This is a genomic window from Methylobacterium nodulans ORS 2060 (assembly GCF_000022085.1).
Classification (GTDB): domain Bacteria; phylum Pseudomonadota; class Alphaproteobacteria; order Rhizobiales; family Beijerinckiaceae; genus Methylobacterium; species Methylobacterium nodulans.
This window is the reverse complement of the sequence record NC_011894.1, coordinates 3,200,522-3,257,726: the sequence shown is the minus strand read 5'-3', so window position 1 is coordinate 3,257,726 and position 57,205 is coordinate 3,200,522. Positions and strand designations below refer to the sequence as shown.

Sequence of the window (57,205 nt, the reverse complement as noted above, 5' to 3'; positions counted from 1 at the left end):
CTTTTCCATCGCGGCGGCCTCTCACCAGTTCCGGAACTTGGCCGGCGGCTCGTAGAGTCCGCCCGACCAGTGCACGAGATCCTTGATCGACTTGGCCGCGAGCAGTGAGCGATCGGCGTCGAGGGGCTCGATGCCGAGATCCTCCGGGCGGCGCACGATGCCGCGCTCGCGCAGGCGCTCGACCATGGCCCGGTCGCGCCCGCGGCCGACCTCCGTGTAGCCTGCGACCCCGCGGATCGCCTGCTCGCGCTCATCGGCGGTGCGGCACAGGAGGAGATTGGCGATGCCCTCCTCCGTGACGATGTGAGTAACGTCGTCGGCGTAGACCATCACGGGGGCGAGCTCGAGCCCGAGCTTCCTCGCGAATTCCAGCGCGTCGAGCTTCTCGACGAAGGCCGGGACGAGTTTGTCCCCGAAGGTCTCGACGATCTGCACCACGAGCTTGCGCCCGCGCATCAGGGCCGGATCGCCCGTCCCTTGCGCCTCCCGGCCCGCCTTCATCCAGGTGTCGGAGGGGTGACGCCGCCCGTGCGGGTCCGAGCCCATGTTGGGTGCACCGCCGAACCCCGCCACGCGCGACTGCGTGACCGTCGAGGAATGGCCCATCAGGTCGATCTGCAGCGTCGAGCCGATGAAGAGGTCGCAGGCATAGAGACCCGCCGTCTGGCAGAAGGCCCGGTTGGAGCGCAGCGAACCGTCGGCGCCCGTGAAGAAGATGTCCGGCCGCTCGCGGATGTAGCGGTCCATGCCGACCTCCGAGCCGAAGCAGTGGATCTGCTGCACCCATCCCGACTCGATGGCCGGGATCAGGGTCGGGTGCGGGTTGAGCGCCCAGTGGGTGGCGATCCTGCCCTTCAGGCCAAGGCGCTCGGCGTAGGTCGGCAGCAGGAGTTCGATGGCCGCCGTGCCGAAGCCGATGCCGTGATTGAGGCGGCGGATGCCGTACTCGGCGTAGATCCCCTTGATCGCCATCATGGCCATCAGGATCTGCGTCTCGGTCATCGCGGCCGGATCGCGGGTGAACAGGGGCTCGACGTAGAAGGGCTGGTCGGCCGCGACCACGAAGTCGACCCGGTCGCCCGGGATGTCGACGCGGGGCACGCGCTCGACGATCTCGTTGACCTGCGCCACCACGACACCGTTCTTGAAGGCGGTGGCCTCGACGACCGTCGGCGTGTCCTCGGTGTTGGGCCCCGTATACAGGTTGCCGTCCCGGTCGGCCGAGACGCCCGCGATCAGCGCCACGTTGGGCGTCAGATCCACGAAATAGCGGGCGAACAGCTCGAGGTAGGTGTGCACCGCCCCGAGCTCGATCTGCCCGCCATAGAGCATCCGGGCGATGCGCCCCCCCTGCGGTCCCGAATACGAGTAGTCGAGGCGCCTCGCGATCCCCTGCTCGAAGATGTCGAGGTGCTCCGGAAGCACGATGCCGGATTGCACCATGTGCAAGTCGTGCACGCGAGCCGGATCGCACTGGCTCAACGCTCGGGCCAGGCAATCGGCCTGCTTTTGGTTGTCACCCTCCAGGCAGACCCGGTCGCCCGGCCGAAGAATCGCTTCGAGAAGATCGACCGCATTCTCGGCGGCGACGACCTTGCCTGAGGCATGGGCTCGGCCCGCCTCGATCCGCGCCTCGCGGGCCGCCCGTTCCTGACGCCAGCCGCTCATCCGGTCCGCTCCTTGCTGTCCCGCCCTGAGTATGCACACAGCCCGGCTACAACCGTGACGGTATTCACAGGGCCGTTGATTTGGCCTCTTTGTATTCCTTATTGCGCGTTCGTCAATACCGTGTATACGGTAGGCGCCTCAAAACGAACAAACGGACACAGGAAGGAGACGCCGCATGGCGGCCGCATACGCAGTGCCCGAACCGGGCAATCGACGCTTGCTTGCTGGAATGCGATCGGAGGGCGGCCGATGACGATCCTCGGCGTCGCGCTCCTCGCGCTCTGCACCCTGGTCGGGGTGTTCCTGGGCGACCTGCTCGGGATCCTGCTCAACGTGAAGGCCAATGTCGGCGGCGTTGGCCTCGCCATGATGCTGCTGATCGCCGCCCGGGTCTGGATGGTGCGTCGCGGCCGGCTCAGCCACGCCACCCAACTCGGGGTCGAGTTCTGGGCGACCATGTACATCCCGATCGTGGTTGCCATGGCCGCGCAGCAGAACGTCGTCGCTGCGGTCAGCGGCGGCCCGATCGTCATCATCGCGGCGGTTGGAACGGTCCTTCTGTGTTTCGCCGCGACGGCTCTGCTCGGTCGGATCGGCGGGAGGTCAGCCAAGATCAGCGCCGAGGTCGAGCATGGAGGCGCAGTTATCTCCGGCGATACTGATGAAGCTCCCTATCCCACCACGGTCCGGAGGTAGCCGCCATGCTGCACATGATGGAACACGTCTTCGTCGAGCAGAGCCTCGTGGCAGCCTTTGCGGTCATCGGCGGCCTGATGCTGATCTCGAACATCATCGGAAAGCGCCTGACCCACGGCCGGGTTCATGGCTCCGCGATCGCCATCGTGCTCGGCCTCGTGCTGGCCTATGTCGGCGGAAGCATCACAGGAGGAAAGAAGGGCCTGGCCGACATTCCGGCCTTGGCGGGCATCGGCCTGATGGGCGGCGCGATGCTGCGCGACTTCGCCATCGTGGCCACCGCGTTCGAGGTGGACGTCATCGAGGCGCGTCGCGCGGGCATCCTGGGCGTCGTCGCCCTGGCGCTCGGCACGGTGCTGCCCTTCATCGTCGGAACGCTGACGGCTTTCGCCTTCGGCTATCATGATGCCGTGTCGATCACGACGATCGGCGCCGGCGCGATCACCTACATCGTTGGTCCGGTCACGGGAGCAGCACTGGGTGCCGACTCGACGGTCATGGCGCTCTCGATCGCCACGGGCGTCACCAAGGCCGTGATGGTGATGGTGGGTACGCCCCTGGTCGCCCGGCTGATCGGCCTCGATAACCCGCGCTCGGCGATGGCCTATGGCGGTCTGATGGGCACGGTGAGTGGTGTCGCAGGCGGGCTCGCCGCAACCGATCCGAAGCTCGTCCCGTACGGGGCGTTGACGGCGACATTCCACACCGGCATCGGGTGCCTCGTCGGCCCATCATTGTTCTTTCTCATCGTGCGCGCGATCGTGGCATGACACGGCCGGGACCTCGGACGGAGGGCGCGGCCGACGCCAAAGGAGACGATGACGAGATGGACGGCAGTGTCGAAGGGCGAGGTCTCCTTTCCGATCACATCCGCAATGCGCTGACGGACGAGATCGCGTCGGGTGCCCTTGCCGCAGGCGTCTCCCTTGACGAGCAGGAACTCGCAGATCGCTTCGGCGCCTCGCGGACCCCCGTCCGCGAGGCGCTGCGTCAGCTGGCGTCCAGTGGCCTCGTCGAGGTGCGACCGCGGCGCGGCGTCGTCGTCACCCGGATGACGCCCGAGCGGATCATGGAGATGTTCGAGACCACGGCGGAGTTCGAGGCGATGTGCGTGAGGCTCGCCACCTACCGGATCACGCCGCTGGAACTCAGCGCCCTGATGGACCTGCACGAACAATCGGCCGGGCCCGTCGAGGCGAGCGACTTCGATGCCTACGACGCTCTCAATCGTGCGTTTCACGAGGCGTTGTACCGTGCGACCCACAACAGCTTCATGGCCGAGCAGGCGCTGACCATTCGGGCTCGTCTGTCAGCGTTCCGTCGCACGCAATTGCGCCACGGCGAGCGCATTCGCCGCTCGCGGGCCGAGCACGGGGAGATCCTGAAAGCGATCGCCGAAGGCGATGGCGACGCAGCGGCGCGGCGCATGCGCGCTCACATGCTCAATGCGGCGAGCGCGCTTGGCCGATACGTCGCCGAGCATACAAGTGAGTGACGATGACACTCGGTGGGACTGTACAGTAGCCGACACTTGGCACACTCAGTCAGCATTTGCGGCAGGCCCCGAGCCGACGCCCATGAAGCCCCCGATCATCACGGACGCCTCGTCCGGGACGAGGGCGGCCGCTGCTGACGGTGAGAGCGCCGTTCTCAAGATGTTTGCCCCCTCAGGGCATCACTGGCGGGTGGTAGGTCAGCGTGAATGCGAGTGCCCAGAGCAGGAACAGCACCACCGGCAGGTGGACGAGAAGCTGCAGGAAGCTGAAGCCGACGATGTCGCGGGCCTTGAGCCCGAGGATGCCGAGCAGCGGCAGCATCCAGAACGGGTTGATCAGGTTCGGCAGCGCCTCGGCCGCGTTGTAGATCATCACGGCCCAGCCGAGATGCACCTTCAACTCGTTGGCGGCCTGCATCACGTAGGGCGCCTCCAGCAGCCACTTGCCGCCGCCCGAGGGTACAAAGAAGCCGAGCACCGCCGAGTAGCCGCCCATCGAGAGCGGGAAGCTGCCTGTTGTGTTGAAGCTGACGAAGGCGTGGCTGATCACCTCCGACAGCGTTTGGCCCGAGGCGTTCTTAGCCCCCGTGAGGATCGCGCTGATCGAGGCGTAGAGGGGGAACTGGATCAGAACCCCGGCGGTCGCCGGGACCGCTTTCGCAACGGCGATCAGGAACCGCTTCGGGCGCCAGTGAAGCAGCAGGCCGAGGGTCAGGAACAGCAGATTGTAGGTGTTCAGGTTCGAGATCGCGACAATCCACGATTGCCGCGCGAATTCCTGCCAGATCCAGCCGCCGGCAATGATGACAAGGAGGATGTTCAGGAGCGGCCAATGCTCCAGCTTCTCTCCGGGCTGAGCTGGCGGATCGAGTCTCTCCTGCTTGGCCGAGACGTCCACGCCGAGATCCTGCGCGGTGACGGCGCTGACAGGCGTTGGGGCCGACGCGTAGGCGATCATGACCGAGATCACGAACAGGATTGTGGCCACCAGAAGGGACTGCCAGAGGAAGATCGTCTCGCTGAAGGGGATCACCCCGGTGATCGGCAAAAGGTTCGGCGGCAGGCTTTTCGGATTGGCCTGGAGCTGGGCAGCCGAGGAACTCAGGCCCATCGCCCAGGTCGCACCCAGGCCGAGATAGGCCGCGGCCCCGGCGGCCCGGTAGTCCATGCTCAGCTCCGGCCGGCGGGCCAGCGCCCGAGCGAGCAGGCCGCCGAAGATGAGGCTGAGGCCCCAGCTGAGGAAGGACGAGAGCATGGTCGCCGTGGCCACGAGGCCCACCGCCCCGCGCCCCGTCCGCGGGATCCTGGCGAGGCGGTCGATCAACGCTTGGACCGGTGGCGAGGTGGCGACGACATAGCCGCCGATCGTCACGAAGGCCATCTGCATCGTGAACGGGATGAGGCTCCAGAAGCCGTCCCCGAAGGTCTTGGCGACGGAAGAAACCGGGGCCCCGTTCGCCAGGGCGCCGAGCGCCACGATTACCACCGCGATCGCGACGAAGATGAAGGCGTCTGGGAACCAGCGCTCGGCCCAGGCGGTGAAGCGAATGCCGAGCCGTGCGAGGGCACCTGTGGCATCGGCTTTTCGGTCGACCGATTGAATGTCTGAGGATCGGCTGGCATCGCCCGGCAGCGTCGGCATGAGCGTTCTCCTGAGCCGGCTCTCATGACCAGCCTTGTCGAAGGGATAATGGCGTACGGTGCTGCGCGCTCAAGTCCGGTGCGGGCGGCGCGATGACACCCGCGTGCTGGTTTTTGCCCGCGTATCGGTTTTTGCGGATGGTCTCGTAGTCCGAACCGATCTCTCGGCGATGGCGACGGCAATCGCCGAGCAATCAATCGGATTTCGTATGACGGTGGAGGAAGAAAGTGATGTTTTGTCGATGCAAAGCGGCCCTTATGATCATCGGCAGCTTGGTGTCCTTTACGTGCGGCGCCGATGCGGCGGAACTCAAGATTCTGACCACCGGCATCCTGACTCGCCTGAAGCGAGCCAAGTGCGGATCCGGAACGGCGAGCGCGTCGACTTATTGATCATGGTCAACAACGGCATGAATGAGCTGATCACGGGAGGATATTTCAAACCGTTGGACCGCAAGGGTGTCGCAGTCTCGAAAATCGGCATCGCGGTGAAGAAAGGACATCCTCAGCCGGAGATCGCCACTGTTCCGGCGCTGCGCAAGGCTTTGCTGGATGCGCAGTCGATCGGGCATTCGGAAGGCGCGAGCGGCAGTTACATAGCCAGTGTATTGCTGAAAAAAAACTTGGGCGGGTCCTGCCGTTCCTGCGACCGCATCCCGGTTCCCGTGACAGCACCGGCCGATCCTTTACAGAGCCGGGGTGCGAACCGGTCCGTGCAAGGTAGCGGCGCCCATCGGTGATGATCTGCGAGCCTCGCGCGCCGTTGTCTTTCGGAATCGCGCATTGTGTTGGACGTCTTGGCGAGGTCGCTCGTCAGGGAGCCGGTGCGAGGCGGGTCACGCCGGGATCTGCGACGGCGGCGAGAATGACCACGGGCGCGAGCGCGACCGCGGAGAGGCCAACCAGATAGTAGAGCAGGGCCGCCAGCCCGCAGCCGAAGGCGAAGGCGGCGACGGCCGCCGCCATGCGGGCGATGCGTCGGCGGGCCGGATGATCGGTCGGCAGGCCACGGAGCAGGTCGGCCAAGTCGATCATGATCTGCGTCGTTGTGCCGGTCATCAGCGTCGATGGCGGAGCGTCGGCCAAGTGGGCGCGGTGGGCGGTGTTCTGGATCGCCATCGCGACGACGAGCACCATGCCCGTGAGGAGCGCGTCGATGCGGTCGGCGTTTGCGAAGGGCCCGAGCGTGACGGCGAGCGCCGCACCGATCGCGAGGAAAGCGAGTTGCGCCCAGAGCAGGATGCACAGAACGGGCCGCCCCGCGCGCTCCAGGCGATGACTGGCGAGCCGGGTCAGGAGCACCGCAATGCAGAACACTGGCAGGGCGAGAAGCTTGGCCCATGCGCCCGCGGCGCCGTGCACCAGCGCGGCGCCGAAGGTGACGAAGTTCCCGGTGACGTGAGCGGTAAACAAGCCCTGGAGGGCGAGGAAGCCGACTGTGTCGACGTAGCCGCCGACGAAGCTCAGCAACTGGGCGAGCGATGGTCTCATGAGTGGCAGTGATCCATTCGGGGGAGGAAGTGCAGCGGCGCGCCGGGCCGGCTCACCATGCGTAGCGCAGTTCGAGGCCGAGATAGGTGGCGTCCTTGCCGCCGGCCTCGCGGATCGTGTCGCCGGCCGCGAAGCGCACTGCCTCAACGGCACCGGTCAGGCCGGGAGCGAAGACGTAGTCAGCCCGCAATTGACCATAGGCGCCCGTCCAGGGATGCCCGCGCCCGGCGGTGCCCGGCACGGGATTGCTCGGCTGGACGTAGACCGCGTCGGCGGTCGTCTCGCGCCATTGCAGGCCGAGCGCGGCCGTGACCGCGAGCCCCGCGACGGGACGTATGGTGAGCGAGGGTTTCAGGTGGAGGAGGTTGGCGTAGCCCGTGTAGCCGGCGAGCGTGAAGTAGTAGCCGTTCGGGAAGAGCGGGTTGAAGGTGCCGAGGGTCGCGTCGTCCCGGCGGCGGTCGCCGGAGGCCGCGTCAGCCTGTAGGCCGAGCCGCGGCTGCAAGGGGAGGCTGGCGAAGGTGTAGCCGACCCGGCTGCCGACGGCCCAGGCCCGGATGGCGGACGAGCCCACGCGGCCAAGCTGGCCCATCGCCTCCAGGTCCCAGTCGAAGCCGTCCGCCGCTCCCGCGAACCGCACGTCGAAGACATGGCGCGCCTCGTTGCCGCCGGCATCGAGGAAGCGGGCCCCGTCGCGCTGGTAGAGGCCCCAGTAGGCGGAGAGCTCGTTGTCCCCGAGCACCTTGCGCTCGACCCGCAGGGTGCTGAAGCGCAGACCGCGGTTCGAAAAGTCGTCGAAGGGCTCGGCGAAGCGGTACTGCACCGGCTGGCTGATGAAGCCGAGCAGGCGCCACGACTCCGTCTCCCAATCGGCCCAGAGCGCGTCGAAGGATTGGCGCACGTTCGGGCCGTCGCGCGACGACACGAAGCGCTGCAGGTCGAAGGCGAAGTCCTGGCGTCCGGCCCGCGCCTTGAAGGTCCCGCTCTCGACGGTGCGGCTGTAGGACAGGAAGGCGAGGCGCAGGTCGAGGATGTTCTCGTCGACGGAGGTGATGGTGCGCTTGTCAAAGGCTCGGGCATCTTCGACCTGCGCGAAGATCTGCCAGTTCTCGCTCAGCCGCGCGTCGAGGTGGATCTGGAGGCGCTGAAGCAAGTAGGCGTCGCCGCGGACCCCGCCCACGCCGAAGCCGGGCGTCCGGTTGCTCTCGAAGCGCTCGCGCAGGGTCAGCCCCAGGGACAGGTAGCTTTGCGGATCGGTGGCGAGAAGCGGGATGTATTTCAGGTCGTCGAAGGGTTGCGTGCGCAGCGCCGGATCGCGCAGGGCCGACCAGTCTTCGGCCCAGCGGTTCGTCTTCGGCACCGGCCGGTCCGCCGGGCCGGCCGGGGTCTCCTCAGCCCGAAGGCCGCAGGGCGACAGGCATAGGCCAGCGCAGAGCGCGAGCGCCCGCACCCGGCCGGCCCGTCTACGCGCGCGGTCGCCTGCGCCGTTCGATTGCGGACGCACACCGGAGGCGTCAGTCACGGCGCCTTCGCGCCGAGCTGATGGATTTCCGCGACGTACCCGCCGGGGAACCGGACGATGGCCGCAGTCCGATCGCCAGCCGCATAGGGCTCGACGAGCACGCTCACTCCGGCCGCCTTCGCCTTGGCAAGGGTGGCTCCGAGGTCGGCGACCTCGTACCCTGTCGTCTCGTGGCCGTACGGATAGGGCAGGTGCCCGTCCGTCACGAGAACGGTCATGCGGCCGAAGTCGGACGCGAGGCGCAGCCGCCGGTAGCTGTCGCTTGGGCGGCCGATCTCGATGCCGGGCGCCTTCGCGTCGTCCGACACCACGCGGCCGTGCGAGAAGGTGCGGAAACTCGCCACGAACGCCTCGACACTGTCCGGCGAGACGTAGACGCGGTTCTCGGGCACGGTCGCGAAGGGCGCGTAATCCGGCTTCGTCGTGTGCCAGTAGAACTGCATGTTGACGCCGCCGGGCCACTGGATGACGGCGTCGCGCCCGATCGGATCGGGGAAGGTCTGGACGATCACGGCGGCGCCGGCCGCGCGCGCGGCCTTGATCGCCGCGTCCATGTCGGTGACGAGATAGCCGGTCCGCTCGGTTCCGAACGGGTAAGGGATCGGCGTGGTGAAGCCGAACAGCGAGACCGTGCCGACCGGCGTCTGGATGAGCTGCGAGGTGGTGCTGGAGGGCGTCGGCGTCACGGTCGCGACAACCTGCTTGGTGCTGCGGCCGCCGAAGGTGGCGATGAAGCTCTGCACGAAGCGATCGACATCCTCAGGCGCCACGTAGACGTGGGTCGTGTCATATTGCGGTGCGACGGCGACCGCCGCCTCGGCCCCAGCCTGCGCCGGACCCACGGCGGCGAGGGCGGCCCACAGAGCTGCGGCTGCGGCGAGTGAACGCATCATGATGACCTCCAGGCTCATGCTCCGGTGACGGGCGGCCGCCATCAGACCGCCCAGCAGGCGCAGCCGAGAGCGCCCCAGAAGCTCTTGAGATCCGCTATCGGCAGCTTCGCCGACCACGCGGTGGCGTGGGCGTGGCCGTGCAGCCCGCAGGCGCTGGCGCAGCCGCAGGACGCGCTCGCCTCGCGCGCGAGCACCGCTTCGGCGGGGCCGGGACGCTCGCCCCAGGCGCCGTAGCCCCTGAAGGTGCGGACGGGCGACCAGTCCGGCATGGCCGGGGGAGGGGCACTCTCGTCGAGGGGAGCGAAGATCCCGGCGGCGTACACCACCTTGCCCCCCACGACCGTCAGGTCGCTGGTCGTGTCCGCGATCTCGGCTTCGGCGCAGGCGAAGTAGTCGCGGTCCGGAACGATCAGGTCGGCGAGCTGGCCCACGGCGATCTGGCCCTTGCGGCCCTCCTCGTTCGAGAACCAGGTCACCTTCTCGGTCCATAGCCGCAGCGCCGTCTCACGGTCGAGGCAGTTGCGGCGCGGGTAGAGCTGCATCCCGCCCACCGTCCTGCCGGTGACCAGCCAGGACAGGGAGACCCACGGGTTGTACGAGGCGACGCGCGTCGCATCCGTGCCGGCGGAGACCGGGACGCCCTTCTCCAGCATCCGGGCGACCGGCGGCGTCGCCGCGGCGGCGCCATGCCCGTAGCGCTCGACGAAGTACTCGCCCTGATAGGCCATCCGGTGCTGGACGGCGATGCCGCCGCCGAGCGCGGCGATGCGGTCGATCGAGGCCTCCGAGATCGTCTCGGCATGGTCGAAGAACCAGTTCAGGCCTTCGAGCGGGATGTCCTGATTCACGCGCTCGAACACGTCGAGGGCCCGGCTGATAGTCTCGTCGTAGGTGGCGTGCAGCCGCCAGGGCCAGCGGTTCTCGGCGAGCACGCGCACGACGCCTTCGAGCTCGCCCTCCATCTCGGGGACCATGTCGGGACGGGGCTGGCGGAAATCCTCGAAGTCGGCCGCCGAGAACACCAGCATCTCGCCCGCCCCGTTGTGGCGGAAGTAATCGTCGCCCTGCTTGTAGCGGGACGATTGGGTCCAGGCGAGAAAATCCTCTTTTTCGGCCTTCGGCTTCTGCGTGAAGAGGTTGTAGGCGAGGCGGATCGTGAGTTGCCCGTCATCGGCGAGCTTCTGGATGACGGCATAGTCGTCGGGATAGTTCTGGAAGCCGCCGCCGGCGTCGATCGCACCGGTCACGCCGAGCCGGTTGAGCTCGCGCATGAAGTGGCGGGTCGAGTTGACCTGGTATTCGAACGGCAGCTTCGGCCCCTTGGCCAGCGTCGCGTAGAGGATCGCGGCGTTGGGCTTGGCCAGGAGCAGCCCGGTCGGGTTGCCGGCCGCGTCGCGCATGATCGCGCCGCCCGGCGGTTCGGGCGTGTCCTTGGTGTAGCCGACAGCCCGCAGCGCCGCCGCGTTGAGCAGGGCGCGATCGTAGAGGTGCAGCAGGAAGACCGGGGTCTCGGGCGCGACCGCGTTCAGCTCCTCGATAGTCGGCAGGCGCTTCTCGGCGAATTGATGCTCGGTGAAGCCGCCGACCACGCGCACCCATTGCGGCGGCGGTGTCACCGCCGCCTGCCGCTTCAGCATGGACATCGCGTCGGCGAGCGAGCGCACCCCATCCCAGCGCAGCTCCATGTTGAAGTTGAGCCCGCCCCGAATGAGGTGCAGGTGGTTGTCGATGAGGCCGGGGAGGACCCGGCGCCCCTTCAGATCGATGACCCGCGTGTCCGACCCGGCGAGCGCCATCACCTCGGCATCGGATCCAACCGCCGTGAAGACACCGTCCGCGATCGCGACCGCTGTGGCGGCTGGGTTCGCGGTGTCGAGGGTGGTGACGAGGCCGCCGCGCAGGATCAGGTCGGGGTGAGCTTTTGGGCTCATCGAAGCTCCTTGTTGGAACGGATGGTCGAGGTGAGCGCCCTCAGACCGGAGGCGCCGGGGGCTGCGTCCGCTCCACCGCGAAGCTCTTGCGGTGGAGGAGGCTCGACAGGACGGCCGGGTGGCCGCGCCAGTAGGCGACGGCCATCTCGCCGCCGAGGATGCCGAGCAGGCCGACCAGGGCGATGATCGGCGGCGCCGGCGATTTCACGCCGATCAGCCCGTAGGCGGCGCCGACCGCGAGGCCGGCGCCGAGGGAGAGGAGGTAAGGAAGCATCGCAAGGCGGCGGGCGCTCAGTGCCCCTCGGAGGCACCGAACATTGACTTGGCGTAGATGATGCCGAGGCCGTAGGCGCCGCCATAGGTCTTGGCGATCCCGGTCGTCATCCCGTAGGTCTCGGTGCGGGCCCAGTCGCGCTGCAGCTCCAGCAGGTACTGGAGCGAGGTCATGGGCTGCACGCCGGCCTGGATCATGCGCTGCATGGCGCGCTCATGCGCCTCGTCGGAGACGTCGCCGCAGGCATCGGCGATCACGTAAACTTCGTAGCCCTGATCGAGCGCCGAGAGGGTCGGGCCGACGATGCAGACAGAGGTCCACAGGCCCGCGAAGACGAGCCTGTTCTTTCCGATCTCGGACACCCGGGCCACCACGGCGGCATCCTCCCAGGTGTTCATGGAGGTGCGGTCGAGCAGCTTCTCCTCGGGAAAGGCCGAGGTGATCTCCTCGAACATCGGACCCGAGAAGCTCTTCTCGGCGACCGTTGTCAGGACCGTCGAAACGCCGAAGCCGGCGGCAGCCCGCGAGATCAGGGCGGCGTTGTTGCGCAGAGCCACCGCATCGATCGACTTGGTTGCAAATGACATCTGCGACTGAAAATCAATCATGATCAGCGTATGGTCCGCTGGAGAGAGGAGACGCTTCCCCGGAGTCGGCGTAGCTTTGATCGGCATGATTTCCTTGATCCTCTCGCGTTGTCGACCTTCGCAGCCTCGAACCGCGCCTGACCCAATGATCGTGCACGCGCTGCCCTCCAGCTCCCCGACGGACCGCAGGAATCCGAGACAGCATCTGTCGATCGCCTTGACTCAGGCACATCTCACATCTCAGCCTCGCACCCGCGGCACGCTGAGCAAGCAACGGCGCACGATTGCGTTGGCGGCTTCAAGACAGCGACTTTCGGCCTGGCGAGTGCTAGTTATGGCAAAGCCGTCGGGGCGTCCATTAGTTACCTGGGAGTAACCGGTCTTTGCAGAGCTACTCTAATTCAACTGAAAGTATTGGCCTTGGATGTCCTGCCGACTCCTTGGTGAAAATGCTCGCCAGAGAGTGGACTGCGCACATCATCTGGACCTTGCGGCGCAACGGGCCGATCCGTTTCGGCGCGCTACGCAGAGCCTTGCCCGGCCGCATCTCCGCACGTGTCCTCTCTCTCCGCCTGAAGGAGCTTGAGGACATCGGCATCGTCAGGCGCGTCGAGAGGGGCGGGAAGATTCTGCACGTCGAGTACAGCCTGTCCGCCGACGGTCTCCAGATGGATGACGCCATTCTGGCACTCGAACAGCAGGCCGGTTCGGATCCGACTCGTCTGACCAGAAGATGAGGTCGATCTGAGCGGGCCTGATACCAATGGTTATTTGACCGTTGGTTCCGCTCTCGAATTTTCGCCAAGCCTTTGGCTTGGTATCGACAACTCGAGACAGGTCAACGGCCCGATGCGTCCGCATCTTGGGCCGTTGGTATGACGGTGTAGACGGCCCCTGGCACGGCATCTCCCTGGTCGCTCCCGCGGCCTTCCACGATCAACCCGCAAGGGGTCCGCGACGCTGAAGCGTGCGGCCGCTCCGGCTGCACCGTCCGCGGTGATCGCGGCCCCGTCCGGACCCATCGGGCGCCCGTCGAGCGGGGATGGTCCCCGCTGCAGGACGGGAGCCGGACCTTGGCGCCTGCTGGAGCAGGATCCGTTCATGGTGGAACGGACCCTGCTCCAGGTTTTTTGATTGTGCCGCATTTTCTGCGACGAACCGGGATCCGCTTCGTCGGGAAATGCTCTAATCTTCCGGAATACGCATGAGCAAAACTGCAATCGGCGCCGTCCGAAAGGCGGCTGATTCTCCGATAACGGATTCTCATGATCTCATGTGGACCGCGCTTATTCAGAGATAGCTCAGACCCGGCCACACGGCGCGGCGCTTGAGCTGCACCATCCAGCGGCAGGCCACGAACAGCGGGAGACTGAGCCCGGCCGCGATCAGCCAGACCTGCATGGGCGAGCCGGCCTCCATCCGGCCCGAGGCTCCGGCGAGGCCCAGGCCCGCCGCTCCATCGTGGATCAGCCGCAACAGGAAAAGATGCAGGAGGTAGAAGAACAGCGGCGCGCCACCGAAGGTGCGCAGCCAGCCCAGACCGGCCGCGGGCAGCACCTCGAACACGGCCAGCAGCAGGAGCCCCACGCCGAGCGTCAGGAGCAGGAAGTCGGCCGAGGGCGGATACTTCGTGAGATTGACGAAGGACAAAGCCGTCGCGAACGCGGTCGCGCCCGGCTGCCAGGGGACGGGATCGCCGTAGCCGTTGAGACCGCGCAGCACCAGGAAGGCGGCCAGCGCGCTCCCTCCGAGGGCGAGGAGCCGCCAACGGCGACCTCCGGTCGGCAGGGCGCGTGCGAAGAGTGGTCCCAGGGCATAGCCTGCACCGATGACGCCGATCCAGGGCAGCACCGGGTAGGAGGTGCGCGCCGCGCCCCAGGGCAGCGGGACGAGCCCGCGCTGATGCAGGATCGACCACAGGGCGAAGCCCGGCTGGTCCGGGGTGAGAACGACCGCGTCGAGCAGGTTGTGCCCCAGCATGAGTGCGAGAGAGACGGCAAGGAGCACGGCCCGCGGCAGCCATAGGATGCCGGCGAGCGCCACCATGCTGAGGCCGATCGCCCAGATCACCTGCAGGTAGAGGACCGGCGGCAGCAGGTTGCGCGTCCAGGCGAGGTTCACTAGCGTCACCTCCAGCAGGACGAGGAGGATCCCGCGCTTCAAGAGGAAGGCGGAGGCCGCGCGAGGGCTGTCGTGCTTCGCCGCGTAGAGGCTCGCCGACAGGCCGGTCAGAAGGATGAAGACCGGCGCGCAGAGGTGCGAGGCGGCCCGGGTCAGGAACAGGTCCGGCGGCGTGACGGACAGGTCGACCGGGTCGCGGACCTGAGCGTGCAGGTAGAAGAACTCCCGCACGTGGTCGACGAGCATCAGCAGCATCACGAGGCCGCGCAGAGCATCGATCGAGCCGATGCGGCTGCGTTCGCCCGCCAGGGGTGTGGTGTCCGAGGATCTCATCAGGGCTTCTCCGCCGCGAGCCGACGCAGGAGCTTGCGCACATCCGCGGGTGTCCAGACAGTTCCACCGCGAGGCTTGGCGACGCCGCGCTCGGTCAGCCGCGCGGCAATGCCGCTCGCCGTTCGTCCGGCCTCGGCCACGACCTCGGTCAGAACCGGCGCGAGGGCGAGCCGGTAGCGACGCGCCCGGGCGGCCGAGGCGTGCCGCCCGGCCTCGCCCCGCCCGGCGCGCGTCGCCGGGTCGTCCTGCTGCGCGAGCCGGGACGTCCCACGGTCCACGGGGCGCGTCACGCGGGCCATCGCACGAGCCGGCGGTGGGTGACCGACGCGAGGGCGAGGCCGCTCGCCAGCAGGCCGACTGGAGCCGTGCCCGTTTCAACCGAAACCGGCACGGCTCCCAAGTCTTTGATTTTTCGCGCTCCCTGACGTCGAACCGGCATCCACTTCGGCGGGGAGCGCTCCAGCGCGAGGAGCGCCTGCCGCTCGGCCGCCGCTGGGCCGAGGGAGGTCCGGAAGACCGGCACCGCGTCGTAGGCGTCGAAGGCTAGGCGGATCGCCATCAGAACCGCACCGTCAGGGTGCCGGTGACGCGCCGCGGCGAGCCCGGATAGACCCGGAACACGTTGAGCGAACTCTCGTAATAGGTGGTGTCGAACACGTTCTCGACGTTGAGGCCGAAGCGGACGTTCTCGTAGCGGTAGTAGGCCAGCGCGTCGGCCGCGACGTAGGCCGGCAGGGTGAAACCGGTGCCGGCCGCGTCCCCCGCCCGCGCGCCGACCCCGCGCAGGCCGGCGCCGACCCCGAGCCCCTTCCAAGGCCCCTCCTGCACCTCGTAGACCGCGAGCAGGCTGCCGCTGTGCCGCGGCACGTTGATGAGGGCTGCGCCCACCGGCAGCACGTTGTCCTTCGTCACCACCGCGTCGGCGTAGACGTAGCCCGCCAGGATCTTCAGCTCCGGCGAGAGCTGGCCGGCCGCGGTCAGCTCGAAGCCCTGACTGCGCACCGCACCCGCCGCGAGCGAGAAGCCGCTGTTGGCGGGATCGGGGGTGAGCACGTTCTCGCGCTCGACCCGGAACGCCGCGCTTGTGAGGTTCAGGGCTCCGCCGAAGAGGTCGAGCTTCGCGCCCACCTCGTAGCCGAGGCCGGTCTCGGGCTCGAACGGGCCGGAGCGCGCGGCCGCCGCCGCATCGACCCCGATATTCGGCCGGAAGCTCGTGCCGACATTGGCGTAGAGGGCGAGGTCCGGCAGCGGCTGGTAGACGAGGCCCGCCCGCGGCGTCGCGGCGACCCGCGACTGCTCGGTCAGGCCGCGCGGGACGCGCTCCAGGAAGGACTGTTCGAAGAAGTCGAACCTCACGCCGAGGAGCGCCTTCCACTCAGGGCTCAGCACGATCTGGTCCTGCGCGTAGAGTGCGGTGTTGGTCACCCGCTCCAGGGTGTTGCGCGGGATCGTCAGCGGCGGCCGCGCCTGGCCGTAGACGGGCGCATAGATGTCGAGGGCGTAGGGGCTCTGGCGGAAGTTCGAGCGGGGAGACACGGTGCGGCTGTCGGTGCTCTCGCGCTCGAAGCCGAGGAGCAGGGTGTGGCCGATCCCGCCGGTGTCGAAGCGCCCGACGAGTTCGGCCTGGCCGATCGCCACGTCCCAGCGGTAGTCGCGGAAGTTGCGGTCGCGGGAGACCGTGCGGTTATCGGCCGCGATGGCGCGGACCTCGGCGGCCTCGCCCACCAGCGAGCCGGTGTTGAGGTAGGTGGCGAGCCGCATCTGCCAGTCGGCGTCGAAGCGGTGGTCGACGCGCACCTGCATCGCGTCGGAGGACTGGTTCACGCTCTGGCCCGGCTCGCCGAGGAAGCGGGAGATCGGCAGGAAGCCGAGCTGCCGGTTGATCGCGATCACGCCGCGGTCGAAGACGACGCGGTTGCGCAGGAACTCGGTCTCGACCGTGATCCTGGTATCGGGCGTGACCTGCCAGCTCAGCACCGGGGCGACGAGGAGCCGGTCGCCGTCGACGAAATCACGAAAGCTGTTCTGGCGCCCGGCCGCGAGGTTGAGGCGATAGAGGAGCGTCCCCTCCTCGTTGAGCGCGCCGCCCGCATCGAGGGTGCCGCGGACCTGCTCGAAGGAGCCCCACAGGCCGCCCATCTCGACGAAGCGCTCGGCCGTCGGCTGCTTGGTGATGATGTTGACGAGCCCGCCCGGGTCGCTGCGGCCGAACAGGCCGCCGCCCGGCCCCTTGAGCACCTCGATCCGCTCGACGTTCTGGGTGTCGGGCGGGGGCGGATAGCCGCGGTTGAGCGGGAAGCCGTTCTTGTAGATCTCCGAGGTGGCCACCCCGCGCACCGCGTAGCTGAACAGGGTCAGGCCGCCGAAATTGTTCTGCTGCGCCACGCCCGGCGTGTAGTTGAAGACGCGGTCGACGCGGGTGGCGGCGAGATCCGTGATGACCTCGCGCGGGGCGACGGTGACGACCTGCGGCACGTCGCGCTGCGACGTGTCGGTCTTGGTGCTGCTCACCGCCCGATCGGCGCGGAAACCGGGTGTCGGGCCGATCAGGCTGATCGCGCCCGAGGCCGCTGTCGGGGCGCCGGGCCCGCGCCCCTCCACCACCACCTCCTCCAGGGCGATGGTCGATTCCTCCGCGAACGCATCCGACCCGGGCGCGCCGACGGCCACGGCCGCCGCGAGCACCCAGTGCGGCCTGCGCCGGAGGCGCACCGACGATCGTCTCGTGCGCTCCCCGAAGCAGGGAGAGGGCTGTTGGATCATGGCCGGGCTCAGACGAAAACTCACTGGTGCGCTCAAGGTTGTCGAGCGTTCGCCCAGGGATTGCCTGCGCGGATGGGCCTTGGGAGTGCCGCACCGCTCATGCGCTCCACCGGGACACCCCGCCCGAGAGTCGTGACCATGCCAAGGCAGGTCTCCTGGCTCGCGGGTCGCCGCTTCTGCCTGGCCTTCCCAGTGCTACGCACCAGTGACCGTGTTCGGCAGAGCTCGCCGCTTACAGTTGCGGGGGCAGCTTCGGCTTCGCTCCTTGAGAGCCCACCGAATTCCCTCTTATCCCGCAGGCACGAACCCACGGGAACCTTGGCAACGAGACCTTTGCCGCGACGAGGCGGCGGGTCAACACGCTGCGGCATGTAATGTAATATTGTTACGACTTATGTGACCCGGAGAGCACAGCCTTCCCGGCAGGGATGCCGCGAGCGGGGGCCGCAGGACCGGGCGCCCGCTCCGCGGCAGCCGCAAAGGCGCTTACGCAGATGTGTCTGTGCCGATACAGTCCGCCGCCGGCGCCCAAGGTTTCTGTGGGGAAGGCGTGAGGATTGTCCGATCGGCCCGGCTCTGGCTCAAGGACGGAACCTCGGACAAGCTCTACGAGGTCGATCTGGTCGAGAACGACGCGCTTGCGATCGCACGCTCGTCTATGGCACGGCCGGCCTTGCGACGATGGAACTTGGTGCAAGGGGACCCATTGGCACGGCCGCCGGCAATAAGTGGAAGACCGGCTACCTGGTCAGTGCCGGCATCGAGCATGCCCTCACCGACAATCTGTCGCTCAAAGGTGAATACAATTATGTGTGACTTACTCAGGACTTCAAGATCGGCAATGACAAGATAGAACTGACCGACCACATCGTGAAGGCCGGCATCAACTATCACTTCTGAGATCAGATCGGCGGGCCATGGCAGGAATCCAGCGGGATCTACTGAGGATCAATGCCGCCAATCCTGTCATGGCTGATCTCTACCTCGGCAATGGTCCACCCTGAAGCAGGTCTTGATCCAACGGAGGACGGATCCGATGGGAGTGAACCGCGCCGGGTTTCTCGCGGCTCGCCTGTCGCCTCAGGCGAACTGGTCCGGTCCGAACACCCGCCGGTGCGGGGGAAGTTCCCAGACGGTCTCGATGAAGGCGAGTTTCGCGGCCCTCTCCGGGTCGAGCGCCGCGGTCCGCGCGGCGTCGCAGGTGAACCAGGCGTCCACCTCGACGACGTCGCCGTCGAAATGGTCGACCGGGGTGATCCTGCGCAGGGCCAGCCCGAAGGGCTGCAGCAGCCGCACGAGGTCGTGCAGGAGCTTCTGGCCCTCGTAGATTGGGTAGAGGTGCGCCTTAAGCTTCACGCCCAGGCAGTGGGACAGCGTGTCGCCGAAGCCCTCCAGCACCTCGTACTCGAAGCCCTGCACGCCGATCTTGATCACCTCCGGCAGGGGCGCCTCGCCGCAGCGCACGAGGGTGTCGTAGCGCACGCAGTCGACATCGACCGTGTGGGTGACCCGGAAAGCGGGCTCGATCGAGTACCGCCGCAGCAATTCGCTGTTCGGGGCGAGCAGCGAGGTGCAGTCGAGGCTCTTGGCGACGTTAAGGGTGCGCCGCTCGGCCCGGTTGCTCAGCGCCCGCTCGAGAACGATCCCGCCCGGGCGCTGCGCGATGCGCTCGCGGATGGCGGCCGCCTCTGGGGGGTTGGGCTCGAACACCACCGGCCGGACGCTCTCGAGGTAGGGCTGCCACTCTGGCCCGATGCCGCCGAGCCCGCCGATGTCGACGAAGACGACGGGCGGGAATCTCGGCTTGAGCGCAACCTCCGGCGGGAGGCTGGGGAACGACCGGGTGATCTTCCCCATCCAGAGGTCGGCGACGGCGCCGATGTCGATGACGACGGCACCGCTCTTCTTCAGCTTGTGGGCGTAGATCTTGCCGAGCATCCCGGCCGCGACCAGGAACAGCTGCCCGCGGCGATCGGCCGGGCGGTCGAGTTCCTCGCACAGCTCACGGAAGCGGTGCGGCCAGTGCGCGCCCTCGACCGCCTTGGCGCCGAGCGTCTCCTGGTGGATCTGCTCGCCGGGTACCTTGTGGTGCTCGACCTCGCCGATCCCGTAGGTGCGCCGGAGCGCCTCAGGCAGGTCGTCATGACAGCTGATCAAGCCGACCCGCTTGCGGCCGCGCAGCAGCCGCGCCAGGGTGCCGCTGAGCAGCAGGTCGTAGTGCAGCACAGCGCTGTGTGCATCGAGGTTCTGGCGGCCCAGGCCGGGTCGCGGTCGGCGAGCATCAGGACCTTGCGCATCGTGTTGACCACCCAGGCGATGCCGCGCCGGGATCCGAGCCCGTACTCGTGGTCGACCAACTCCGCCCAGATGCCGCCCAGGGAGTCCGCCGCCGGGATCGCCTCGTTGAAGGCCTCGATCGCCCGGGTGAACTCCGGATCGTCGAGGACCGACTCGTCCTTGAACCAGATGTCGACGAACTCGCGGCGGTTGGCGCGGTAGTAGTCGCAGTGCGCGGCCTCGTCATCGGCGTCGATGATCGTGCAGGATCCCTCACCGTCGCCGAGGCGCAGGAACAGGTACGGCGACCCGATGTCGAGGGCTCTGACGATCTCCCTCTCGAGGTCGGCGAGGCTGGCGCGGGCGAACCGCTCCTTGACCTCATCGAGCATCCGCCTGGCCTGGTTGTAGTCGAAGCGTGAGAAGAGATCGACGAACTGACGATGGATCGCCGCCTCCCGGGCGAGTTCCGGGAACCGGGACTCGACCTCCGCGATCAGGCTCAGCGCCCGCTCTGCATTGCCGATCCGGACGTGCTGGGCGGCCGTGAACAGCACCATCTCGCCGGGGAGAGCCCCGTCGCGGTGGGCCGCGTCGAGGTAGGGGACGGCGCTGCGGGGGTCGCCGCAGTGGATGCAGACGTTGTTGGCGAGATGCCTCAGGCACGGGCCCCAGAACTCCGGGAACGACATGAACCGCGTCGACACCCGCAAAAGCGCCTGCAAGTCGTTGCCGCGGTGGATGAAGTAAGTGATGCGCAGGGGCACGATCCGGAAGTCTTCCTCGGCAGCGCGAGACAAGATGTAGCTGTAGAGGTTCTCCTGATCCGCATGATTTCCCGACTGAAGAATGCGGGCCCATTCCACGATCGTTTCGTCAGAAATCATCGTCCTCTCTCTTTCGTTGCCCGGTAACGGCTGCTTGCGGGCAAAGACGATCCATAACCGCAGAAGGCGTGCTGCGATTTTCATTACATGAATTTCCTTGACTAGACTTAAATTCCTTGATTAGACTTCCGCCGAGGGCCGGGCGGGCGCTGTATCGTTGCCTACGCGGGTATTTTTCTCATGCGCTCTGCTCCCCCCAGCCGGCCGCCTGGGTCATTCAACCGGTGCTAGTACTCCAGTTTATTCGAGCAACGTCGATTACGCAACGGCATTCGGGCCACGGCGACACCCCCTTGCGCGCAAGCTCGGATCGGCTTGCCAGGCGCGTTCGATTGCGCGACATACCTTGCGCGCTAGACCGCACCGTACCTCACCAGAACCCGTCGATCTTGTCGCCCGGGTCGTGGACCTGATCGGCGCTCAAGCGGCCGCAAAAAGCGCTTACGCAGATGTATCTGTGCCGATACAGTCCGCCGCCGGCGCCCAAGGTTTCTGTGGGGAAGGCATGAGGATTGTCCGATCGGTTCGGCTCTGGCTCAAGGACGGAACCTCGGACAAGCTCTACGAGGTCGATCTGGTCGAGAACGACGCTCTTGCCTCCGACCACCGTTTCCTCGTCAACGTGCGGTATGGCCGCCGCGGCGCGCTCCTGCGGGAGGGATCGAAGACGCCGGCCCCCATCACGCGCGAGGCGGCCGACAGGCTGTTCGACAGCATCGTGGTGTCCAAGCTCAACGGCGGCTACCGCCGGGTGGATCAGCCGGCGGCGGGGCTCGACGCCGAGCCCCGGGGCGCTCCGGGCGATGCGGCGGCGCTCGGCGGCCGCGGGCATGTGCTCATGGCGCGGCTCGAAGCCTGCCTGCGCAGCCCCTGGCCCGCGAAGGAACTCGACCGGCTGGTCTGGCGCATCGGCGAGCTGCGCCTGGCGGCGGCGGGGCCGGCGCTGATCGCGCTCGCGGGGCGGCAGGGCCCGGCGCGGGCGAGCTACTCCCTGGTCTGGGCGCTCGCCCGCGCCGCCGGCGGCGGCGCGGCGCCCACCCTGGAGGCGATCGCCGCGGGCGCCACCGAGACGATTGTGCGCGACCTCGCCCGCTTCGCCCTCGTCTCCCCGCTCGCGGGCGACGCGCGACGGCCCGACGGCGGCGGCGATCTGCCGGAGCCGGTCGCCCGCGCGGCGCAGGCACGCAACCCCGACGCCCTCCTCGGCGCGCTGACGGACCTCGCCGGACGCGAGCCCGTGCGGGTCGGAAATACCCTGGTGGTGCTCGGCCGCATGGCGCAGGGCGATCCGGCGCTTCACGCCGCGCTTGCCGCGACGCTGCTCCGGCTGCCGGCCCGGCCCCCCTACCTCATCGGGCTGCGGCGCCTGTTCAAGCACGCCGAGATGGCGGACGACGCGGTTTTGTTCGCGGTGACCGCCCACCGGTTCGAGACCGCGCAGCCGATGTATTCCGCACGCCGCTCGGGAAGCGGGCGGCCCTACGTGCCCGAGCTGAGGATGGCGGTGCCGATCGCCGAGGTCCACGGCGCGCCGGACGCTCGCGTCGGCCTGTCGGAGGCGACGCTCTTCTACTTCAAGCGCCGCATCTGGCGCGCGCTGCGCAAGCGCGCCGAGGTCGCCGATCCGGCCTTCGCCGAACTCGCGGCGGCCTTTCTCCTGTCGCTTCGCCCGCAGGACATGGCACGGCCGACCACCCGCACCTCCTGGCGGCGGGAAGAGAACGGGCGCTGGAGCCGCGAGGACCGGGTCTCGGGCCCGCTCGCCCGGAACTGGACGGCAAGCCAGCTCCTTTGCCGCAACGATCCGGCCATCCGGCTGCGCTACGGCAGCCTCACGGCGCAGGAAGCACCGGCGCGCGGCGAGGCCCCCGGCACCCGCCCGGAAGCCTTCCCGTCCCTGTGGGACGCGCGGCCGGACCTCGCCCTCGACCTCGCCGCCGACAGCGCCTGCGAGCCGGTCTCGCGTTTCGGCGTGCGGCTGCTGAAGGCCGCGCCCGATTTCCTGCGCGCCGCGCCGCCCGCTGCGCTCGCCCGCCTCCTGCGCGCTACTGACATTGCGGCGCAGGGGATCGGCTTCGCGGAGGCGCGCGACCGGCTCGCCGCGGGCGACGCCGACCCGGCGCTGCTTGCCGCCCTGCTTGCGGCCGAGGCGCCCGAGGCAAGGCGCCTCGCCGCCACCCGCATCGATGGTTTTTCGACGCTGCCGTGGTCCGATCCCGATCTCGCGCTCGGGGCGCTCCTCTGCCCGCATGAGGATCTCGCCGAGCCGGTCCTGCGCTGGGCACGCGAGCGGCGCGTCGCGGGTGCCGCGGGGCAGGCGCTGGCCGGCCGGCTCGTCGCATGGCTCCTGGAGCGGCCGTCAGCGCCGGACGAGGGCACGGAGGCGCTGCTTCGCCTCGTTCGCGCGCGGATGGCGGCCCTGTGGTCGACGGACCGCATGCCCCTCATGCCGGAGGCCATCGAGCAGCTGATGGCGCATCCGGCGCCGGCGGTGGTCGCGGCCGGGGTGGATGGCCTCGCGCTGTCCGGCGCCGACGCGGGCGCGATCCCGAACGCGACCTGGGAGCGGCTGCTCGGCTCGCCGTCGGTGGACGTGCAGAGCGCAGCGCTCGGCCTGTTCGGCCGGCTCGACGACGCGGCGCTCGCCGGCCACGCACCGCTGATCGTCGCCTTCGCCACCGCCCCCTCGCCCGGTCTTCGCCGCGCTGCCCGGCCGCTCGTGGCCCGCCTCGCCGCGCGGGACCCGGCGCTCGCCGAGCGGCTCTCGCGCGCGCTGATCGACTCGCTGTTTCGCTCAGGCCCCGACGAGACCTACCCCGTCGACACCGTCGCGCTGCTGCGTGAGGCCATGCCGGACCGCATCGCCGCGCTCGACGCCGGCATGCTGTGGCGGCTGCTGCAGGCGCGCGCCGCGGGCGCGCGGCTCCTCGGCTCGACCGAGCTGCCGAACCGGCCGTTCGGGATTTTTTCCGTGCGTCAGATCGCGCGGCTCGGCGGCCATCCCCACGCCGCCGCGCGCCACTGGGCGCTCGCGGCCTATGGCGCCGATCCCGCCCGCTTTCAGGCCGAGGCCGCCGACGCCGTGCTGCTCGTCGAGAGCGACTGGCCGGAGGTGCAGGACTTCGCCCGCGACCATTTCGACCGCTGGCCCGACGAGGCCTGGACGCCCGCGACCCTCGCCGTGGTCACCGATAGCGTGAAGCCGGAAGTGCTCGCCTTCGCCCGCCGCCTGCTGCGCAGCCGGCTCGCCCCGGCGGATGCCGCGGCCCAACTCACGCGGCTGCTCGAACATCCCTCGCAGGCGATGCATCTCATCGCCACCGAGCTTCTGACCGCAGACGCCGCCGCAAGCGAGGAGGCATTCGAGAAGCTCTTGCCGCTCGCCCGGATCGTGATGCTTCAGGTGCATAAGGGCCGCGTCGCCAAGGACCGGATGACGGCCTTCCTGCGCGGGGAGGCGCTCCGCGACGCGGGGCGCGCGGCGCGCATCGCGCCGCTCTTTACCGATTTCTCGCTCAGCGGCGTCGGGCGCGACCGGGCGGCCGCCATCCTCGCGCTGCGCGACATCGCCGAGGCGCACCCGCAGGTGGCGACGCCGCTCGTCCGCCGTCCGGTGCCGGAGAGGGCCGCCTGATGAACTTCGTCCACCGCTACTTCGGAGCGAGCTCGGCCTCCTCCGATGCGCAGGCCACCGCGCTCGGCTTCGCGCCCGACCTGCTGCGCGAGCCGACCTTCTTCGTCGGCAAGATCCGCCGGCATCTGCCGTTCCGCGAGGCGATCTCGGCGCTGCATCACGTCGTTGTCTCTGACCTGCGCTTCAAGCCGAAGGACCGCACCGCCTATTTCGCCTGGCTGAAGGAGCATGAGCAGCAGCTTCTCGCCGAGGCGCTGGCCGACCGCGACACTGGGCTCGCGAGGATCGAGGCCCTGCGCGCCGAGCTCGGCGAAATCAGCCGGCGCTCCGGCGAGATCATGGGCCCGTTCTACAAGGCCCGGCAGCGTTACTTCGACTGGCTCTACCAGGCGAACCGGGACGCCTGGTTCGTGCTCGATCCCGTGATCACCGTCCATCCGGACGAGGTGTTCTTCGAGTGCTTCAGCCTCGACGAGTCGAGCTACGGGCGGCTGTCCTGCGATCACGACGTGTTCGAGCGGATCGAGGACATGGCCTGCGGCACGACCAATATCGACTACAGCCATGCGCTCTACGACGAGTTCCAGAAGATCCGCAGCTACCGCGAGACCACGCTGACGATCGATCCGACCGGCTTCGAGGTGCAGACCAGCGGCGAGGCGACCTTCCGCGAGGACAAGATCGAGCTGCCGGACAGTTGGCTGCGCGGCTTCCTGCAGGTGTCGAGCGCGATGGCGCAGCCGGCCCATATGGTGGACCTGCACCCGGTCGACATGCACGCGATCCTGTCCCGGCTCTCGGCAAGGCGGGAGCGGCATGGCCCGCGCTCGCTGCGCTTCCTGCTCACGCCCGGCGAGCCGGTCGCCGTGCTGATCGAGCCGTGGAACGAGCGGCTGACCTTCCGGCGCTCGATCTACGCGGGGCGCGAGGGCGCAGAGATCCGCGTCTGGGGCCGCCGGCGCCTCGCCATCCTGGCGCGCGCCCTGCCGCTCGCCCGCTCCGTCCGGCTGCACCTGCTCGGCACCGGCCTGCCCTCGTTCGCGGTGGTCGATTTCGGAGGCTTACGCTTCACGCTCGGCCTGTCGGGATGGACCGCGAACGACTGGTCGCGCGCCGGCCAGTTCGATCTCCTGGCGCCCCGCACTGCCGTCGATGAGGCGACGGGCGTGCGCGTGCTCGACGCGCTCAAGCGGCGCCATTTCGCCAGCCTGGAGGAGCTCGCCTCCGATACGGGGCTCGACCGGCCGATAGTCGCCGGCGCGCTCGGCCTCTGGGTGCAGGCGGGCCGCGCCATGTACGACCTCGACAAGGGCGTCTATCGCCTGCGGGAACTCGTCCGCGAGCCGCTCGCGCCCGGCGCGCTGCGCTTCGCCTCCGAGCAGGAGGCGAAGGCCGACCGCTTCGTGGCCGCGGGCCTTGCGACCCTATCCGCCATCGAGCGCCGCGAGGGCCAGCGCATCGTCTCGGGCGAGGTGATGGACGATGGCAGGACGCACGCGCCGCGCCTCGTGATCGATTCCGACGACCGGCTGACCGGCGCCACCTGCGACTGCTGGTTCTACGGCCATCACAAGCTCACCCGCGGCCCCTGCGAGCACATGCTGGCCCTGCGGCGGCTGTTCCACGCGCAGGTCGAAGGCAAGCGGACCGGAGACGCCGCATGAACCGGTTGATGACGGGTCGCGGGCTCTCTAGTGTTCGCGCCCAGAGGGGCGCCGGCCGGCGAGGACCTTGCAACCCGGGCGGCGTTTCGCCGTCCTTGCACCCTGCCCGGCAAAGCGTCACTGGCCCGCTCTTCACTGGGGCGGCACAGGCCACCGGTGCGGGTTTACGGTTTGGGTTCCCTGAACCCAAACCCGCACCGGTGGCCGTGCCGCCTTCGAGTGGAGCGGGCCAGTCCCAGGACGAGACGAAGGCGAGCCGTCCGGCGTCCCTCTGCCCTCCCGCAGGCCGGAGGGCGCGCCGATGACCGCCCAGCCCGGCGCGCTGACCCGCCAGCAACTCTACGATCGCATTCGCGAGACCTCGAAGGACGAGGTGATCCTCGAGGAGATGATCCGCCTCGGCTTCTGGCCGCAGGGGGAGACGCAACCGAGCCCGCCTGAGGAGCTGATCCGCCGGCGCGGCGAGATCGCGCGCGAGCTCGCCGCTCTGCACACCGCGGAGGCGCGCTGGCGCGATCCGGAGGCGGCGCTGAAGGAGATGCACAAGCGCCGCAAGAAGGCGGCGCTGGAGCGGCGCAAGGAGACGAAGCGGCGCGGCGCCGAGCAGCGCCACGCGCGCGCCCTCGCCTGGCACGAGCGCCGGGCGGAGGAACTCGTCTTTCTCGGCGACGGCGTTTCCGCGGGCCTTCGCGCCGACGCTGCCGCCCCACCCGCGCCGAGGCCCGGCCTGCCGGTCCTCGCCACGCCGAAAGCCCTCGCGGACGCCATCGGCATCCCGCTCGCGGAGCTTCGCTTCCTCGCCTATGACCGCGCGCTCTCCCGGATCAGCCACTACTGGCGCTTCACGATCCCGAAGAAGGCCGGCGGGGTTCGCCTGATCTCCGCGCCCATGCCGCGGCTGAAGCGCGCGCAGTACTGGATCCTCGACAACCTCTTGGCGCATGCCCCGGTCCACGACGCCGCGCACGGCTTCGTGCCCGGCCGGTCGATCGTGACCAACGCCGCCGCCCATGTGGGCCGTGCCGTGGTGGTGAATCTCGACCTGAAGGATTTTTTCCCGACCCTGAGCTTCCGCAGGGTGAAGGGCAAGTTCCGCGGCCTCGGCTATGCGGAGCCGGTCGCCACCGTGCTCGCGCTGCTCTGCACCGAGCCGGACGTGGACGAGGTGGAGATCGACGGCGAGCGCCTGTTCGCGGCGCGCGGTCCGCGCCGGCTGCCCCAGGGGGCGCCCACGAGCCCGCTCTTCACGAACCTGATCTGCGCCCGGCTCGACGCGCGGCTCTCGGGCCTCGCGCGCTCCATGGGCTTCACCTACACCCGCTATGCCGACGACCTGACCTTCTCCGGGGCGGCGGCCGAGAAGATCGGCGCACTCATCGGCCTCGTCGGTGAGATCGTCGCGGCGGAAGGTTTCGTCGTCCATCCCGACAAGACGCGGATCATGCGCCGCGGCAGCCGGCAGGAGGTGACGGGCCTCACGGTGAACGAGCGCGTCGCGGTGCCGCGCGACGTGCTGCGGCGCTTCCGCGCGCTGCTGCACCAGATCGAGGCGACGGGCCCTGCCGGCAAAAGCTGGGGCCAGACCCGCGACGTGATGGCGGCCGCGCGCGGCTTCGCGTGCTTCGTCCGCATGGTGACGCCCGAGGCCGGGGAGCCTCTGGTCGCAACGGTCCGGCGGCTGGGCGAACGGCACGGCCTTACCGGCACGGCTCCCGCACCCGCCGCGTTCCGCGCGAAGGCCGCGGCCGGCGAGCCGCCGCTGGCCCGCTGGTGGATTCCGGCCGCGCCGCCGGCGCCCGAACCGGAGGCGGTCCTGCGCGAGCCGGCGCCGCCTCAACCGGCCAAGCCGATGCGGAGCGCTCTCGACCTCGCCAGTCTGCGCGCCGACCTCCGCGACCGCGCCGCGCCCCCCGCCGGGCCTGCCCAGGATCCGGGCGAACCGGCCATGAAGCCGTGGGTCGCCGTAATCGGCGTCCTCGTGCTCTGGAGTGCCGCCTCCGCCATCAACCCGGCGCTTGGCACGATCGTGCTGATCGCCGCTATCGTCATCGCCACGCGCTGGCTCATCCGCCGCTGGCGGAGGCGACGCCGGCGCTAGAGCGGTGCCCGATCAGGTTGAAGCGTAAGCATCGTGCTCGTATCCGGCGGCCGCGAAGGAGTTGCGGCCCTCCTCGGGTGAGAAGTGCATGCAGGCTTGGCGGATACACCACACGCTGGCGCAGATCGACGGACAAGGTGGTCGGCATCAGAGCCTCCCCCTTGGGTCGTCAACCCCTTCACATCCTGCACAGCTTCAGAACGGATGAACACCGCTCTAGAGCGCTCCCCGCCGAAGTGGATGCCGGTTCGGCGCAAGGGAGCGCGTCACATCAGATGGGTGAGAGCCGCCGGCCTGATGCAATCAGGCCGGCGGCTCTCAGCAGGGATTGGTGGTGGCCCAGGATGGACTTGCGCCGGACAAGTGGAGAGCTCTTTCCGTGAGGGACGAGGTCTCCGATGCCAGAACCCAAGAAGCGTTTCACTCCGGAGGTCCGGGACGAGGCCGTGCGGCTTGTCCAGGCCAGCGGGCGCTCGCGGCGCGAGCGCGCGGCCGATCTCGGGATCGGGCTGTCGACCTGCGGTCCTGGATCGACCGGCGTCACTCGGCGCTGGATTACGTCAGCCCGGCCCAGTTCGAGAGGCGCGGCGTCAGCCAAACCGCTCTCCACTGATCCGGAGCAAGTCCAGTCCACACATGTCACGCGAAGCAGTATCAGGCCCTCTCAGGCCGGAGTAGGGCAGGGGGCATGAAGCCGATTTCCTCCGCACGCCATCAGTTCCCAGCCGGGGCTTGTCACGTTGGGTGAGTAAAGGCCGTTTGGCAGCCCAAGACGGCACCGCCCCGGCCCGCTAAATCGTTGGAAACGCCCGAACCGCTAGGGTTCGGGGCGCCAGCAAGGACAAGAAAAAACGCTCGACGTGACAAGTCCGCGCAGAGGATCGGCCGTGATCGTGCGCTCCTCGGCGATGCACAACGTCCGTAAGGCGATACCCCAACGGTCGGATGCGCTGGCAACCGTCCGCGGCTGGTCTGCTGCCGCGGTCCGCATCTGGACAAAAAATCCAGTTTCAGACATATGGTCAGAGAGGCCCGACCGTCGCCCAATCCAGGAACCTGCCGTGACACCTCCCAGCTACATCGATCCCCGAACCGGGAAGCTCTACCCGCTGGACGTGCCCCGCTGGTGCTCGGACGATCGCACTCCCCTGCTCGTCACGCCTGGACCCGGCATCTCCCGCGACGACATCGAGAGCCGCACCCGCTCGCTCTGGCGCTATCGCGCAGCACTGCCCGTCGACATCGCCGACCCGATCACCATGGGCGAGGGTTGCACGCCGCTGGTCCAACGGCCCTGGGGCGACCTGCGCCCGTTCTTCAAGCTGGAGTGGTTCAACCCGACCGGCAGCTTCAAGGATCGGGGCAGCTCGGTGATGTTGTCCTTCCTTCGGCAGATCGGCGTCGATGCCGTGCTGGAGGACAGCTCGGGCAATGGCGGCTCGTCGATGGCAGGCTTCGGCGCCGCCGGTGGTGTGCGGGTGAAGATCCTGGCCCCGGCTTACACCTCTCCAGCCAAGATCGCCCAGGTGCGCGCCTACGGCGCCGAGGTGCAGCTCGTTGAAGGACCGCGTGAGGAGTCCGAAGCCGAGGCCATTCGGCAGTCGGGCCAAACCTTCTATGCCAGCCACAACTGGCAGCCCTTCTTCCTGGAGGGCACGAAATCCCTCGCCTACGAGCTGTGGGAGGATTTCGGCTTCAAGGTCCCCGACAACATCATCATCCCGGTCGGGGCCGGCAGCAGCCTGCTCGGCTGCGCCTTTGGCTTCCGCGAGCTGATGAAGGCCGGACAGATCACGAAGCTGCCGCGCCTATTCGTGGCTCAGCCGCTGAACTGCTCGCCCATTGACGCGAGCTTTCAGGCCGGCGTCGACACGCCCCTGACCCGCGAAGTGCACAAGACCATCGCGGAGGGCACGGCGATCAAGCATCCCCTGCGGCTGCGAGAGATCATCGCGGCTCTGCGCGAGAGCGGCGGTGGCACCATCGCGCTGACCGAGGAGGAGATCATCGCTGCGCTGCGCCGGCTTGCCCGGCAGGGCCTGTTCGCCGAGCCCACCTGTGCGAGCGCGGCCGCCGCGCTCGACACGCTGTCCAGCGCCGGCAGCATCAAGGCGGGCGAGAGCACCGTGGTGATCGTCACCGGCACCGGCCTGAAGGCCGCGTCCACCGTCGCCGACGTGGTGCAATAGGATGGGTGCCGTGAGCCGTAAGCAGCCGATGCCTGCCACGTCGGACAAGACCGCCGGGGACAAAGAGCTTCTGTTCAAGCAGCTCAAGCAGATCGCGCAGGGGCTGGGCGAAACCTTCGCCCCCTTCTGCGAGGTCGTGGTGCACGACCTCACCGACCCGAAGAACGCGATCGTGGCAATCCACAACAACCTGTCGGGCCGCCAGGTCGGCCAGCCCGCGACGGAGCTTGGGCTGGCCCGCATCGCCGACCCGGACTACCCGCAGGTGATCGCCAACTACGCCAACACCTTCGCGGACGGGCGGCGGGCCAAGAGCACGTCCATTGGCATCAAGGATGCGGACGGTACCTACGTCGCCGCGCTCTGCCTGAACATCGACCTGACGCTGTTCCAAAGCCTGCAGAGCGCTATCGGTCAGTTCACCAGCCTCGGTACGCAGGGGGACCTGGAGTCGCTCAATCCCGCTGGGGCGGACGCCATCCGGGCGCGCATCGACCAATTCGCCGCGCGGCGCGCGACGACGCCGCGCTCTCTGAAGGCAGAGGAGCGTCGGACGTTGCTCCGGGAACTGAAGGAGGCCGGCTGCCTGCAGGTGCGGCGCTCCGCGGAGATCATCGCCGCCCATCTCGGGGTCTCCCGCGCCACGGTGTACGCCGATGCCAAATGACGCTGATCTTCTGCTTCTCGCCGGCCCGCAGGTCGAAAAGCTGCTGACCCCAGGCGACGTGCTTGAGGCGGTGCGCGAGGCGTTCGTCCTGCACAGCCAACGCCAGGGCCGCGTGTTTCCGGTGGTGCGGGAGCGCCTCGACACGGGCGGGGTGTTCGGCATCAAGTCGGGCGACGTGCAGGCGCAGGGGCTGCTGGGCTTCAAGGCGGCCGGGTTCTGGCCAGCCAACCGGACCCGGGGCGGCGAGCCGCACCAGGCGACGATCATGCTCTTCGATCCCGCCACGGGTCGGCCGACCTGCCTGATCGACGGCAACGCGATCACGACGGCCCGCACGGGCGCCGCTGGAGTACTCGGCGTGCAGCAGCTCGCCCGTCCCGACAGCGCGTGCCTGTGCATCTTCGGGACCGGCGTCCAGGCTCGTGTCCAACTCGGGCTGGCCCTGGACCTGATGCCGGCGATCCGGGAGGTGCACTACGTGACCTCCCGCCGTGTCCCGGACCCCGCCTTTGAGGCGGTGTTCGCGCAGCGATGCAGGTTGCTCCACGCCAAGGATCCGGATGCGGCCGTCGCCGCCAGCGACATCGTCATCACAGCGACACCCGGCGGCGGTGCACTGTTCGTTGCCGAGGCGGTGCGGCCCGGGACGCATGTCAACGCCGTTGGCGCAGACACGAAGGGCAAGCGCGAGCTGCCGGAGGGCCTGCTGGCCCGTGCCCGCGTGTTCGTCGACGACCGCGAGCAGTCCCGGCAGATCGGCGAGGGCCAGTGGTACGAGACTCTCGACGTCATCGAGATCGGCGACCTCCTGACCCGCAAGGCACAGGTGTCCCGGAAGACGGAGGACATCACGGTCTTCGACATGACCGGGCTGGCCCTGCAGGACCTGACCGTCGCCCGCATGCTGCAGCGACGCGCGACCGAAGCCGGGTGCGGCGCGCGCATTCCCTGGCCCTGGTGAGGACGCCATGCTCGTGGCCCAGCCCAATGCCAAACCGCCGACCCCCCGATCCTGTCCAGCGCTGGATGCCCTGCAGACCCCCTGTCTGCTCCTCGATGAGGTGCGGCTTCGGGCCAACGTCGAGCGGATGCGCGCACATCTCACGCGCCTCGGCGTCGCCTTCCGCCCGCACCTCAAGACCGCGAAGTCGCTTGACGTCGCGCGCATCGCAATGACGGCCCCCGAGGGGCCCGCCATGGTCTCGACGCTGCGCGAGGCGGAGTACTTCGCCAGGGGCGGCGTGCGCGACATGATCTATGGGGTCGGCATCGCACCCGCGAAGCTCGCGCGCGTCTCGGCCATCCGGGCGGGCGGCGCCGACCTCACGGTGATCCTCGACAGTCTGGAGCAGGCCGAGGCGGTCGCCGACCACTCCAGCAGCAGCAGCGACCCCCTGCCTGTCCTGATCGAGGTCGATGCCGACGGTCACCGCTCCGGCGTCGCACCGGGCGACGCTGATACCCTGTTGGCGATCGGCCGGCTCCTGCTGGCGGGTGGCGTTTCCTTGCGCGGCGTTCTGCTCCATGCAGGCGACAGCTACGCCCTCAGCGACCCCGAGGCCCTCGCGGCCGCGGCGGAAGCGGAGCGCCGGGCGGCCGTCACCGCGGCCGAGACCCTGCGGGCGGCGGGTCTGCCCTGTCCCATGGTCAGCGTCGGCTCGACCCCGACCGCGCGCTACGCCCGAAACCTCGTCGGCGTCACCGAGGTACGGGCCGGCGTCTTCATGTTCGGCGACCTGTTCCAGGCGGGCGTCGGTGCGGTGGCGATGGAGGATATCGCGCTCTCCGTGCTCGCCACCGTGATCGGGCACCAGCGCGCCAAGGGCTGGATCATCACGGATGCCGGCTGGATGGCGCTCTCGCGGGATCGGGGCACGGCGCGCCAGAAGGTGGATCAGGGTTATGGCGTGGTCTGCAACCTTGCGGGGCAACCGTACCCGGATCTGATCGTGGCGGACACCAACCAGGAGCATGGCATCGTAGCCCTGCGCCGTGGCTCGGACGCCGCCCTGCCCGACCTGCCTGTCGGCGCGCGCGTGCGGATCCTGCCGAACCATGCCTGCGCCACCGGTGCGCAGCACGACTGCTACTACGTCCTCGACGGCAGCGGGCGCGTCGGTGCGGTCTGGCCCCGAATCAACGGCTGGTAGGAGACGCGGTGATCAGTTGAAGGCAGCCGACAGCTTTGTCACGCGAAGCGGTGACAGGCCCGCTCAGGTCGGGGTAGGGCAAGTCTCTGCCCATCGAAGACCCGGAATCGCTGGTCGAGCGGGACATTCCCACCCCGATACCGGGCGACGCCGATCTTCTGGTTCGGGTCGAGGCCATCGCGGTCAATCCCGCCGACTACCGCGTGCGCCGCCGCAAGGCCGACGATGGAGCGTTCGCCGTGCTCGGCTGGGATGTCGCGGGCGAGCTCGTCGCGATGGGGAGCGCAGGTGCGGGGGTCTCGGTCGGTGATGCGGTCCACTATGCCGGCGACCTCCCGCGCCCCGGCGGCACCAGCGAGTTCCACGCCGTCAACGCCGCGATCGTCGGGCATCGGCCGACATCGCTGACCCCGGCCCAAGCGGCGGCGCTGCCCTTGACCGCTTTGACGGCGTGGGAGACGCTGTTCGACCGGTTCGGCCTCTCGCCCGACGCGTCATTGGGTGATCGTCTGCGCGTCGTCGCGGTCATGCGGGGCGAGACTGTATCCGTCGGTCCGGATGTTACGCTTCTCGACGATGGCACTGGTGCGTTCGCAGCGGCCTATGGCTCGGACGAACTTGCTCTCCTTGTGCGGCCGGACGGCCATGTCGGCTGGCGCGGCCGGACCTGGCGCGACCCTGGCCTGCAGGATTATCTGGAGCGGATGTTCTGCCTACTCCGCGTATCTGCCAACCCGTAACACTCCCGGAAGATTGCATCGGACCTGATAGGGACGAGGCCATGATCACGCTCTACTCCTATCCCGGCCTTTTCGGCGTCGCCGACAACAACGGCTACGGGCTCAAGGTCTTCGCGTTCTTGAAGCTGGTGGGTCTGCCGTTCGCGCATCGGCACATCATCGACGCCTCACAGGCGCCGCGCGGACAGCTTCCCTATCTCGTTGACGGCGACGAGACGATTGGCGACAGCGAGACCATCATCGCGCATCTGATCCGCCGGTATCGCCTCACCATCAATGCCGGTCTCACAACGGCCGAGCGCGACACCGACCACATGATCACGCGGATGCTCGATGACCTCTATTGGGTGATGTCCTATTCGCGCTGGAAGGATGAGCAGTTCTGGCCGGCTTTTCGAGATGCACTGTGCCGCGAGCATCCGAGCTTGACGATGGAGCAGCTGCACAAAGCGCGAGAGTTCAATGCCCAACGATATTATTACCAGGGCATCGGCCGCTATGATCCGCCGGCCGTTTACGCGCGCGGCCTTGCGGACCTGCAGGTGCTGGCGAACCTCATCCCGAACGACGGTTACCTGCATGGGGCGAAGCCGACCAGCGTCGATGCCGCGATTTACGGGTTCCTCGCCAACATCTACTTCTATCCGATCGAGACACCGTTGAAGCAGTTCCTCGTCTTGCAGGCCCATCTCGTGAGGCATTGCACGTTGCTGCATGCCGCCGTTAGCTGAAAGATACATCTACATAGATGTACATATGGGAGGCCAAATCTCTCGTTCGCCCTATGGCATCGGCTTGGCCTGTCTGCTGGTCACGGTCGCCGGCTGGAGGCCGCGCCGGGGTCTCCTGCCCGACTACCCGATGGTGGCGGCGAACTACGCGGCCCAGCGCTCCGAACTCGCCAAGAGCCTCGGTCTCGGCCAGTCGCGCCGGAAGGCCGCTGCGGAGAAGCGCGCTGCCGCCGATGCGAGGGGAGCGCACTCGCTGAGCCGAAGAAGGGGCGTGGGCGTCCTCGCAAGGCTGTCGCCTCGGAGTAGGAGTCAGAGGCTCGCAAGGCTTCGTCAAGATTCCTTGCTCTGACGTTCACCGCGCTTCTTAGCTGACAGTTCAAGGTTGCCTCCTATTTTGCCCACATGACTTCGGGGCTGGGAGGCAGAGCCCGAGGCGGCCGGGCAACGTCCCGGATGAGCAGAGACCAGATGTGGAGATGGCCTCGCCCTACGGCGGGGCCTTCTGCCATTCCCATAGCGGTACCTGGATTTCAGCTCAGGACCCAATGCCGATCGCCGCTGGCGGGCGATCCGGAGCCTCGTCCTGCCGGTTCAGTCACGGTTCGCGACCACGGGAGCCGACATGTTGATGGCCGTCACCCGGCGATTGGCGGCCGCATAGGGATTATTGCTCACCTTCAGGCGGCTCTTGCCGTAGCCGACGCTAATCAGGTTGGCGCCCGGGACGTCGTAATTCCGGACGATGTACTGCTTGACCGCTTCCGCACGCCGCTCGGAGAGTCGCTGATTGACGCGGTCGCTCCCCTTCCCGTCCGTGTGGCCGACGATGAGGATCGTGCTGTCGCGCAGTTCCGGGCGGGCCAGGCTCGATCCCAGCGTGCTGACCTGCGGCAAAGCCGCGTCTCCGATCCTCGACGAGTTGAAGTCGAAGGGGATGTCGAGGGCAATGCTCGGCTTGTCGGCCGAGAGGGCCGCGAGCCGCTCGCGCTCCGCCGCGGCGAGGGATGTCCGGTTGCGCAGGGAGTCGAGGAAGGTCTGGCCCTCCCGCGCGACGCGGTCCTGCACGGCGATAGTGAGGCCTCGGGTCTGGCCGTGCGGCATGAGCGCGCGCACGATCTCGTCCTCCGTGACGATATTCTGCGCGCGCGCCTCGGCCGCACCGAGCACCATCAGGGCAGCGAGCAGTCCGCCGCAAGAGTAATGGGTCAATTTCCGACGGGCAGACGCAGGCATGTGCTTGCCCCAAGTTCATAAAGGGAGTGCGAACGCGATTGCATACTGAGCCGCATTCCGAGTTGTTGCAACTGAATCGCAGCCTTGCTGCCAAGCCTGCGGATGCACGCCGGGCTTGGCTTGTTATTGCTGCAACACTCATGTCCAAGCGACTTGATTTGCCGGACGAAAACTGAAGCCACATGGCCGAAGGCAAAATCCGAGGTGAGGAAGAACCAAGTCTTGCCGCCCGTCTCAACGACCGGTTTCGGCCTTTTTCGCCTCCAACCGATAGTCGAGTGGCGTCTTGATGAAGCTGTTCAGCGGGACGAGGGCGCCCGCCATCGCGGCCGTGATGCCGATGACGATCGCCGGCCAGCTGTCAAAGGATACGCCCGAGCCCGAACACGCGGTTGCAGTAGGACGCTGCCCGTGAGGACGCCGCCGCGATGTGGCGCTTGATCTGCGCGTCAGCCGGGACCGATCCGAGCCCCAGATCGCGGCGCACGTTCTCGACCGTGGTGAGCCGCCGCGAGGCCGGCGGGGTGATGACGATTGCCGTAGGCCGGGACTGCACCGTCTCCAATATAGGAGTACGCGGCTCATCGCTGCTGCCATTTCCTGGCTTGATGAGGTACGTTCCTTCTGGCCCGATCCGAAACAGTCAAGCCGGACACTTCAGGGAGGATATCATGCGAGCGAGCCTAGCGAGCCTGCTTATTTCGTCCGGACTATTGGTCGCGATGATGACGCCGGGGCACGCGGAAATTGATGTGAAGGTTGGTGTGCTCAATGACATGTCCGGCGTGTACTCTGATACTGGCGGCAAGGGTTCGGTCATAGCTGCGCAGATGGCTGTCGAGGACTTTGCTAGGACCAGCAGGGATGTTCACGTCGAGATTGTCTCCGCCGATCATCAGAATAAGCCCGATGTTGGTGCTGGCATCGCCCGTGGTTGGTACGACCGAGATGGCGTCGACGCAATTCTCGACGTGCCAACCTCCTCTGTGGCGCTGGCTGTGAACCAAGTCACGCGTGAGAAGAACAAGATTTTCATCAACTCCGGTGCGGGTACTGCGGATCTCACGGGCAAGGCCTGTTCGCCTAACACGATCCATTGGACTTACGATACGGTCGCGCTAGCGAACGGCACCGGCAAGGCGATGCTCAAGCGCGGCGGCAATACCTGGTACTTTCTTACCGCAGATTACGCCTTCGGGCTTGCACTCCAGAACGACACGACGGCTGTCATCGAGAAGAATGGTGGCAAGGTCTTGGGTGCATCACGTGTTCCGTTCCCGTCCTCCGACTTCTCCTCGTTTCTCCTCCAAGCTCAAGCCTCAAAGGCAAAGGTCGTTGGGCTTGCAAACGCCGGCGGCGACACAATCAACGCTGTCAAGCAGGCGCACGAGTTTGGTCTGACAGAGAGCGGCCAGACGCTCGCGGCATTGCTTATTTACGTGGTCGATGTTCACTCGCTTGGGCTTGAGACGGCGCAGGGGTTAACATTGACGGAGTCGTTCTACTGGGATCTCACCCCAGAGACCCGGGCCTTCTCCGAGCGCTTTATGAGGCGTAACGATGGTAAGATGCCAACGATGAACCAAGCTGGCGTATACGCCGGTCTGCTGCACTACCTCAAGGCAATTGCGGCCACCAACTCGAAGGATCCTCAAGTCACAATGGCTTGGATGAAGTCCAACCCAACCGACGATCCTCTTTTCGGCAAGGGATACATTCGGGCGGATGGCCGCAAGATCCATAATATGTATTTGTTTGAAGTGAAAAAGCCGTCGGAGTCGAAGGGAGAGTGGGACGTCTACAAACTGCTGGAGACGATCCCAGGTGAGCAGGCGTTCCGTCCGCTCAGCGAGGGTGGTTGTCCCCTGGTTGGCAAGAGCTGATTGCAGTGCGCCGAGGCCGCGAGGCCCCCACCAGCCCGGCAGCCGCCAGGGCGGCGATCAGGGTCACCGCAACGAAGATCATGCGTCAGCCGGGTGGGCGCCCACCAGGGCGCGCGGCGGCACGCTGAGCGCGACCGCGACGCTCAAGTCACCGGGGACGATGGCCAAGGCCCATCCGCGTCGCTCCGGCGGCCCCTAGAGCCGTGCCCGTTTCGGTTGAAACGGGCACGGCTCTAAGACGGCCGGCGTCACAGCCGCCATCGGCTCCGAGCCTGGCAGGCTGGGAGCGGGAGCATCATTTGCCCATACCGCCGGACTCCTGCCCCCACGCTGCTGCGGGGACCCTCTGCTACTCGTCAAGATCAGTCTTCTTCCCGATCCTGCGGGCAAGCTCCAGAAGTCGTTTGCGGGCGTGAGCGCGGACCTGAGACGCAGCGTTATCCCGGGACAGAATTTCCATCGGTATGCTCGAATTGACGGCATCAGACATGGTTTTTGACTCCTGTATCTGCGCGAGTACACTCTAGAACTTCACCTCATCTTCGGTCGACCTATAACTAGCCGCCCCCAGCCGGTCGTCGTTGCTCTCCCAGTGTCTGCCCAAGGGAGGCACCCCGGATCTTGATCTCCATACAGCAACAATCTATTATGAACTCACTGTACACCGGCGAAGTGATGGAGATCAAGCCGCAATGGCGTTCCACTCACGAGCTCTGAGGTGTTCCGGCTGGAAGAGGGCCAGGAAGCCGAATGCTAGCGCACCCGATCCGCGTCCCCTTCTTCCTGGGTTAGCATCGGGGTAGCCAGATGCGGACCATGTACGCATCGAGTACGCAAGGGGAATCGCCGAAATGCTTTCTGAAGCTCATTGCGCAGCTTGAAACTGCCCTGGGCGTTCAGGGCATGACCTTCTCCGTACTTATCGGATCGCCGCAATGAACCGTCAGGGGACGTACTGCATCGGTATGCAGGATGCTCCTGCGCGGACGTTCCAGATCATTCCAGACCGGCTTCACCGGGAGGTGGCAGGAGACTGAATGGCACCGGCAACGCTTCGAATCGCGGCTGCACCCCGCACGCACTCGGACGGACGGACATCTGCTCCCCGCCTGTCTCGCTCAGTTCGGAAGCACCTTGGGTCCGAGTTGCGGGCCTTGTACGCCACGGTCCTGGAGGTCGAGCCATCGACCCGGCTGCTCGACCTCATCACCCGGCTCACCGACGCCTTCCCTGAAGGCGAGGCCGACACGACATTCCGCAACGACCTTCTCTCAGCCGTCCCGGCCCTGCATGCCTTCGCCCTGTCCCTTGCCGTAAACCCCACACGGGCCGAGGACCTGGTGCAAGAGACCCTGCTCAGAGCCTGGGAGCACCGCGCCCGGTTCGAGCCCGGCACGAACTTCAAGGCGTGGCTGTTCACCATCCTGCGCAACCAGTTCTACGGTGACTGCCGCAAACGCAGGCGCGAGGTGGAGGACGTCGATGGCGTCAAGGCGGGCCAGGTCGTGGCGCCGGCCGCGCAGGAGGCCAGTTGCGACCTTCGCCGGGTCTGGGACCATCTCGGCAAGTTGCCGCCGCTGCAACGGGAGGCCTTGATCCTCGTCGCGGCCCAGGGGCTCACCTATGAGGCCGCGGCCGAGCTGATCGGATGCGAGGTCGGCACCGTGAAGAGCCGGGTCAGCCGCGCGCGCTCCTTTCTCGCCGGCGCGCTCTGGCCGCAGGAGCGCGCCAGTCCAGCCTGAGCCATGCCCGGCGACCTCACGGCGCATAGCCAAGACTGCGCGTGAGGCGCGATGGCGTGCCGTCCGCCCGGGCCCGTTGACCGCCGGCCGCGGCTGTGGTCGCGTGCGCTCACAGCGGGGGCAGGTCCGCTGCCCCCTTCGGAGCGGAACCAGGCATGGACCTGCGTCACCTGCGGTACTTCGTCGTGCTGGCCGAACAGCGGCATTTCGGGCGCGCAGCGGAGTTGCTGAACATGGCGCAGCCGCCCCTCTCGCAGCAGATCAAGGCGCTGGAGGACGAGCTGGAGGTGACGCTCTTCGATCGGAGCACGCGACCGATCGAACTCACCGCCGCCGGCCGGACGCTCCTGCGCGAGGCGCGTCAGATCCTCCATCATGTCAGCCGGGCTCAGGCTGCCACGCGCCGGGCCGGCCAGGGGCAGGACGGGCATCTCGTCATCGGCGTCACGGGCTCGGCCGCGATGGAGTTCCTGCCGCCTGTCCTGCTCGCCTTCCGGGCGCGTTGGCCCGACATCCGCCTCTCGTTGCGCGAGATGTCCTCGCCCGAGCAGATCGCGGCGCTGGAGCGTGGGGAGATCCATATCGGCTTCGTCCGGCCGCCCGTCCTCGATGATCGGCTGAACGTCCGCCTCGTCCACCAAGACCCCTTCGTCGTGGCGCTTCCTGGCGATCACCCGCAAGCCGGTGTCGAGGGCGTGAGGCTCGCCGACCTCAACGGCACCGCTCTCATCATCTTCGATCCGGCCGAGGCGCCTGGATTCCGTGACCTCATCATCCATGTCTGCCGCACGGCCGGCTACGTCCCCGAGACGCTCGAATCGGCGCCCCAGATGACCACGATGCTGGCGCTCGTCTCGGCCGGCCTCGGCTTCGCTCTGGTGCCGCGGTCGGCCCGGCGCCTTGCCCTCGAACGGGTGGTGTTCCGGCCCCTCCTCGATCCCTGCGCCGCCGTCGAGCTCTACGCCGTCTGGTCGCGCGACAAGGCAGTCCGCCTCGCCGAGGAGCTGGTCTCCGTCATCGACGAGGCCCGGTACGCGGCGCCCGGCCCATCCGTCCCCGCCGACGAGGGGCGCTGAGATAATAGGATATCGAACGCGTATTGGATCCCGTCGCGGCCGGGCTGCTACCAGACGCTCCACGCGCCCCGTCGAAGAAGGCCCGAACCGTGCCAGGTCCGCTCGATCCGATCACCATTTCCGTTGTCCAGCACCGGCTGTCGGCGATCGTCGAGGAGATGGGCGAGGCGATGCTTCGCACGTCCTATTCCCAGATCCTGAACGCGAGCCGCGACTTCTCGATCGCGATCTGCGACACCGGTTGCCGGCTGATCGCGCAGGCCGACCACATCCCGGTGCATGTCGGCGCCCTCCCCTGGGCCGTCCGCGCCGTCGAGGACAAGTTCCGGGGCGGTATCCGGCCGGGCGACGTCATCCTGCTCAACGATCCCTCGACCGGCGGCTCCCACCTGCCCGACGTGACCGCCTTCGTGCCGGTGTTCGGGGAGGGCGTGCGGCGCTACTGGGCCGTCGTGCGCGCCCATGTGAGCGACATCGGCGGGGCCACCCACGGCGCCTACAACCCGGCCGCGACGGAGATCTGGCAGGAGGGGCTGCGCATCCCCCCGCTCAAGCTCTACGATGCCGGAACGCTGCGGGACGACGTCCTCGACCTCATCGCCCTCAACGTGCGCTTCCCGCGGGACTTCCGGGGCGACCTCGCCGCCATGGTCGGGGCGGCCCATCTCGGCGAGCAGCGCATCGCGCGCCTGTTCGGCGAGGTCGGGGCCGACCGCGTCGATCAGGCGGTCGAGGCCATCCTGGACGGGGCCGAGCGCCAGACCCGGGCGGTGGTGGCCGGCTGGGCCGATGGCGTCTATCGCGGAGAGGCCTTCCTCGATGACGATGGGCGCGGTCGGGAGGACGTCCGAATCGTTGCGACCGTTACCAAGCGCGGCTCGGACGTCGCGGTCGACCTCAGCGAGAGCGATCCGCAATCCGCGAGCTTCGCCAATTCGTCGCACGCCAACATGCAGGCGGCCGTCGCGATGGCCTTTGCCTACCTGATCGATCCCGACATCCCCAAGAACGATGGCTGCTTCCGGCCGCTCACCGTGAGGGCACGCCAGGGGAGCGTGGTGTGGGCGGACGACACGGCGCCCGTCACGCTCTGCACCACCCACCCGGCGAACGAGATCGTCGAGGCCATCGTGAAGGCGCTGAGCCAAGCCTGCCCGGAGCGGGCGATGGGCGGCTGGAGCCGGCGCTTCCGCATCTCGATCACGGGCGACAACCCGCGCACGGGCAAGCCGTTCATCTGGCACATGTTCCACGCCCGTCCGGGCGGCGGGGCCTCCTCGCGCGGCGACGGCTGGTCGGCCGCGGGCGAATGGCACTCGGTCGGCGGCATCAAGTTCGGCAGCATCGAGGTCGCCGAGGCGCGGTTCCCGCTCCGCTTCGAGACGCACGAGTTCCGGCCGGGCTCCGGCGGCGACGGACAGCACCGCGGCGGGCTCGGCACGTCGATGGACCTCGTCGTCGAGGTGCCGGCCTATGCCCATACAGCCGGCGAGGGCGCGCGCCACGGCTCGGCCGGGATGCTCGGTGGGCAGGACGGCCGGCCGCACGATTACCGGATCGTCTCGCGGGACGGCGCGCGGACGCTGCGCACCAAGGAGTTCGGGATCCGCATCGAGGCCGGGGACCGGCTCGAGGTGCGCTCGGCCGGAGGCGGAGGCTGGGGCCCGCCGGAGCGGCGGGATCCCGCCGCCCGGCAGCGCGACCGGGATCGTGAACTGAGCGACGAGCGAGCCTGAGCCCCGCCATGTCCAAGACCTATCGCATCGGCATCGACGTTGGCGGGACCTTCACCGATCTGGCCTGCGTGGACGACGCGGGAACGCTCACCTTCGTGAAGACGCCCTCGACCCCGGAGGATCAGTCGGTCGGCGTCCTCACCGGCCTCGGCGACCTCGCCGACCGCCTCGGCGTCGACCTCGCGGGCCTGCTTTCGGCGACCGACCGCATCGTGCACGGCACCACGGTCGCCACCAACGCGCTCCTGGAGCGCAAGGGCGCGAAGGTCGGGCTGCTGACGACCCGGGGCCACCGGGACGTGCTGGAGATGCGCGAAGGGCTGAAGCCCGATCGCTACAATCTCCTGATGCCTCCGCCCGAGCCGCTGGTTCCGCGCCAGCTGCGCCGGGGCGTCACCGAGCGCGTCGCCCATGACGGCACGGTCCTGGCCGCGCTCGACGAGGCGGAGCTGGACGCGGAGATCGCGCGCCTCAGGAGCGCCGGTGTCGAGGCCGTCGCGGTCGCCTACCTGCACAGCTATCGCAACCCCGCACATGAGCGGCGCACCGCCGAGCGGCTGGCCGCGCTGATGCCGGACGCCTACGTCACCCTGTCGAGCGAGGTGCTGCCGCAGATCAAGGAATTCGAGCGGGTCTCGACCACGGTCGTCAACGCCTATGTCGGCCCGGCCGTGCGGCGCTACCTGGCGAGCCTCGAACGGCGTCTCGCGGAGATCCGCTTCGAGGGGGCGCTGTTCATCATCCTGTCGCAGGGCGGTGTCGTGCCGCTGCGCGAGGCGGCCCGGCTCGCGGCCGCGACCGTGCTGTCGGGGCCGGCCGGCGGCGTGGCCGGAAGCCGGTACGTCGCGGCGCTCACGGGCGCGCGCAACCTGATCCCGTTCGACATGGGCGGGACCTCGACGGACATCTCGCTCGTGGCGGACGGGTCGATCGCCCTCTCGGCAGCCGGCGGCCTCGCAGGGGAGCGGATTGCGTTGCGCAGCCTCGACATCATCAGCATCGGGGCGGGGGGCGGCTCGATCGCTCGCGTCGACGCAAGCGGGATCCTGCAGGTCGGGCCGGATAGCGCGGGCTCGAAGCCCGGCCCCGTCTGCTATGGCCAGGGCGGGACCGAGCCGACCGTCACGGATGCCAACCTGCTCCTCGGCTATCTCGATGCCGACCACTTCCTCGGCGGGCGCCGCAGGCTGGACGAGGCCGGCGCGATCGCCGTCATGGATCGGTTGGCGGCCCGGCTCGGTACGACGCGCGACGAGGCGGCGGCCGGCATCTACCGGCTCGTCAATCTCAAGATGGCGGACGGCATCCGGCTGATGACCCTGCGGCGCGGCGTCGATCCGCGCGGCTTCGCCATCCTGAGCTTCGGCGGCGCGGCGGGGCTTCATGCGGTCGAGGTCGCACGGGAGATGGAGGTGGGACGCGTGATCGTGCCTGCCATGGCCTCGGTCCTGTCGGCATGGGGCATGCTGAACGGTGATCTGCGCTACGAGGTCTCGCGCAGTCACCTGGCCGACACCGCGCGCCTCGATCCGTCGGCGCTCGCCGCCCTCTTCCGGCCGCTTGAGACCGAGGCGACCGGGCGGCTCCGGGCCTGGTTCGACGGTCCGATCCGCCTCGAGCGGTCGGCCCAGATGCGCTACGGCGAGCAGATCTTCGAGGTCGATGTCCCGCTCGACGGGCTGGACCTCGCCGCGCCCGGTTCCGTCGCCGCGCTCACGGAGCGGTTCCACCGGCGTCACGAGGAGCTCTACACCTACGCCTCGCCGGGCCAGGAGGTGGTCCTCGTCAACGTGCAGGTCGCGGCCGTCGGGGCGGTCGAGGCGGTCGCTCCGGCCGAGGCGGCGCCTGCGGATGATCGGCCGATCAGCCCTGTCCGGATGCGGCGCGCCTTCTTCGACCGCTGGCGGGAGGTGCCGGTCTACGCCTTCGAGGCGCTGAAGGCCGGATGCCGGCTGACGGGACCGGCCCTGATCGAAGCCGAGACGACGACAGTCGTCCTCGGCGAGGGTGACACCCTGACCGCCGACCGCTTCGGCTGGCTCGACATCAGGCTGCGGCCCGGAGCGTGACCGGTCCGCGGGCCATGGCCGCCATCCAGGCGCAGGCAGACGCGGTCTCGCGCCTCATTATCAACGGCCGGGTATGATCACATATCGAAGTCGTATTTGATTTATCGAACGCCTTCGCCCCCTGCTGGACACGCCGAGCGGGCGCGCTTCCGCCAGCATCCGCTGCCCGACGAGGGGTGATGCTGACGCGGCCGACCCGTCGGGAGCCGTCGCATCGTCAGCGGTCTTTGAAGAGGATGGCCATGAGAACGCGGTCAGGTTTGTGGTTGCTCGCTGCTCTGCTGTCGTCGACGGCCGTCCGGGCGGACGTGGTCGTCGGCGTGGTCGTGCCGCGAACCGGACCGGTCGCGGCGATTGGCGACCAGGTGCTCAACGGCGTGAACGCGGCCGTGAAGGACGTCAACGATCATGGGGGTCTTAACGGCGAGAAGCTCGTCATCGATGTCCAGGACGATGCCTGCGATCCCAAGCAAGCCGTGTCGGTGGCGAACCGCTTCCTCCAGAACAAAGTGCGGCTGATCGTCGGGCATGTCTGCTCGGGTGCGACAATGACGGCTTCCGAGATCTATGCGGAGAACGGGGACGTGATGATCACTCCCTCCGCCAACGTGGCGAAACTGACCGAGCGGGGCCTTGCCGGAATCTTCCGCGTCTGCGGTCGCGACGATCAGCAGGGTGAGCTTGCCGCCAGGACCATCGCCGAACGCTTTCCCGGCAAGAAGGTCGCGATCCTGCACGACAATCAGCCCTTTGGCCGCGGCCTCGCGGATTCGACGAAGGCGAATCTCAACAGACTCGGCATCAAGGAGACGCTATTCACGGCGATCACGCCGGGCGAGCGCGATTACACGTCCGTCATCACTCGGCTGAAATCGGCCGGCATCGACGTCGTCTATTTCGGTGGCTACCATCAGGAGATGGGAACGCTCGTCCGCCAGGCGGCCGAACAGGCCTATAAGCCCCAGTGGATCGGGACCTCCGGCATCGCCAGCAAGGAATTCTCGGCTATCGCGCACAGCGCGTCCGATGGCGTTCTCATGACGTTCAACCCCGATGCCCGCAAGCGGCCCGAAGCGAAGGCCGTGGTCGATCGCTTCAAGGCGCAGGGCATCGACCCGGAAGGATTCACGCTCTACGGCTACACCGCCGTCCAGGTCCTCGCCGCCGCCGCCCGCGACGCAAAGTCGGTCGATCCCAAGGCGATCGACCGCACCCTGAAGTCCAAGACTTTCGAAACGATACTGGGTTCGGTTGGCTTCGACAGAAAGGGAGATATTTCCGCCCCAGGTTACGTTCTTTACAGCTGGTCAAATGGAGATTTCAGTCAATCCAATTAATATTGATCCGTTCCCAGCCTGGCATTCTGAATTGGCAAATAGACGCGAGGCGTGATCCTGAACGCCTCGCGAAGGACTGCTGTCGGAACATGAGCAATTATTCCGGCCTCGACAGTTGAACGTCCGCTCGCGGAGACGATGATCCAACCACGGCGCCGGCCCAGCCAGCGGCTGAACAGGGGCGCGTCATACTGGTCGAGGAAGGGCGCCCAGACGAACTTGAACTTGTAGGCCAGCGTCAGCTCGCTCATCAGCCCAAGCGTGCCGAGCGGGACCTTCGCCTCCCAGAGCCACGCGGACAGCGTTGCGTAGACGAGCAGGAAGGGAATGCCGGAGCTGAAGCCGAGGCCCAGCATGGACGCGAGGCTCCGGTCGAAGAGCAGGTGGTGAAGCGAGAGCCGCGTCTGAGCGCTGCCTTGTCCGGAGCTGCCATGCATGCTGCCGCTGATTCTCAATCTTCGCCAGACAAGTACCGGATGCCTGAGTGGTGATGAGCGTGAACCAAGGGGCCGAGCGACAACCGCGCCACCGGGCGAGCTACAACGTCTGAGCACACGGATCGGCTCCGGGGATTCAAGAAGGGGATCTCCTCGGCTTTCCTTCCCACGTGAGTTGCCCGGCAGAGGCTTTGGGCGCGACCTTCACAACCTGTGAGAGGGCGCTCACGCCCAGAGCTCGGGAAGCTCCAATTCTTTCAACCCGAGCTGCTGCTTCGCACGTTGGTGCCTGACGAGAGTTGGAGCGAATAGGCATGAGGGTGGGGCAGCTTGCGATCGGCGCGGTGAGCCTGTTGGCATGGTGGCCGCTGGCCGCCCAAGCGGCGGGCGAGGCCGGTGCCGGCCATGCGTCCGAGCTCATCTTCCTGGCACAGATCACTGTACTCCTCGTGTCCGGACGCCTTCTAGGCGAGTTCATGCAGCGCCTTGGCCAGCCAAGCATCATGGGCCAGCTGATGGCTGGCATCCTCCTCGGGCCGTCCGTCTTCGGTGCCCTCCTGCCCAACCTGCAGCACAGCCTTTTCCCGCCACGCCCGGAACAGAAGGCGATGCTCGACGCCGTCTCGCAGCTCGGCATCCTGCTTCTCCTCCTATTGACCGGCATGGAGACCGACCTCGCCCTCGTGCGCCGAGTACGGCACGCCGCACTCAGCGTCTCTGTCACGGGCGTCGCTATTCCCTTCGTGCTTGGCTTTGCCTTGGGCGAGTTCCTGCCGGCCTCCCTCCTCCCCAAGCCCGACCTTCGCCTCATCACCTCTCTGTTTCTCGGCACGGCGCTCTCGATCTCCTCGGTCAAGATCGTCGCCATGGTGGTGCGCGAAATGGGCTTCCTGCGCCGCAAGGTCGGGCAGGTCATTGTTGCCTCGGCCATCATCGACGACACGATCGGCTGGGTCATCATCGCGATCACGTTCAGCCTGGCCCTGCACGGGCAGGTGGACCTCTGGAGCCTCGGCCAGAGCTTGGTCGGTACGGCGCTGTTCCTGGTTCTGAGCTTCACGCTCGGTCAGCGGCTCGTCTTTCTGGTGATCCGATGGACGAACGACAATCTTGTCAGCGAGGCGGCGGTGATCACCGCCATCCTGGTGATCATGGGGCTGATGGCGCTCGTCACCCACGCCATTGGCGTACACACCGTGCTGGGCGCCTTCATGGCCGGCCTCCTGGTCGGCCAATCGCCCATCCTGACCCGCCAGATCGACGAACAACTCCGTGGCCTGATCACGGCCCTGTTCGCGCCCGTCTTCTTCGGCCTTGCGGGATTGAGCGCGGATCTGACGGTCCTGCGTGACCCGCATCTCCTGCTCCTGACCGTGGCACTCGTGGCGGTCGCGAGCCTGGGCAAGTTCGCCGGTGCCTTCGCCGGAGGCGTCCTCGGCCGTCTGCACTCACGCGAGGCGCTCGCCTTGGCTTGCGGGATGAACGCGCGCGGCTCGACCGAGGTGATCGTCGCGACCATCGGCCTGTCGATCGGGGCATTGTCTCAGAACCTGTTCACGATGATCGTGGCCATGGCGGTGATCACCACGCTCGCCATGCCGCCGATGCTGCGCTGGGCCTTGGCTCGGCTTCCCCTCGACGAGGCCGAGCGCCAGCGGCTTGAGCGCGAGGCCTTCGAAGAGCGCGGCTTCGTACCGAATCTGGAGCGGCTTCTCGTCACCGCCGACCAGACAGCCAAAGGCCGCTTCGCGTCGCGGCTTGCCGGGTTGATCGCAGGCGCGCGCAGCATGCCGGTCACGGTGATCCGGCTGGGGTCCGGCACGGACGCAGCCGGCACGCCGAGAACTGATCTCCCTGGTGTCGTGCGCAGCACGGCAGAGGCCGTGCAGGCCCGTGCGGCGGAGCAGGTCGGACAGATTGCTCCGGGGCTCGATGTGCTGGAGCAATCGCCGGAGACGCCGCTGGAGGATGCTGTGGCCGAGGAGGCGCGCAAAGGCTACGACCTGCTGGTCGTGGGCATCGAGCCGACCACCGGGCCGGGCGGGGGGTTCAACGCGGTCGTCTCGCGCGTGGCGGGGAGTTTCGAGGGACCTCTGGCCATCGTTGCCGCACGCGGGACGCATATCCTGCGTCCTGAGGAAGCCCCCCTCGATATCCTGGTCCCGATCAACGGAACGGAGATCTCGCGGCGCGGGCTTGAGGTTGCGCTCACGCTGGCACGCGCGTCGGGCACGCCCGTGACGGCGCTCCACGTGTCCAGCGAGCAAGGTGCAGGCAAGCCGTCACGGCGACTGAACCGCTGGGCAGGGCTGCGGCGGGGCGATGGAGCGGTTTTGAAAGAGGCAGCGACGCTGGCTGACCGGTACGGTGTTGCCCTCCGCACGATGGCCAGGAGCGGCATCACGGTCGGTGATGCCGTGCTGCGACAAGCCCGTCTCGGCCAACACACGCTGCTGGTCCTCGGGGTCACTCGGCGGTCCGGCGAGATCCTTGCGCTTGGTCCCGTGGCGGACGCTGTTCTCGAAGCGTCGGACCGCTCCGTGATGTTTCTGGCGAGCTGAGGTGAGTTACGTGATGGCTGCTGGGTCAGACACAGCCTTGCAGGTATTTGGCTCCGCGGTCGGCGCACCGGCTTCCGGCTGTGCCAGATCGTCAACGTGGCCGTCGCGACCCTCCTGTTGCTCGGCGTGCTCTCAATCTGGTTCGACGACCCGACACGCTTGGCCACGGCCCTCGGCCTGGTGACGGCAGGGCTTGCCTTCGCACTTCAGCGCGTCATCACGGCCATGGCAGGCTACGTGATGATCCTCCAGGGCGGGACCTTCAATCTGGGCGACCGGATCGTCATGGGCGGTGTGTGCGGAGACGTGCTCGCGCTGTCGTTCATGCAGGCGACGATCCTGGAGATGGGTGAGCCTGCCTCGGTCACCTCCGCCGCGACGGGCCCGTCGTCGACGTGGATCCATTCTCGGCAGTACACAGGGAGAGTGGTGACGGTTTCGAATGCTAAGGTATTTGACGATCCTACCTACAACTACACCCGCGAGTTCCCGTATATTTGGGAAGAGCTGACGGTCCCGATCCGCTACGGAGCAAATCGGACCCGCGCTGAGACGATCCTGCTCGAGGCCGCGCGCACGCACGCCGGTCGGATCACGGACCTGGGTGCCGGAGAGATGCGGCGGAGTTGCAGCGCCGTTACCACCTTCCGAATGCCAGCGTGGAGCCCAGGGCCTGTTTACGTTTGACGAACAGCTGGCTAGAAATCACGGTCCGATCTCTGACCCGCACGCGCGGAGGACGAGAGCTGAAGAGCGCGATGGGCCGCGAGATCCTTGAGCGTTTCGAGGAAAGCGGTATCACGATCGCGGCAATAGCCTATGAACTCGTAAGTGCGCCGGTGTTGTGCGTCCGCACAGAGCCGCATCCGAGTCCAACCCGAGAAGGCCGAGAATAAGCTACAAACCTGTGCCGCAGACCGAATCAGAAAAATCTCTTCATTCTATCTCCGCGCAAGGTAAGGTGAATAGCACTGGATCGGAGCACGGCTCCACATGGCGGAACCAGAAAAGCAAGGCGAGGATTGGCGCTCAGTCGGCACTCGGGCGACGGACAAGGTTACGGCAGACCTGGCACTCACTCGTGCGCGCGAGCCCGGCCGGGGTCGCACAGCCGATGAGCCGACGCAGATCCCGGCACCGGGATGGAAGGACATCGTCTGGCGCGTGTTCTGGTCCTTGCCACAGGATCGCGTGCTCGCCACAGCCGGTGGCGTCGCCTTCTTCGCGCTGCTTGCAGTATTCCCGGGCTTGGCGACGATCGTATCGCTCTATGGGCTGGTCGCGGATCCAAGCGTTATCTACCAGCATCTCAGCCTGCTCACAGGCGTGCTGCCGAGCGGCGTTCTAGACCTTCTCGCCAGTGAACTGACCCGGATTACCAAACAAGGTGCGGGTACGCTGAGCACGACTTCGGTACTGAGCTTGCTGATCGCCTTCTGGAGCGCGAACTCGGGCGTGAGTGCGCTGTTCGATGCTCTCAATGTGATCTACAAGGAGCGGGAGAAGCGGACGCTTGTGAGGTTCTATGGAACAACGCTCCTGTTCACTCTCAGTAGCGTCGTTTTTGCCCTGATTGCAACAGGCATGGTGGTCGCCATGCCGATCATTCTCAATCAAATCGGCCTCAGGTCGTCTGCCGACGCGGCCCTGCGCCTTGTTCGGTGGCCCGCCCTTCTCGTCGTGGTGAGCCTTGGGCTGTCGGCGATCTATCGCTACGGCCCGAGCCGGCGTGAGGCCAAGTGGCGCTGGGTGACGTGGGGCAGCAGCGTAGCCGCACTGCTCTGGGTCTGCGCCTCAGCGCTGTTTTCCTGGTACGTCGCAAGCTTCGACAGCTACAATCGCACGTACGGCTCTCTGGGTGCTGGCGTCGGATTCATGACCTGGATCTGGCTGTCGGTAGTGATCGTGTTGCTCGGTGCTGAGCTGAATGCCGAGATGGAGCGGCAGACCGCGCGCGACAGCACGACAGGGCGACCCAAGCCGCTTGGATCGCGTCAAGCCTTCGCCGCTGACACGGTAGGCCCGTCACAGGCATAACCTGCGGTAGTCAGGGCTTGATCTGACGGACGGTGTCGCGAAGCTGAGGCGCGAGCCGAGGCCGGGCGCGGAGTGGTCGGGATGCGCAGCGCCCGGCCTCGGCGTTCGAGAGGACACCGGCCCTGACGAAGGAGCGGAAGGTCATCCGGGCCAAGGTCGGCCTGCTGGAGCTGGCCAAGCAACTCGGCAACGTCAGCCAAGCCTGCAAGCTGATGGGCTACTCGCGCGACAGCTTCTGCCGCTTCCGCGAGCTCTACGCGACCGGCGGCGAGGTGGCGCTGCAGGACCTGCGCCGGCGCAAGCCGCTCCTGAAGAACCGCACCGCGCCCCGCGCCAGTGGTCCGCAGACGGCTTGAGGACCGTGGCTTTCCGAACCAGAGGCTCTCAGGCATGAAGGGTCAGAAGGGTCGTGCGGGACATCTGCATCGGCTGCAACGATCATATTGATTACGAGCATGGGACGCGGCGGGCACCTGCCCGGGGCGCGACGGGTCGGCCATGCCGACCTTCTGACCGCCGAAGGCCGCCTGAAATCCCACCAGGAGCTACGTGCGATGCTGGAGCGCGCCGGCTTCCAGCCGGGCGAACGGATCATCATGCACTGCGACGGCGGCGGACGGGCCGCCCTGGCGGCTCTGGCCGCTGTGCAGGCCGGGTTCACCCACGTGGATGTCTACTACCTCAGCTTTGCCGACCGGGCGAAGGACGAGAGCTGTCCGATCGTGAAAGGCGAGGGCGCGTAACCCCCAGGGGCGCCCCCTCATCGCCCGATCCGCGTGGGCGCCTATGACATCTGCCGGTCACCCGGTTGGCCCGGGAAGGACTTCGTGGAACAGCTCGCGCATCCGCTCCCGCGCCATTGCCAGGGCCTCGCAACCGAGGGGTGTCGCCCGATAGACCCGGCGCTGGCTCCGGCCGGCCCGTTCCAGGCGCGAAGTCAGGTATCCCCGCTGTTCCATGGCGTGCAGCATCGGGTAGAGGGTGCCGGCGCTGAGCTTGTACCCGTGCCGCCCCAGTTCCTCGATCATCCACTGGCCGTACAGGTCGCTCTCGGCCGCGTGATGCAGGATGTGCAGCCGGATGAAGCCAGCCAGAAGGTCCTGGTGTTCCATACGCCTTTGTTGTCGCGACAGCGATGTCCCTTCAAAAGCGAAATTCGCTATCGGGAACCGACTTTGTGCGGTCCTGTTCCCCATACACGCATCCCGCTGGCGTTCCGGCCACGGTCTGCCGGCGTTGCGTCCACATGGGAGACAGTCATGGCAGGTGATGCTGACCGCGATCCCCGCCACCATACCCAGAACGTGCAGCGCCGACTCGATGAGCCCATTCAACATCTGCGCAGTGATGTGACCAAGGTCGATGAGCCGCAGCTGAAAGCCATGTTTGAAACGGAGGAAGAGGTCTTGGGTGGCTTGGCCAAGGCATTTCACGATTATGAACAGAAGAGCGAGGCCGCCTGGACTCGATCATGGCGGGGCGCGTTGGGACACTAGCGACATTGCCGGCGAAATTGTTCGGGCGCGCTGTCGGCTGCGCTTCCTTCAAGGCATGAAGTACTGAAGGGATATTGAAAGAGACATGGCCAGCCGTGATGCCGTGCCATTGAGGCGGAGGTGCACGCTATGAAGAAAACAGCGCCCGCCCTTTCGGGATCTCCTGCGTTCCGTTTCGTACTGATCATGGGTATAGTCAATTTATTTAGTGACATGACCTATGAAGGCGGCGCCAGCATCAATGGTCCGTATCTCGGCGCGCTTGGAGCAAGTGCGGCACTTATTAGTATCATCGCTGGGTTAGGCGAATTTCTTGGCTACAGCATGCGCCCGGTTGCCGGATATTTCGCTGACAAGACGGGTAGATACTGGACTATTACGTTCGTCGGTTATGCAATCAACTTGCTTGCTGTCCCGATCATGGCGCTGGCGGGAACCTGGCAGGTCGCTGCAGCTCTCATCCCTGCCGAGCGCGTTGGGCGGGCGATACGAAAGCCAACTGTGGAGGCAATGCTCTCATACACGACCGCCAAGCATGGCAAGGGCTGGGTATACGGAGTGAATACAGCACTGGATGAAACAGGAGCAGCCATAGGTCCGCTCGTCATCGCGCTCGTCCTTTTCCTCAAGGAGAAATATCAAATAGCTTATGCTTTGCTTGCAATTTCTGCGCTGCTGGCGCTCGCCTCTCTGACAATTGCGCGCGTCGGGTTCCCGCTTCCTTGCCGTCTTGAGGAAGGCCGCACGGCGCCGGCAATAGGGTTTACCTCGTCGTATTGGCTCTACATGCTGGCTGGAGCGTTCTTTGCCGCTGGCCTAATGAGCTTCGAGCTGATTTCCTATCACCTGTCGACCGCTCAAATCGTCGCCACGCCTTGGATTCCCATGTTTCTGGCCTTCTCGACAGGCTGTGGCGTGGTCGCAAGTCTTGTTATGGGCAGGCTTTATGACCGTGCCGAGCTGCCCGTCATCATTGCCGCTGTGTTTCTCTCATCCCTCTTTGCGCCATTCGTATTTCTCGGGAGCTTCTCATTCGCGCTTGTGGGAATGGCGCTCTGGGGGATCGGCTACGCGACCCAGGATACGCTCCTCAAGGCGCTGATCGCGGGTGTTCTGCCGGAGGGTAAGAGAAATCTAGCGTTCGGCCTCTTTTATGTCGGATATGGGACTGGGTGGTTGATTGGCAGCATCGTGACAGGACTGCTTTATGAACGATCGCGAACATCGCTCGTAGTATTCGCTGTCGTCGCACAGCTTGCTTCCATGTCAATCTTCATTCTGGGCCAACGCTTGTCGCGCAAGTGATGGCCAGGAGGCTAGGCTAGAGCAGGAGCGGCCCGCCATCTGCGTCCAGCCGCTGACGTTCAACGATCCGAAGGAGATCGCATCATGAGCATGCACATGGAAGAGCTCAACCGGCGCGGCGCAGTTGCTGTCGCTGCGGCGCTGGCCACAGGGGGGCTCGTCAACCTTGGCGGCCTCCTTGTCCCGTCCGCGTCTGCAGCTCAGGGCACCAGAAGCCGGAAGCCCGGCGAAGGTGGGAAGGATGAACAGGGGGGAGACGACGAGGACGTGTCAGCGACCGAGGATCTGATGCGGGAACACGGCGTCTTACGTCGTACTCTCATCGTGTATGCTGAGCTCTCGGAACGACTGCGATCCAACACAGGCCGGATTGATCCTGGCGCGCTCGCCGACGCGGCAAAGCTCTTCCGCGAGTTTGGAGAGGACTATCACGAGCACACACTCGAAGAGCAGCACGTCTTTCCCGAAGTCCGCAAGGGCGGCGGACCGAACGCGAAGTTGGTAGAGGTGCTCCTCATTCAGCATCAACGTGGGCGCGAGATCACGGATTACCTATATCGGATCGGTTCACGGGGGCAAATTGGCGGGGATGCCGAGCCGCTTGCGAGGGCGCTCGCGTCGATGACTCGCATGTACCAGGCTCACGCGGCCTTCGAGGATACGGTCGTGTTTCCGGCCTGGAAGAAAACCCAATCGAAGCAGCGTCTCGGCGAGCTGGCTGAGAAGTTTGAGGACATTGAGAAGAAGCGCTTTGGCAAAGACGGCTTTGACGAGGCGATCGAGCGCATCAGCAAGGTCGAACAGGCGCTCGGGCTTGCTGACCTCGCAGTTTACACAGCTCCGTCGCTGCCTCGTTAAAGTTGTGTGTAGTGGCAGAAGCGGTCGATCTCAGGGAAGTAGAGGGGCAGGTAATGGGTCGGGATGCCGTGGTTGACGTCCTCCCGCGTTTTTGCACCAGTCTGAGTGCGAGTTTTCCGGTTGTGTGAGACCCTGACGGGAGGAGCAGAGCCGTGAAGAAGAGCAGGTTCACCGAGGAGCAGATCGCCTTCGCGCTCAAGCAGGCGGAGACCGGCACACCGGTGGCGGAGGTGATCCGCCGGATCGGGATCTCCGAGCAGACCTTCTACCGCTGGAAGAAGCTGTACGGCGGGTTGGGGACGGGAGAGCTGCGCCGCTTGAAGCAACTCGAAGAGGAGACCGCAAGTTCAAGCAGCTCGTCGCGGATTTCAGCCTGGACAAGCACATCCTGCAGGACGTGCTTGCAAAAAAGCTCTGACGCCCGGTCGGTGACGCGAGCTCGTGCGCCACGTTCAGGAGGCGCACGGGGTGAGCGACCGGCGCAGCTGCGTCGCGCTCGGCGTTGGTCGGTCGAGCATCCGGTACCGCTCGACCAAGTCCGACCAGGCTCCCCTGCGCATGCGCATCCGCGATCTCGCCAAGGCCCGGGTGCGCTACGGCTACTTCCGGATCTACATCCTGCTGCGGCGAGAAGGCTGGCGGGTGAACCACAAGCGGGTCTACCGGCTCTACCGGGACGAGGGCCTGAGCCTTCGGCTCAAGCGCCCACGGCGGCACATCAGCGCCGCCCATCGAGACCGTCAGCCAGCCGCGACGCGGCCGAACGAGTGTTGGTCGATGGATTTCGTCTCAGATTCGCTCTTCGACGGCCGCCGGCTGCGCGCCCTGACCGTCGTCGACGCCTTCACGCGCGAGGCCCTGGCGATCAAGTGGACTTAACCCGGAAAAGTGGTTCTTCCGCACTTTGCGTGGATCAGGCAGCGATGAGGATGCGGCTACGGAGGAGTGCGAAGCTGGCGCGACCGTACATGGTGCGCTTGAGCATCTTCAGCCGACTGATCTGCCCTTCCGCCTGAGCATTGCTCCAGGACGTCGTCAGCGCCGCCCGAACGGCCGCCCCATCCTGCGCCAAACCGGCCGCGAAGGTCTCCAGCGCAGCGACACCGCAGTTCCGGGTTTCGAGCAGCCATCTGTCGAGCTCGCTGGCAGGGTCCGCCGGCCGGTCGCCGCCCAGGCCACAGGCACGCACGAGCATCGTGAACCGCCGCGCCAGATCGGCGATCCGTGCGGCTTCAGGATCCTGCCGGATGCGGGCGAGGTCAGCCGCGGCGCGGGGCTGCAGTGTCGCGAGGGGCTGCACCAGGATCCAGGCCAGTTGCTTGGGTGAGGCGATGGGTGAGGGTCTGATCGCCTCAGTGCTCGTCGAGGCGGGCTGCGACAGCCATTTGCGAGCCGTGCGCCGCTCGGCGACGAAGCGGTGCACCTGCCGATGGGTTCCCGCGAAGCCCTGGCGGCGGATCTCGCGCCAGAGCGCCATAGCGTTCTCGCAGCCCTCGGCCATGCGCTGCTCCAGATGGGCGAGGTAGGGATCGAGGCGAGAGGGATTGGGTCTGCGGATCGCGCGCTCCGGGAAGCTCTCGGCCTGGGCGTACTTGCGCACGGTCGCTCGCGCCAGACCCGTGGCGCGGCCGATCGCCAGGAGGGTCTCGCCAGCGAGATGGCGTCGGCGCACGTCCTCATAGGCCGCCAGCCGGCGGGCGCGGCTGTCGAGGCTGACGGCAATCTCGGCTGCGCTGCGGCGATAGGCGCGCGGGCGCTCCCCTGGCTGTCGTCCGTCACCACTCGCAAGAGGAGGGAGCTGTCGCAGCCGGCCATGGACGCGGCCAAGCCAGCGTTCGAGAACCTGGCGCAGGTTGAGGAGCAGGTGCCATCGGTCGGCGACCTGGAGGGCGGCCGGCGCGCCCGCGGTGGCCGCTCGGGCGTACTCGGTCGAGCGGTCGCGGGCGACGATCTGGATGCTGGGATGGCGACGCAGCCATGCGGCAACGGTCGCCCCTGAGCGGTCGGGCAGCAGGTCGATCGGGCATCGCCGTTCGAGGTCGACGAGAAGCGTGCCGTAGCTCCGACCTTTGCGGATGGCCCAGTCGTCGATGCCCACGGCGCGCGGCGCGTTCGCTCTCGGCAACGGGAGGCGGTGCACGAGGCGCAGGATCGTGTCGGGGCTGGTTTGCATCCCCAGGTGGCCGGTCAGGCGCGCGCCGGCCTCGCCGCCGACTGCAAGCCCGATCCGGGTCTGGGCCTGAGCGAGGCGGCGGGTCCGGCGCGCTCGCGGCGGTATCAGCCGCGGAAGAGGCTCGGCGAACGTGCGGCGGCGGCAAGCGGGATGATGGCAGTAGAAGCGTCGGATACGCAGGCGCAGCGTCACAGGCTGGCCCATGCTCGGCAGATCGGCCGGACGGCGATCATAGCGGCTGTGAACGGCGGAACTGGGCGTGCCACAGGTCGGACATCGACCATGACAACGGCGGCCATGGGCGATGACGACAAGGTGATCGGTGTGGCGAAAGACCCGCTCGATCGTGCAGCCCGGCAGGGATGAGGACAGGATCATCCGCCTCGTGAATCAGCCTGCGCTTCCCGCGTCACCGCGACCGTTCCACGCAAAGTGCGGAAGAACCGGAAAAGTGGAGAGCTCTTTCCGTGAGGGACGAGGTTTCCGATGGCAGAACCGAAGCAGCGCTTCACCCCCGAGTTCCGTGCCGAGGCCGTGCGGCTTGCCCAGACCAGCGGGCGCTCGCGGCGCGAGAGCGCGGCCGATCTCGGGATCGGGCTGTCGACCCTGCGGTCCTGGATCGACCGGCGTCACTCGGCGTTGGATTACGTCAGCCCGGCCCAGTTCGAGAGGCGCTTCGCCAGCCAAACCGCTCTCCACTAATCCGGAGCAAGTCCAGTTTGCTCCCCTCTTGAAGTGTGGAGAGAAGACTGCCGTCGGATTGTACGAACAGCGCCCTGATCCCCAAGCGCTCAGCCAGCCGGACGCCTTCAA

General features: G+C 67.3%; 47 protein-coding genes, 6 pseudogenes and 1 riboswitch (2 of these 54 cut by a window edge). Of the genes and pseudogenes, 32 read left to right on the top strand and 21 right to left on the bottom strand.

Annotated features, from left to right (window positions below):
• Both mdcC and mdcA read right to left on the bottom strand, forming a co-directional pair.
• A protein-coding gene (mdcC, locus tag MNOD_RS14935) for a malonate decarboxylase acyl carrier protein (protein WP_015929752.1) crosses the window boundary here: on the bottom strand, positions 1-9 show its 5' portion. 300 nt of this gene lie to the left of the window's left edge; the window shows 9 of its 309 coding nt (coding positions 1-9); the start codon lies at positions 7-9; its stop codon lies beyond the left edge, outside the window.
• A 12-nt stretch (positions 10-21) separates the two neighbouring features.
• Positions 22-1,668, bottom strand: a complete 1,647-nt coding sequence (mdcA, locus tag MNOD_RS14930; RefSeq protein ID WP_015929751.1) for a malonate decarboxylase subunit alpha — start codon at positions 1,666-1,668, stop codon at positions 22-24.
• Between the two features lie 249 nt (positions 1,669-1,917).
• On the opposite strand from mdcA, the gene madL reads away from it, so the two are divergent.
• Genes madL through MNOD_RS14915 form a run of 3 tightly spaced genes read left to right on the top strand, consistent with a single transcriptional unit; the run spans position 1,918 to position 3,859 of the window.
• A complete protein-coding gene (gene madL / locus MNOD_RS14925) occupies positions 1,918-2,364 on the top strand; it encodes a malonate transporter subunit MadL (RefSeq protein WP_015929750.1) in 447 nt (148 codons plus the stop codon).
• Positions 2,365-2,369: 5 nt separating this feature from the next.
• Positions 2,370-3,134 carry a malonate transporter subunit MadM gene (gene madM, locus MNOD_RS14920; RefSeq protein ID WP_015929749.1) on the top strand — a complete coding sequence of 255 codons (765 nt, stop codon included), beginning with the start codon at positions 2,370-2,372 and terminating at the stop codon, positions 3,132-3,134.
• A gap of 56 nt (positions 3,135-3,190) precedes the next feature.
• On the top strand, positions 3,191-3,859 hold the full coding sequence (locus MNOD_RS14915) for a GntR family transcriptional regulator (RefSeq protein ID WP_015929748.1): 669 nt from the start codon (positions 3,191-3,193) through the stop codon (positions 3,857-3,859).
• Positions 3,860-4,031: 172 nt separating this feature from the next.
• On the opposite strand, the gene MNOD_RS14910 is transcribed toward MNOD_RS14915, so the two are convergent.
• Positions 4,032-5,501: a short-chain fatty acid transporter gene (locus MNOD_RS14910; protein ID WP_015929747.1), complete on the bottom strand. Its 1,470-nt coding sequence runs from the start codon at positions 5,499-5,501 to the stop codon at positions 4,032-4,034.
• Positions 5,502-5,559: 58 nt separating this feature from the next.
• On the opposite strand from MNOD_RS14910, the gene MNOD_RS46590 reads away from it, so the two are divergent.
• Positions 5,560-6,240, top strand: a complete 681-nt coding sequence (locus tag MNOD_RS46590) for a substrate-binding domain-containing protein (protein ID WP_157091470.1) — start codon at positions 5,560-5,562, stop codon at positions 6,238-6,240.
• Between the two features lie 73 nt (positions 6,241-6,313).
• Here the strand turns inward: MNOD_RS46590 and MNOD_RS14905 are convergent, their stop codons facing one another.
• Genes MNOD_RS14905 through MNOD_RS14880 form a run of 6 tightly spaced genes read right to left on the bottom strand, consistent with a single transcriptional unit; the run spans position 6,314 to position 12,276 of the window.
• The gene (locus MNOD_RS14905; protein ID WP_015929746.1) at positions 6,314-6,991 is read right to left on the bottom strand and encodes a YoaK family protein; all 678 of its coding nucleotides are present in this window, start codon (positions 6,989-6,991) and stop codon (positions 6,314-6,316) included.
• A gap of 52 nt (positions 6,992-7,043) precedes the next feature.
• The gene (locus MNOD_RS14900; RefSeq protein ID WP_015929745.1) at positions 7,044-8,510 is read right to left on the bottom strand and encodes an alginate export family protein; all 1,467 of its coding nucleotides are present in this window, start codon (positions 8,508-8,510) and stop codon (positions 7,044-7,046) included.
• Positions 8,507-9,403, bottom strand: coding sequence for a VOC family protein (locus MNOD_RS14895; RefSeq protein ID WP_043751271.1), 897 nt, complete (start codon positions 9,401-9,403; stop codon positions 8,507-8,509). The genes MNOD_RS14900 and MNOD_RS14895 overlap by 4 nt, the downstream gene beginning before the upstream one ends.
• A gap of 41 nt (positions 9,404-9,444) precedes the next feature.
• Entirely contained in the window at positions 9,445-11,334 is a 1,890-nt protein-coding gene (locus MNOD_RS14890; protein WP_015929743.1) for an amidohydrolase, read from the bottom strand.
• Between the two features lie 40 nt (positions 11,335-11,374).
• Positions 11,375-11,608 (bottom strand): DUF1427 family protein, encoded by a 234-nt coding sequence (locus MNOD_RS14885; protein WP_015929742.1) that lies wholly within the window; start codon positions 11,606-11,608, stop codon positions 11,375-11,377.
• Positions 11,609-11,625: 17 nt separating this feature from the next.
• Positions 11,626-12,276 carry a hydrolase gene (locus MNOD_RS14880; protein WP_198157638.1) on the bottom strand — a complete coding sequence of 217 codons (651 nt, stop codon included), beginning with the start codon at positions 12,274-12,276 and terminating at the stop codon, positions 11,626-11,628.
• A gap of 368 nt (positions 12,277-12,644) precedes the next feature.
• Here MNOD_RS14880 and MNOD_RS14875 point away from each other — a divergent pair, with 368 nt between their 5' ends.
• Entirely contained in the window at positions 12,645-12,932 is a 288-nt protein-coding gene (locus MNOD_RS14875; RefSeq protein WP_063748567.1) for a winged helix-turn-helix transcriptional regulator, read from the top strand.
• Positions 12,933-13,485: 553 nt separating this feature from the next.
• Here MNOD_RS14875 and MNOD_RS14870 read toward each other — a convergent pair.
• The 6 genes from MNOD_RS14870 to MNOD_RS14845 form a co-directional block, all read right to left on the bottom strand.
• On the bottom strand, positions 13,486-14,649 hold the full coding sequence (locus MNOD_RS14870) for an acetyltransferase domain-containing protein (RefSeq protein ID WP_015929739.1): 1,164 nt from the start codon (positions 14,647-14,649) through the stop codon (positions 13,486-13,488).
• Positions 14,649-14,948 (bottom strand): recombinase family protein, encoded by a 300-nt coding sequence (locus tag MNOD_RS14865; RefSeq protein WP_050783342.1) that lies wholly within the window; start codon positions 14,946-14,948, stop codon positions 14,649-14,651. The genes MNOD_RS14870 and MNOD_RS14865 overlap by 1 nt, the downstream gene beginning before the upstream one ends.
• Positions 14,936-15,208: a hypothetical protein gene (locus MNOD_RS14860; protein ID WP_015929737.1), complete on the bottom strand. Its 273-nt coding sequence runs from the start codon at positions 15,206-15,208 to the stop codon at positions 14,936-14,938. Before MNOD_RS14860 ends, MNOD_RS14865 begins: the two co-directional genes overlap by 13 nt.
• Positions 15,208-17,412 carry a TonB-dependent siderophore receptor gene (locus MNOD_RS14855; RefSeq protein ID WP_015929736.1) on the bottom strand — a complete coding sequence of 735 codons (2,205 nt, stop codon included), beginning with the start codon at positions 17,410-17,412 and terminating at the stop codon, positions 15,208-15,210. Before MNOD_RS14855 ends, MNOD_RS14860 begins: the two co-directional genes overlap by 1 nt.
• Before the next feature lie 128 nt (positions 17,413-17,540).
• Positions 17,541-17,748, bottom strand: a riboswitch (cobalamin riboswitch).
• A 744-nt stretch (positions 17,749-18,492) separates the two neighbouring features.
• Positions 18,493-19,638 carry an FkbM family methyltransferase gene (locus MNOD_RS41510; protein ID WP_050783341.1) on the bottom strand — a complete coding sequence of 382 codons (1,146 nt, stop codon included), beginning with the start codon at positions 19,636-19,638 and terminating at the stop codon, positions 18,493-18,495.
• Positions 19,566-20,576, bottom strand: coding sequence for a hypothetical protein (locus tag MNOD_RS14845; protein ID WP_043748767.1), 1,011 nt, complete (start codon positions 20,574-20,576; stop codon positions 19,566-19,568). Before MNOD_RS14845 ends, MNOD_RS41510 begins: the two co-directional genes overlap by 73 nt.
• A 505-nt stretch (positions 20,577-21,081) precedes the next feature.
• Here MNOD_RS14845 and MNOD_RS14840 point away from each other — a divergent pair.
• From MNOD_RS14840 to MNOD_RS43280, 11 genes and pseudogenes are all read left to right on the top strand, one after another.
• Positions 21,082-24,210, top strand: coding sequence for a hypothetical protein (locus tag MNOD_RS14840; RefSeq protein ID WP_015929732.1), 3,129 nt, complete (start codon positions 21,082-21,084; stop codon positions 24,208-24,210).
• Positions 24,210-25,874, top strand: coding sequence for a hypothetical protein (locus tag MNOD_RS14835; protein ID WP_015929731.1), 1,665 nt, complete (start codon positions 24,210-24,212; stop codon positions 25,872-25,874). The genes MNOD_RS14840 and MNOD_RS14835 overlap by 1 nt, the downstream gene beginning before the upstream one ends.
• A 301-nt stretch (positions 25,875-26,175) precedes the next feature.
• A complete protein-coding gene (locus MNOD_RS14830) occupies positions 26,176-27,972 on the top strand; it encodes a reverse transcriptase family protein (protein ID WP_015929730.1) in 1,797 nt (598 codons plus the stop codon).
• Positions 27,973-28,370: 398 nt separating this feature from the next.
• Positions 28,371-28,528, top strand: a pseudogene (locus tag MNOD_RS46585) (transposase); the annotation flags it as partial.
• A gap of 505 nt (positions 28,529-29,033) precedes the next feature.
• Positions 29,034-30,161 (top strand): threonine synthase, encoded by a 1,128-nt coding sequence (locus MNOD_RS14825; RefSeq protein WP_015929729.1) that lies wholly within the window; start codon positions 29,034-29,036, stop codon positions 30,159-30,161.
• Position 30,162: 1 nt separating this feature from the next.
• Positions 30,163-30,828 (top strand): helix-turn-helix transcriptional regulator, encoded by a 666-nt coding sequence (locus MNOD_RS14820; RefSeq protein ID WP_244424739.1) that lies wholly within the window; start codon positions 30,163-30,165, stop codon positions 30,826-30,828.
• Entirely contained in the window at positions 30,818-31,789 is a 972-nt protein-coding gene (locus tag MNOD_RS14815; protein ID WP_015929727.1) for an ornithine cyclodeaminase family protein, read from the top strand. Before MNOD_RS14820 ends, MNOD_RS14815 begins: the two co-directional genes overlap by 11 nt.
• Before the next feature lie 7 nt (positions 31,790-31,796).
• Positions 31,797-32,978, top strand: coding sequence for a DSD1 family PLP-dependent enzyme (locus tag MNOD_RS14810; protein ID WP_015929726.1), 1,182 nt, complete (start codon positions 31,797-31,799; stop codon positions 32,976-32,978).
• 203 nt (positions 32,979-33,181) lie between these two features.
• Positions 33,182-33,718, top strand: a complete 537-nt coding sequence (locus MNOD_RS41505) for an aromatic-ring hydroxylase C-terminal domain-containing protein (RefSeq protein WP_050783339.1) — start codon at positions 33,182-33,184, stop codon at positions 33,716-33,718.
• 41 nt (positions 33,719-33,759) lie between these two features.
• Positions 33,760-34,449, top strand: a complete 690-nt coding sequence (locus MNOD_RS14800) for a glutathione S-transferase C-terminal domain-containing protein (protein ID WP_015929725.1) — start codon at positions 33,760-33,762, stop codon at positions 34,447-34,449.
• A 103-nt stretch (positions 34,450-34,552) separates the two neighbouring features.
• Positions 34,553-34,755: pseudogene (locus MNOD_RS43280) on the top strand (MucR family transcriptional regulator); the annotation flags it as partial.
• A 285-nt stretch (positions 34,756-35,040) separates the two neighbouring features.
• Here the strand turns inward: MNOD_RS43280 and MNOD_RS14790 are convergent.
• Together MNOD_RS14790 and MNOD_RS46580 are read right to left on the bottom strand one after the other, a co-directional pair.
• Positions 35,041-35,682, bottom strand: a complete 642-nt coding sequence (locus MNOD_RS14790) for an OmpA family protein (RefSeq protein ID WP_043748764.1) — start codon at positions 35,680-35,682, stop codon at positions 35,041-35,043.
• 361 nt (positions 35,683-36,043) lie between these two features.
• The gene (locus MNOD_RS46580; protein WP_157091469.1) at positions 36,044-36,238 is read right to left on the bottom strand and encodes a hypothetical protein; all 195 of its coding nucleotides are present in this window, start codon (positions 36,236-36,238) and stop codon (positions 36,044-36,046) included.
• A gap of 115 nt (positions 36,239-36,353) precedes the next feature.
• Here MNOD_RS46580 and MNOD_RS14780 point away from each other — a divergent pair, with 115 nt between their 5' ends.
• The 6 genes from MNOD_RS14780 (at position 36,354) to MNOD_RS14755 (ending at position 45,525) form a co-directional block, all read left to right on the top strand.
• The gene (locus MNOD_RS14780) at positions 36,354-37,565 is read left to right on the top strand and encodes an ABC transporter substrate-binding protein (RefSeq protein ID WP_015929722.1); all 1,212 of its coding nucleotides are present in this window, start codon (positions 36,354-36,356) and stop codon (positions 37,563-37,565) included.
• A gap of 1,037 nt (positions 37,566-38,602) precedes the next feature.
• Complete coding sequence (locus tag MNOD_RS14775) at positions 38,603-39,307, top strand: sigma-70 family RNA polymerase sigma factor (protein ID WP_015929721.1); 705 nt, start codon at positions 38,603-38,605, stop codon at positions 39,305-39,307.
• A gap of 155 nt (positions 39,308-39,462) precedes the next feature.
• The gene (locus tag MNOD_RS14770; protein WP_015929720.1) at positions 39,463-40,383 is read left to right on the top strand and encodes a LysR family transcriptional regulator; all 921 of its coding nucleotides are present in this window, start codon (positions 39,463-39,465) and stop codon (positions 40,381-40,383) included.
• A gap of 89 nt (positions 40,384-40,472) precedes the next feature.
• Entirely contained in the window at positions 40,473-42,119 is a 1,647-nt protein-coding gene (locus tag MNOD_RS14765) for a hydantoinase B/oxoprolinase family protein (protein WP_015929719.1), read from the top strand.
• 8 nt (positions 42,120-42,127) lie between these two features.
• The gene (locus tag MNOD_RS14760; protein ID WP_015929718.1) at positions 42,128-44,188 is read left to right on the top strand and encodes a hydantoinase/oxoprolinase family protein; all 2,061 of its coding nucleotides are present in this window, start codon (positions 42,128-42,130) and stop codon (positions 44,186-44,188) included.
• A 236-nt stretch (positions 44,189-44,424) separates the two neighbouring features.
• Positions 44,425-45,525, top strand: a complete 1,101-nt coding sequence (locus tag MNOD_RS14755) for a branched-chain amino acid ABC transporter substrate-binding protein (protein ID WP_043748761.1) — start codon at positions 44,425-44,427, stop codon at positions 45,523-45,525.
• Between the two features lie 131 nt (positions 45,526-45,656).
• Here MNOD_RS14755 and MNOD_RS46575 read toward each other — a convergent pair.
• Positions 45,657-45,962: pseudogene (locus MNOD_RS46575) on the bottom strand (AmpG family muropeptide MFS transporter); the annotation flags it as partial.
• A gap of 314 nt (positions 45,963-46,276) precedes the next feature.
• Between MNOD_RS46575 and MNOD_RS14745 the strand changes: the two are divergent.
• The 5 genes and pseudogenes from MNOD_RS14745 (at position 46,277) to MNOD_RS14725 (ending at position 51,303) form a co-directional block, all read left to right on the top strand.
• Complete coding sequence (locus tag MNOD_RS14745) at positions 46,277-48,523, top strand: cation:proton antiporter domain-containing protein (RefSeq protein WP_015929715.1); 2,247 nt, start codon at positions 46,277-46,279, stop codon at positions 48,521-48,523.
• A 96-nt stretch (positions 48,524-48,619) separates the two neighbouring features.
• Positions 48,620-49,210 (top strand): mechanosensitive ion channel domain-containing protein, encoded by a 591-nt coding sequence (locus MNOD_RS14740; protein ID WP_244424738.1) that lies wholly within the window; start codon positions 48,620-48,622, stop codon positions 49,208-49,210.
• Between the two features lie 306 nt (positions 49,211-49,516).
• Positions 49,517-50,560, top strand: coding sequence for a YihY/virulence factor BrkB family protein (locus MNOD_RS14735; RefSeq protein WP_015929714.1), 1,044 nt, complete (start codon positions 49,517-49,519; stop codon positions 50,558-50,560).
• 122 nt (positions 50,561-50,682) lie between these two features.
• Positions 50,683-50,889, top strand: a pseudogene (locus tag MNOD_RS43265) (helix-turn-helix domain-containing protein); the annotation flags it as partial.
• A 126-nt stretch (positions 50,890-51,015) separates the two neighbouring features.
• The gene (locus MNOD_RS14725) at positions 51,016-51,303 is read left to right on the top strand and encodes a rhodanese-like domain-containing protein (protein WP_043748759.1); all 288 of its coding nucleotides are present in this window, start codon (positions 51,016-51,018) and stop codon (positions 51,301-51,303) included.
• Between the two features lie 57 nt (positions 51,304-51,360).
• Here the strand turns inward: MNOD_RS14725 and MNOD_RS14720 are convergent, their stop codons facing one another.
• Complete coding sequence (locus MNOD_RS14720; RefSeq protein WP_015929713.1) at positions 51,361-51,672, bottom strand: PadR family transcriptional regulator; 312 nt, start codon at positions 51,670-51,672, stop codon at positions 51,361-51,363.
• A 147-nt stretch (positions 51,673-51,819) separates the two neighbouring features.
• Here MNOD_RS14720 and MNOD_RS14715 point away from each other — a divergent pair, with 147 nt between their 5' ends.
• The 4 genes and pseudogenes from MNOD_RS14715 to MNOD_RS43260 all read left to right on the top strand — a co-directional run.
• The gene (locus MNOD_RS14715; protein WP_015929712.1) at positions 51,820-52,056 is read left to right on the top strand and encodes a hypothetical protein; all 237 of its coding nucleotides are present in this window, start codon (positions 51,820-51,822) and stop codon (positions 52,054-52,056) included.
• Between the two features lie 129 nt (positions 52,057-52,185).
• A complete protein-coding gene (locus tag MNOD_RS14710) occupies positions 52,186-53,361 on the top strand; it encodes an MFS transporter (RefSeq protein WP_015929711.1) in 1,176 nt (391 codons plus the stop codon).
• Between the two features lie 84 nt (positions 53,362-53,445).
• Positions 53,446-54,219, top strand: a complete 774-nt coding sequence (locus MNOD_RS14705; protein WP_015929710.1) for a hemerythrin domain-containing protein — start codon at positions 53,446-53,448, stop codon at positions 54,217-54,219.
• Between the two features lie 152 nt (positions 54,220-54,371).
• Positions 54,372-55,089: pseudogene (locus MNOD_RS43260) on the top strand (IS3 family transposase); the annotation flags it as partial.
• A 43-nt stretch (positions 55,090-55,132) separates the two neighbouring features.
• Here the strand turns inward: MNOD_RS43260 and MNOD_RS14695 are convergent.
• Entirely contained in the window at positions 55,133-56,770 is a 1,638-nt protein-coding gene (locus tag MNOD_RS14695) for an ISL3-like element ISMno5 family transposase (RefSeq protein ID WP_012631076.1), read from the bottom strand.
• A 108-nt stretch (positions 56,771-56,878) separates the two neighbouring features.
• Here MNOD_RS14695 and MNOD_RS50630 point away from each other — a divergent pair.
• A pseudogene (locus tag MNOD_RS50630) lies at positions 56,879-57,037 on the top strand (transposase); the annotation flags it as partial.
• 4 nt (positions 57,038-57,041) lie between these two features.
• On the opposite strand, the gene MNOD_RS14685 reads toward MNOD_RS50630, so the two are convergent.
• Positions 57,042-57,205, bottom strand: the 3' end of a protein-coding gene (locus MNOD_RS14685) for an FAD:protein FMN transferase (RefSeq protein ID WP_015929708.1). The gene runs 799 nt beyond the window's last position; the window shows 164 of its 963 coding nt (coding positions 800-963); its start codon lies beyond the right edge, outside the window; the stop codon is at positions 57,042-57,044.

Bases quoted from the DNA above. Each gene is read 5' to 3' on its own strand.
- mdcA (WP_015929751.1), bottom strand. From the start codon at position 1,668: ATGAGCGGCTGGCGTCAGGAACGGGCGGCCCGCGAGGCGCGGATCGAG.
- madL (WP_015929750.1), top strand. From the start codon at position 1,918: ATGACGATCCTCGGCGTCGCGCTCCTCGCGCTCTGCACCCTGGTCGGG.
- madM (WP_015929749.1), top strand. From the start codon at position 2,370: ATGCTGCACATGATGGAACACGTCTTCGTCGAGCAGAGCCTCGTGGCA.
- MNOD_RS14915 (WP_015929748.1), top strand. From the start codon at position 3,191: ATGGACGGCAGTGTCGAAGGGCGAGGTCTCCTTTCCGATCACATCCGC.
- MNOD_RS14910 (WP_015929747.1), bottom strand. From the start codon at position 5,501: ATGCCGACGCTGCCGGGCGATGCCAGCCGATCCTCAGACATTCAATCG.
- MNOD_RS14905 (WP_015929746.1), bottom strand. From the start codon at position 6,991: ATGAGACCATCGCTCGCCCAGTTGCTGAGCTTCGTCGGCGGCTACGTC.
- MNOD_RS14895 (WP_043751271.1), bottom strand. From the start codon at position 9,403: ATGATGCGTTCACTCGCCGCAGCCGCAGCTCTGTGGGCCGCCCTCGCC.
- MNOD_RS14890 (WP_015929743.1), bottom strand. From the start codon at position 11,334: ATGAGCCCAAAAGCTCACCCCGACCTGATCCTGCGCGGCGGCCTCGTC.
- MNOD_RS14885 (WP_015929742.1), bottom strand. From the start codon at position 11,608: ATGCTTCCTTACCTCCTCTCCCTCGGCGCCGGCCTCGCGGTCGGCGCC.
- MNOD_RS14875 (WP_063748567.1), top strand. From the start codon at position 12,645: ATGCTCGCCAGAGAGTGGACTGCGCACATCATCTGGACCTTGCGGCGC.
- MNOD_RS14870 (WP_015929739.1), bottom strand. From the start codon at position 14,649: ATGAGATCCTCGGACACCACACCCCTGGCGGGCGAACGCAGCCGCATC.
- MNOD_RS14865 (WP_050783342.1), bottom strand. From the start codon at position 14,948: ATGGCCCGCGTGACGCGCCCCGTGGACCGTGGGACGTCCCGGCTCGCG.
- MNOD_RS14860 (WP_015929737.1), bottom strand. From the start codon at position 15,208: ATGGCGATCCGCCTAGCCTTCGACGCCTACGACGCGGTGCCGGTCTTC.
- MNOD_RS14855 (WP_015929736.1), bottom strand. From the start codon at position 17,412: ATGATCCAACAGCCCTCTCCCTGCTTCGGGGAGCGCACGAGACGATCG.
- MNOD_RS14845 (WP_043748767.1), bottom strand. From the start codon at position 20,576: ATGATTTCTGACGAAACGATCGTGGAATGGGCCCGCATTCTTCAGTCG.
- MNOD_RS14840 (WP_015929732.1), top strand. From the start codon at position 21,082: ATGAGGATTGTCCGATCGGTTCGGCTCTGGCTCAAGGACGGAACCTCG.
- MNOD_RS14835 (WP_015929731.1), top strand. From the start codon at position 24,210: ATGAACTTCGTCCACCGCTACTTCGGAGCGAGCTCGGCCTCCTCCGAT.
- MNOD_RS14830 (WP_015929730.1), top strand. From the start codon at position 26,176: ATGACCGCCCAGCCCGGCGCGCTGACCCGCCAGCAACTCTACGATCGC.
- MNOD_RS14820 (WP_244424739.1), top strand. From the start codon at position 30,163: ATGGGTGCCGTGAGCCGTAAGCAGCCGATGCCTGCCACGTCGGACAAG.
- MNOD_RS14815 (WP_015929727.1), top strand. From the start codon at position 30,818: ATGCCAAATGACGCTGATCTTCTGCTTCTCGCCGGCCCGCAGGTCGAA.
- MNOD_RS14810 (WP_015929726.1), top strand. From the start codon at position 31,797: ATGCTCGTGGCCCAGCCCAATGCCAAACCGCCGACCCCCCGATCCTGT.
- MNOD_RS14800 (WP_015929725.1), top strand. From the start codon at position 33,760: ATGATCACGCTCTACTCCTATCCCGGCCTTTTCGGCGTCGCCGACAAC.
- MNOD_RS14790 (WP_043748764.1), bottom strand. From the start codon at position 35,682: ATGCCTGCGTCTGCCCGTCGGAAATTGACCCATTACTCTTGCGGCGGA.
- MNOD_RS14780 (WP_015929722.1), top strand. From the start codon at position 36,354: ATGCGAGCGAGCCTAGCGAGCCTGCTTATTTCGTCCGGACTATTGGTC.
- MNOD_RS14775 (WP_015929721.1), top strand. From the start codon at position 38,603: ATGGCACCGGCAACGCTTCGAATCGCGGCTGCACCCCGCACGCACTCG.
- MNOD_RS14770 (WP_015929720.1), top strand. From the start codon at position 39,463: ATGGACCTGCGTCACCTGCGGTACTTCGTCGTGCTGGCCGAACAGCGG.
- MNOD_RS14760 (WP_015929718.1), top strand. From the start codon at position 42,128: ATGTCCAAGACCTATCGCATCGGCATCGACGTTGGCGGGACCTTCACC.
- MNOD_RS14755 (WP_043748761.1), top strand. From the start codon at position 44,425: ATGGCCATGAGAACGCGGTCAGGTTTGTGGTTGCTCGCTGCTCTGCTG.
- MNOD_RS14745 (WP_015929715.1), top strand. From the start codon at position 46,277: ATGAGGGTGGGGCAGCTTGCGATCGGCGCGGTGAGCCTGTTGGCATGG.
- MNOD_RS14735 (WP_015929714.1), top strand. From the start codon at position 49,517: ATGGCGGAACCAGAAAAGCAAGGCGAGGATTGGCGCTCAGTCGGCACT.
- MNOD_RS14725 (WP_043748759.1), top strand. From the start codon at position 51,016: ATGGGACGCGGCGGGCACCTGCCCGGGGCGCGACGGGTCGGCCATGCC.
- MNOD_RS14720 (WP_015929713.1), bottom strand. From the start codon at position 51,672: ATGGAACACCAGGACCTTCTGGCTGGCTTCATCCGGCTGCACATCCTG.
- MNOD_RS14715 (WP_015929712.1), top strand. From the start codon at position 51,820: ATGGCAGGTGATGCTGACCGCGATCCCCGCCACCATACCCAGAACGTG.
- MNOD_RS14710 (WP_015929711.1), top strand. From the start codon at position 52,186: ATGAAGAAAACAGCGCCCGCCCTTTCGGGATCTCCTGCGTTCCGTTTC.
- MNOD_RS14705 (WP_015929710.1), top strand. From the start codon at position 53,446: ATGAGCATGCACATGGAAGAGCTCAACCGGCGCGGCGCAGTTGCTGTC.
- MNOD_RS14695 (WP_012631076.1), bottom strand. From the start codon at position 56,770: ATGATCCTGTCCTCATCCCTGCCGGGCTGCACGATCGAGCGGGTCTTT.